Annotated in this window: 42 protein-coding genes; 33 read left to right on the top strand and 9 right to left on the bottom strand. The window is 30.6% G+C overall.

The window, feature by feature from the left end; genetic code table 11:
- Positions 1-281: hypothetical protein (locus tag C683_RS06600; RefSeq protein ID WP_211204968.1), on the top strand; the 281-nt coding region annotated here is incomplete at its 5' end.
- Between the two features lie 281 nt (positions 282-562).
- Here C683_RS06600 and C683_RS04475 read toward each other — a convergent pair.
- Both C683_RS04475 and C683_RS04470 read right to left on the bottom strand, forming a co-directional pair.
- Positions 563-841, bottom strand: a complete 279-nt coding sequence (locus C683_RS04475; protein WP_040388699.1) for a hypothetical protein — start codon at positions 839-841, stop codon at positions 563-565.
- A complete protein-coding gene (locus tag C683_RS04470) occupies positions 834-1121 on the bottom strand; it encodes a hypothetical protein (RefSeq protein ID WP_009490510.1) in 288 nt (95 codons plus the stop codon). The genes C683_RS04475 and C683_RS04470 overlap by 8 nt, the downstream gene beginning before the upstream one ends.
- 293 nt (positions 1122-1414) lie before the next feature.
- On the opposite strand from C683_RS04470, the gene C683_RS04465 reads away from it, so the two are divergent.
- From C683_RS04465 to C683_RS04440, 7 genes are all read left to right on the top strand, one after another.
- Entirely contained in the window at positions 1415-2302 is an 888-nt protein-coding gene (locus tag C683_RS04465) for a hypothetical protein (RefSeq protein WP_009490508.1), read from the top strand.
- A 230-nt stretch (positions 2303-2532) separates the two neighbouring features.
- Positions 2533-3174, top strand: a complete 642-nt coding sequence (locus C683_RS04460; protein WP_009490506.1) for a recombinase family protein — start codon at positions 2533-2535, stop codon at positions 3172-3174.
- Positions 3175-3193: 19 nt separating this feature from the next.
- Complete coding sequence (locus tag C683_RS04455; protein WP_009490504.1) at positions 3194-4387, top strand: protein kinase domain-containing protein; 1194 nt, start codon at positions 3194-3196, stop codon at positions 4385-4387.
- Positions 4388-4390: 3 nt separating this feature from the next.
- On the top strand, positions 4391-5062 hold the full coding sequence (locus C683_RS04450; RefSeq protein WP_009490502.1) for a hypothetical protein: 672 nt from the start codon (positions 4391-4393) through the stop codon (positions 5060-5062).
- Between the two features lie 27 nt (positions 5063-5089).
- Positions 5090-5239 (top strand): type I toxin-antitoxin system Fst family toxin, encoded by a 150-nt coding sequence (locus tag C683_RS06700; RefSeq protein ID WP_341871653.1) that lies wholly within the window; start codon positions 5090-5092, stop codon positions 5237-5239.
- A 268-nt stretch (positions 5240-5507) separates the two neighbouring features.
- Positions 5508-6701: a restriction endonuclease subunit S gene (locus C683_RS04445; RefSeq protein WP_009490500.1), complete on the top strand. Its 1194-nt coding sequence runs from the start codon at positions 5508-5510 to the stop codon at positions 6699-6701.
- Positions 6702-6778: 77 nt separating this feature from the next.
- Positions 6779-8113, top strand: a complete 1335-nt coding sequence (locus C683_RS04440; protein WP_009490498.1) for a KAP family P-loop NTPase fold protein — start codon at positions 6779-6781, stop codon at positions 8111-8113.
- Positions 8114-8171: 58 nt separating this feature from the next.
- On the opposite strand, the gene C683_RS04435 is transcribed toward C683_RS04440, so the two are convergent.
- Both C683_RS04435 and C683_RS04430 read right to left on the bottom strand, forming a co-directional pair.
- A complete protein-coding gene (locus C683_RS04435; protein ID WP_009490496.1) occupies positions 8172-8501 on the bottom strand; it encodes a hypothetical protein in 330 nt (109 codons plus the stop codon).
- Positions 8501-9298: a ParA family protein gene (locus tag C683_RS04430; RefSeq protein ID WP_009490494.1), complete on the bottom strand. Its 798-nt coding sequence runs from the start codon at positions 9296-9298 to the stop codon at positions 8501-8503. Before C683_RS04430 ends, C683_RS04435 begins: the two co-directional genes overlap by 1 nt.
- 681 nt (positions 9299-9979) lie before the next feature.
- Between C683_RS04430 and C683_RS04425 the strand changes: the two genes are divergently transcribed.
- Entirely contained in the window at positions 9980-11218 is a 1239-nt protein-coding gene (locus C683_RS04425) for a helix-turn-helix domain-containing protein (RefSeq protein ID WP_009490493.1), read from the top strand.
- Positions 11219-11220: 2 nt separating this feature from the next.
- On the opposite strand, the gene C683_RS04420 is transcribed toward C683_RS04425, so the two are convergent.
- Positions 11221-12051, bottom strand: coding sequence for a helix-turn-helix domain-containing protein (locus tag C683_RS04420; protein ID WP_009490492.1), 831 nt, complete (start codon positions 12049-12051; stop codon positions 11221-11223).
- Positions 12052-13025: 974 nt separating this feature from the next.
- On the opposite strand from C683_RS04420, the gene C683_RS04415 reads away from it, so the two are divergent.
- The 24 genes from C683_RS04415 (at position 13026) to C683_RS04295 (ending at position 42354) form a co-directional block, all read left to right on the top strand.
- Positions 13026-13277 (top strand): hypothetical protein, encoded by a 252-nt coding sequence (locus C683_RS04415; RefSeq protein WP_040388698.1) that lies wholly within the window; start codon positions 13026-13028, stop codon positions 13275-13277.
- A complete protein-coding gene (locus C683_RS04410) occupies positions 13274-15895 on the top strand; it encodes an LPXTG cell wall anchor domain-containing protein (protein WP_009490491.1) in 2622 nt (873 codons plus the stop codon). The genes C683_RS04415 and C683_RS04410 overlap by 4 nt, the downstream gene beginning before the upstream one ends.
- Positions 15896-16108: 213 nt before the next feature.
- The gene (locus C683_RS06390) at positions 16109-16909 is read left to right on the top strand and encodes a class A sortase (RefSeq protein ID WP_009490489.1); all 801 of its coding nucleotides are present in this window, start codon (positions 16109-16111) and stop codon (positions 16907-16909) included.
- Between the two features lie 97 nt (positions 16910-17006).
- Positions 17007-17351 carry a glutaredoxin family protein gene (locus tag C683_RS04400; RefSeq protein ID WP_009490487.1) on the top strand — a complete coding sequence of 115 codons (345 nt, stop codon included), beginning with the start codon at positions 17007-17009 and terminating at the stop codon, positions 17349-17351.
- A gap of 47 nt (positions 17352-17398) precedes the next feature.
- A complete protein-coding gene (locus tag C683_RS04395) occupies positions 17399-17674 on the top strand; it encodes a hypothetical protein (RefSeq protein ID WP_040388697.1) in 276 nt (91 codons plus the stop codon).
- Entirely contained in the window at positions 17671-17976 is a 306-nt protein-coding gene (locus tag C683_RS04390; protein WP_009490478.1) for a TrbC/VirB2 family protein, read from the top strand. The genes C683_RS04395 and C683_RS04390 overlap by 4 nt, the downstream gene beginning before the upstream one ends.
- An 85-nt stretch (positions 17977-18061) precedes the next feature.
- On the top strand, positions 18062-20164 hold the full coding sequence (locus C683_RS04385) for a coiled-coil domain-containing protein (protein WP_009490476.1): 2103 nt from the start codon (positions 18062-18064) through the stop codon (positions 20162-20164).
- A gap of 256 nt (positions 20165-20420) precedes the next feature.
- A complete protein-coding gene (locus tag C683_RS04380) occupies positions 20421-22835 on the top strand; it encodes a VirD4-like conjugal transfer protein, CD1115 family (protein ID WP_161599367.1) in 2415 nt (804 codons plus the stop codon).
- 61 nt (positions 22836-22896) lie between these two features.
- On the top strand, positions 22897-23523 hold the full coding sequence (locus C683_RS04375; protein ID WP_009490469.1) for a hypothetical protein: 627 nt from the start codon (positions 22897-22899) through the stop codon (positions 23521-23523).
- A gap of 57 nt (positions 23524-23580) precedes the next feature.
- Complete coding sequence (locus tag C683_RS04370; protein ID WP_009490466.1) at positions 23581-25920, top strand: pLS20_p028 family conjugation system transmembrane protein; 2340 nt, start codon at positions 23581-23583, stop codon at positions 25918-25920.
- Positions 25913-26212 (top strand): hypothetical protein, encoded by a 300-nt coding sequence (locus C683_RS04365; protein ID WP_040388696.1) that lies wholly within the window; start codon positions 25913-25915, stop codon positions 26210-26212. Before C683_RS04370 ends, C683_RS04365 begins: the two co-directional genes overlap by 8 nt.
- Before the next feature lie 57 nt (positions 26213-26269).
- Positions 26270-26833: a hypothetical protein gene (locus C683_RS04360; protein ID WP_009490464.1), complete on the top strand. Its 564-nt coding sequence runs from the start codon at positions 26270-26272 to the stop codon at positions 26831-26833.
- Between the two features lie 11 nt (positions 26834-26844).
- Positions 26845-28767 (top strand): VirB4 family type IV secretion/conjugal transfer ATPase, encoded by a 1923-nt coding sequence (locus C683_RS04355; RefSeq protein WP_009490462.1) that lies wholly within the window; start codon positions 26845-26847, stop codon positions 28765-28767.
- The gene (locus tag C683_RS06560; RefSeq protein ID WP_009490460.1) at positions 28767-30446 is read left to right on the top strand and encodes a phage tail tip lysozyme; all 1680 of its coding nucleotides are present in this window, start codon (positions 28767-28769) and stop codon (positions 30444-30446) included. Before C683_RS04355 ends, C683_RS06560 begins: the two co-directional genes overlap by 1 nt.
- 1 nt (position 30447) lies before the next feature.
- Positions 30448-31083, top strand: coding sequence for a hypothetical protein (locus C683_RS04340; RefSeq protein ID WP_009490458.1), 636 nt, complete (start codon positions 30448-30450; stop codon positions 31081-31083).
- A gap of 9 nt (positions 31084-31092) precedes the next feature.
- Entirely contained in the window at positions 31093-31980 is an 888-nt protein-coding gene (locus C683_RS04335; RefSeq protein WP_009490456.1) for a hypothetical protein, read from the top strand.
- Positions 31981-32384: 404 nt separating this feature from the next.
- On the top strand, positions 32385-32681 hold the full coding sequence (locus C683_RS04330) for a hypothetical protein (protein WP_009490454.1): 297 nt from the start codon (positions 32385-32387) through the stop codon (positions 32679-32681).
- Between the two features lie 10 nt (positions 32682-32691).
- A complete protein-coding gene (locus C683_RS04325; RefSeq protein WP_009490452.1) occupies positions 32692-32982 on the top strand; it encodes a helix-turn-helix domain-containing protein in 291 nt (96 codons plus the stop codon).
- Positions 32983-32984: 2 nt separating this feature from the next.
- Positions 32985-33500 (top strand): hypothetical protein, encoded by a 516-nt coding sequence (locus C683_RS04320; RefSeq protein WP_009490451.1) that lies wholly within the window; start codon positions 32985-32987, stop codon positions 33498-33500.
- 15 nt (positions 33501-33515) lie between these two features.
- The gene (gene mobP2, locus C683_RS04315) at positions 33516-34892 is read left to right on the top strand and encodes a MobP2 family relaxase (protein WP_009490450.1); all 1377 of its coding nucleotides are present in this window, start codon (positions 33516-33518) and stop codon (positions 34890-34892) included.
- Positions 34893-34905: 13 nt separating this feature from the next.
- Positions 34906-35466 carry a hypothetical protein gene (locus tag C683_RS04310; RefSeq protein ID WP_009490449.1) on the top strand — a complete coding sequence of 187 codons (561 nt, stop codon included), beginning with the start codon at positions 34906-34908 and terminating at the stop codon, positions 35464-35466.
- Between the two features lie 63 nt (positions 35467-35529).
- Positions 35530-39597 carry a DUF3991 domain-containing protein gene (locus C683_RS06380; RefSeq protein WP_009490448.1) on the top strand — a complete coding sequence of 1356 codons (4068 nt, stop codon included), beginning with the start codon at positions 35530-35532 and terminating at the stop codon, positions 39595-39597.
- Positions 39598-39665: 68 nt separating this feature from the next.
- On the top strand, positions 39666-40103 hold the full coding sequence (locus tag C683_RS04300) for a CPBP family intramembrane glutamic endopeptidase (RefSeq protein ID WP_009490446.1): 438 nt from the start codon (positions 39666-39668) through the stop codon (positions 40101-40103).
- 88 nt (positions 40104-40191) lie between these two features.
- Entirely contained in the window at positions 40192-42354 is a 2163-nt protein-coding gene (locus C683_RS04295) for a type IA DNA topoisomerase (RefSeq protein WP_009490444.1), read from the top strand.
- Between the two features lie 49 nt (positions 42355-42403).
- Here the strand turns inward: C683_RS04295 and C683_RS04290 are convergent, their stop codons facing one another.
- The 4 genes from C683_RS04290 to C683_RS04270 all read right to left on the bottom strand — a co-directional run bounded on the left by C683_RS04290 (position 42404) and on the right by C683_RS04270 (position 46050).
- Positions 42404-44029 carry an exonuclease domain-containing protein gene (locus tag C683_RS04290; RefSeq protein ID WP_009490442.1) on the bottom strand — a complete coding sequence of 542 codons (1626 nt, stop codon included), beginning with the start codon at positions 44027-44029 and terminating at the stop codon, positions 42404-42406.
- Positions 44030-44351: 322 nt separating this feature from the next.
- Positions 44352-45002: a hypothetical protein gene (locus C683_RS04285; RefSeq protein ID WP_009490440.1), complete on the bottom strand. Its 651-nt coding sequence runs from the start codon at positions 45000-45002 to the stop codon at positions 44352-44354.
- 455 nt (positions 45003-45457) lie between these two features.
- On the bottom strand, positions 45458-45862 hold the full coding sequence (locus tag C683_RS04275) for a hypothetical protein (RefSeq protein ID WP_009490438.1): 405 nt from the start codon (positions 45860-45862) through the stop codon (positions 45458-45460).
- A complete protein-coding gene (locus C683_RS04270) occupies positions 45853-46050 on the bottom strand; it encodes an SH3 domain-containing protein (protein WP_009490436.1) in 198 nt (65 codons plus the stop codon). Before C683_RS04270 ends, C683_RS04275 begins: the two co-directional genes overlap by 10 nt.
- Positions 46051-46144 lie beyond the last annotated feature (94 nt).

Genomic DNA, 46144 nt, shown 5'->3' with positions numbered 1-46144 from the left:
GAGCGTCCCTTGCAGATCGACTGACTCATGTTAGAAAGAAAAAGGAAGAAAAAATAGGGTGGACTGAAAGGAGAGCTTGCTCGACTAGAAGCAGGTTCCGCCCTACCTTTTTTCTTTCCGATTGTTTTTTGAGGGCGTGGGGGTGGGGACACTCCTACGCAAAAAAACAATGTGTGCAAAAGAAAAAAGAGGTGCATTGCACCTCTTTTTCCGTCTATCAATTCTTTGAAGTACTTAATCGACCTATTCAAAATCAAATACTTCTAAAACAAATTCTCTAACTTTTACTAATATGAAAACCTAGAAAGTACAAGAATTTTTGTATATTCATTGTATCATGGATCTATTAAAATGAAAAGTCTAATTTTGGAATATATCCTAATAAGGATCTACTTTCCATTGTAGGATCCTATAATCCATTCTTTCTTAAGAATATAAAGTAAGGAAGCATTGCAAAGCAATGTCTTCCCTGCGACAGCACAGCTGGAGCTTACTTTCGTAGTGGCGGTGGCGGTTGGAACGGAGAAAGTAACAAAAAAGGTGGCAAATGCCACCTTCCTACTTAATAGATTTCCATATACAGCTCAGCGTCTTCATCTAAACCTTGAATACTTGCTAGAATCTCTTTCCCTTCTTCACATTCTCCAAAAAGATTTTCTAAGCCTTCTTCTTCCACCCAAATTGGATAGACACTCATATCTTCAATAGTATCCCAATCTAATTTAGTTTCAATAGTATCCTTTATCGTTCTATCATAGTAATTTGAATATCGTGTAATTTGTACATATGCAGTACAGTTATCAAAATAATGTCTAGAATATACGTGGAATTTCTCACTCATTATCCATAACCTCCAATACTCCTCCATTAAGAAAACGTTTTTTACCATCTGTAATCCATTTATAAATAGCTTCTGGTACTCCTGCTTTTAACACTTCTAAACACTCTTCTTGTTCAATATCATACCAATCTCCATGAGCAACAACATCGCCTGTTACCATATACGTATGTAAATTGACCCAAAGAGAATACTCTTTATATCCAAAGCCTGCTACATCAATACGGAACAACATCACTTGTGCTTCCTCATTAAACTCCACTGTTACTAATTTTGCATTCATAATAAACTCTCCTTTTTGTTTGAAAAATCTTTTTATGAGTTCCTGCAACTCACACTTTCTTGAGAACATGAGAGAAAAGGAGAGATGACAAGGGCAAAGAGCGGAGCGTCCCTTGCAGATCGACTGACTCATGTTAAAAGAAAGAAAAAAACCATTGTGAAACAATGGTTTCCTTCATGCGACAGCACAGCTGGAGCTTATTTTCGGAGTGGTGGGGGCGGTTGGAACGAAGAAAATAACAAAAATAATATATGATATAATTATTTTAAATAAATAATGGAAGAAGGAATAAAATGAACAAAAGTAAGAAGAACAAAAGTAAGAAGAACGAAAGTAAAAGTAAAGTAATTTTTTACAAAAAAGCAGAGCATGAAATAGACGATGAATCAAATTCTTCTAAGAAAACAAATAATATCCTATGTGCTTGTATTTCATCATTATTAGTATCAATACCTGTACTCTATATGTTGTTTATTATATGTCAAAATTTATACTTAATTCCAAACATGATATCATCTATAGTAATGATAATAGTAATGATAATAGTATCAATACCGGTATCCATATTATTATATAATATTTTTAAAAAAGATTTTTTTAAAAATTTACATTCAATACTAGAAGAATCTATTACTATAAATCATATTATTATCATAGTGTTCATCATTATTGTGCTTGGCTTTATCGTGATTGCTATTACAAGCATTTTCATTTCAAAGGTGTCTATTTTTATCAACAAAAATTTAGTTGAGCCTTTTATATTAACATTAACTTTCATCACTGCATTTATTGGAGTAGTATATTCAGCAGAGTTAGATCGTGAAGCACAAAAGCATTCAGAATCTTCATGGAGGGAGAAACTTTTAGAATTTGAGCAAAAACCCTATTATACAATTGAAGATTTATTTGTACTTAATAGCTTTATTAATCCTTACAACGATAATGGTATTGATTGTACAATAAATAAAGAACTTATTAAAATTGCAAAACATTATACTGAGGATCAAAAAGAAGCAGACAATAATAATAACAAAACTACTTTATTTGATTTTCAATATAAACAAACATATATCGATAACTACTTATCAAAGAACGAAGAATATAAATTAAAATCAGAAGATATGACAACTATAAGAGTATTAGCCCATAAGTTACTAAAAGATGATTGGAAAAAGTATTAAATTTGTAATTTAATACTTCTATTTGTGATACAATGAATTTATATAAGAGCTAGTTTTTTTCATTATTCTCTACTAGCTCTTTCATTATGTATCAAATGTATAATCAGATAGCACCCTGTTTATACATTTGATAAAAAAATAAAAAGTGGATTTTACTTCCACTTTCTTTTAAAATAGAAATGTCTAATCTAAACTGTATAATCTGAATTTAGGATAAAGGAGGTATAAAAATGAAAATTGGATATGCACGAGTCAGTACAAGAGAACAAAATTTAGATCGTCAATTGGATCAATTAGAAAAAGCTGGTTGCAAGAAAATCTTTCAAGAGAAGCTATCTGGAAAAAATATGGATCGACCTGCATTACAAAATTTACTTTCTTTTATTCGTGAAGATGATGAAGTCATTGTAGTAAGTTTAGATCGTTTAGGAAGAAGTAGCCAAGATATAACAGCAATTCTAGAAAAGATTAAACAAAAAGGAGCAACAATTAATATCCTAAACTTACCTTCTTTTGAAGGAATAACAGATCCAAACTTAAAAAATCTTCTAACGAACTTAGTGCTGGAGATTCAAAAATATATCTCCGAGCAGGAACGACAAACCTTATTGGAAAGACAAAAGGAAGGTATACGATTAGCCAAAGAAAGAGGAGCATATAAAGGTGGAGTAGTTCAATATTCAAAGGATAGCAAAAATCCACAACGTCGATTAATTTATGAAACAGTAGTTGATATGCTGGAACGCAAAAGAAATGGAGAGCCAATCACAATCCAACAAATTGCAAATCATGTAGGTATCACAAGAAGCACAGTATATCGTATAAAAAAAGAAATTGAAGAAATTGAAAACAAAACAGAAAATTTAAAATAGAGGAAAAAAGAATACACTCATGGATAATGATAAAATTTTAAATGATATTGCACAAATACATAGACAAATAGAACCATCTTATGATTCGGAAATCATTGATTTATACAATTCTATAGAGAATCAACAATTAAGAGAGATATTTTCTTCATTGCATGAAAACTACAATATTTTTTTTGATATAATAAATCAATGTATTTTCCAACCATACCATTACCTAAACGCTCAAAATAGTAGAGATTTATTAAAAATAATAAACTTAACTTTTAAATTACAAAATAGCTTATTAAATACAGAATATGAATTTAATATTGAATGCGAGGAAACTATTAGATATTGTTTAAATTTCTTAAACACTCGTGGAAGTAATATACCAGAAGATTTTCAGACGATTGATATATATATTACAATTCCTATTTTCAAGCTAAAAGGTAATATAAAATCAAAACAAATTCAACAATATGAACTTAAGTTTATCGGCGAAGGTTCTTATGCTAAAGTGTACAAATATAAAGATAAAGAATATAATAAAAATTTTGCAATAAAAAGGGCTAAGAAAAATATTAATGAAATAGAATTAAACCGATTCAAACAAGAATTTGATATCATGAACAAATTATCCTCTCCATATATTTTAGAGGTATACAAATATAATAATAATAACAATGAGTATACAATGGAATATGTAGAAAATACTCTTTATGGTTATATAAACTCACATACTCAAAAACTAACTTTTCAACAAAGAATAAAATTATGCAATCAAATAATAGAAGGATTTTCCTACATACATTCTAAAGGTTATTTACATAGAGATATTAGTTTTACAAATATTTTAGTAAAAGAATATGACAATGACCTTTGTGTAATTAAAATTTCTGATTTTGGATTAGCAAAAGCATTGGAAAGTGAAAGCAATTTAACTAATAGTAATACTGATATAAAAGGTTCCCTAAATGATATTACTAATCTAAAACAAATAGGTTTTAATAATTTCGATGAAAGGTTTGACATTTATGCAATAGTACAAGTACTTGGTTTTATATTAACTGGCAGAGAAAAAATTGAAAGTATTTTAAAATCTAACAATGCTAATGTAGTAAATTTTGTACGTAAGGGAACAAATACAAATTTAGATCAAAGATACCAAACTATAGAAGAATTAAAATCATACTACAACAGATATATACTTCAAATGAATAATAAGGAGAAATAAAATATGAAAGCAGTTCAAATTAGTGCTAGAACTCTAGATCGTTTAAATAAATTCATCAAAAATCAAGAAAAAGTTACAAGAACTCAATTCATCAATCGAGCAGTAGACTTCTTTTCTACTTGCTTAAGCAATAGATATTTACGTAGAGATTATAAACCTTTAAAGCAGGTGCAGATTGAAGAAGAAGGATTCTTCAATGATCGATTAAAAGCAGGTAAAGAGAACTACAAAAAACCTATGTATAACATTCTTTCTGCTTGTATTGACGCCTATTTAGACTATCTACAAGGAAACTTGAAAAAAAGAAATATTGCGATTGTACAATTTTTCTATTTTCCTAAGAAATATGTTTTCTATTTTGATCCAGAAATAAATATACGTGTTGGCGACATAGCAATGACACGAGTAAAAAATCATGGAAAAACTTTAGATCAGTGGGCTTGTATTCGAGCAGTCGGCTATTTAGAAGGAGCTGATAAAAAATATAAATCTCTAATAAAGATTCGTCATTTTGATGATTTGAGTGAAAATACTCAATTAAGAATACGAGATATGTTGAGCAATCAACCTAAAAAGATAAAAACTAAAAAAATGAAGAAAAATAAATTATCTATTGAAAAAAAATCCAGTGAAAACTCTGAAATTTCTACTGAAAATCAAGAAAAGTCAGAATAAATTCATAGTTTATTTATGATATAATGAATGTTGGCACTATCTTTTCAAGTGTACGTAAACTTGGAAGGAGGTGTATATATGTTACTATACGATACGTTTAAATTTATTATTTGTCCAATTGTAGTAGGCGTAATATTACAATTGTTTTCTGAATGGCTAAAACAGAAAAAAAAATAATAAAAGTGCCTTTTTTAGTCTGAGCACCTTGCAAATGCAAAAAAGCACCTAGTGGTATGTGAGAGTTCCACTAGGTGCTTTCGTATATATGTCATATACGATACGTTTATTTGCATTTATATTATACAATAAAGAATAATTGATAACAACAAATACATAATAATTACTTTCGTAATCTTTTATGAATACATTTGTATTTAATATGTAATTTATTTGTATTTATATTAGATTACATTTGTATTACAAATATAACAAGAATGGGGAATATATGAAACCACAATTAAGATTTAAAGAATTTACTGATGAATGGGAAGAGAAGAAGTTAGGGGAGATTGCGGACGTAAGAGATGGAACACATTCATCTCCTAAATTTGTAAAAGAAGGTTATCCATTGATTACTTCTAAAAATTTGAAAGATGGGAAACTAGATTATAGTTCTATAAATTATATTTCTAAACATGATTATGAAGAAATTAATAAACGTTCTTATGTGGAAGATAATGATATTTTAATGGCTATGATTGGAACGATTGGTAATCCTGTCAAAATTGTAAAAGAGAAAGAATTTGCAATTAAAAATGTAGCCCTTATTAAAGATAAAAATAAACAAAATAACTATTTGATTCATTATTTACAATCGAATAATATAAAAAAACAATTTTTGTTAGAATTAGCAGGTGGAACTCAAAAATTTATTTCATTAAGTACTATTCGTAATATAAAAATCCAACTTCCACCCTTACTTGAACAAGAAAAGATAGGAAAATTTTTCTCTTTGCTAGATCAACGAATCGAAAAACAGGAGCGAAAAGTAACATTATTGGAAGAAGAGAAAAAAGGATATATGCAAAAGCTGTTTAAGCAGGAGCTACGGTTTAAAGATGAAGAAGGAAATGACTATCCAGAGTGGGAAGAGAAGAAATTAGGAGAAATTGCAAAAATATATGACGGTATGCATAGTACACCTAATTATAAAAATCATGGAGTTCCATTTCTTAGTGTAGAAAATATTTCTGATTTGAAAACAAATAAATATATTTCTGAGGAAGAATATCAAAATAGCTTTAAAAATAATAAGGCTGAATATGGAGATATATTTATGACAAGAATTGGTAGTATAGGAGTAGCAAATATTAATTTAAATAATGAGGTAGCATACTATGTTAGTTTAGCCCTTATTAAACCTCAGAAAATCAATAATTGGTATTTAATGCATGCAATTCATTCAGAACAGGTACAAAAAGATTTATGGAGTAAGACGTTACAAGTTGCATTTCCTCAAAAAATCAATAAGGGAGATATTAATTTTATTAAAATTCCATTTCCTTCTCTACCCGAACAAGAAAAGATAGGGAATTTCCTAAGCCTATTAGATCAACGTATAGAGAAAGAGCAGGAGAAATTGAGATTGATGAAGAAAGAAAAACAAGGATTATTGCAACAATTATTTATATGCAAATAATTTTACTATAGTATTTAATATACATATTAAGTAATATAATATTATCATGAATATTAGTATATTAGAGGAGAGATAATATGGAAGACCGTATAAAAGATCGTATAAAAGATCATATGGAAGATGATATTGTTAAATTTTATAAGGAAGATATATTTAAAAGAAATAAATATTTAAACATTATTATTTCTTTATTAAACAAAGAGGATAGACATTTTTCAATATCCTTAGATGGAAGATGGGGTAGTGGTAAAACTGTATTTTTAAAACAATTAGAATATTTGGCTAATCGTACCGATATTCCTAAAACATCTGAAGATGAAGAAATAATAAAGTTCAAGGACGATTACATAGCAATTTATTTTGATTCTTGGTCATATGATAAATATGATGATCCACTTCTTACCATTTTGTATTTATTAATTAATCAATTAAAGGATATGGAATTATTAAAAGATAAAGTAAAAGAAACAATAGCAAAGTTATTATCTTCCTTAGGCTATGTCTTAGCAAATACAATACTTGAAAAATTTGGAATTGATTCTATTTTAGATAATTATCAAAATATAAATGCAAAAAAAAATGATCAATCTATGTATGAAAATATAATGTCTATAGAAGAAAAAATAGACTTAATAGGAAATTCGTTGAATGAGATTTTAGGCTATACAAAAAAGAAACGAATACTTTTTATTATGGATGAATTAGATAGATGTAATCCTAATTTTGCTATTTCTCTATTAGAAATTACAAAACATATTTTTATATCTCCAAATATAAATTGTATTTTCGGCATAAATAAATTTGAATTATCAAAAATTATATCCCATTATTATGGAGATATTGATTCAATAACATATTTAGATAAAATATTTAATTATTCATTTAATCTCCCTATTCCAACAAAAATACATTTAAGAAATTATATAGAATATATATATACATCTATATATAAAAAGGATATTCCTGATCATTCGTCAAAGTTAGATGGTAAATTATCTATACTAGATCTATTTATCCATGAATTACCAAAAATTTTTAATAATGCAAATGTATCATTGAGAGAGATTAATTTTATTACTTCACAATTAGATAGTATACGTTGGGAAGATATAAATTATTATAGGTATGATGAGCAAGGTAAAAAAAGACGTCTTAGTCGCTTAAAAACTGATGTTAATAGCCTTATTTTTATATATTTATGTATTTTAAAGACAAAAGATTATCTCCTTTTTTATACAATAATTTCAGATCCTATGAATCCTAGTAATATAGAAGTATTAAAGGACAATGTTTCCTCCTTGTGCAATATACAGGATAGAGATAAGGATTATTTTTCTAAAATAAGTTACAATGGCGGCAATGAATATCGTAATTACAAAAAAATGATTGACACCATTTCTTTCTTAGGATAAATACAAAATAAATACACTTGTAATCAATATGTATTTTATATGATTACAAGTGTATTTATCATTTTTCTTTATAAAATTCTTCTACAATATATTCTAAAACTTTAGATCTATTTACGCCCATTTCTTTAGCTGTTGCGTCTATTTTTTCTGCTAGATACATTGGATAACGTACTGTAATAGATTTTTTTTCCATCTTTTTGACCTTCTCCAATTTACTTTTCATCTTATCCATTTTATCTTTTGCTGGTAAAGATGATTCATTTAATGTAGATAATGTATAATCTCCATTATCTACAATATCTGCATATCTATTTTCTTTCTTCTTAGTTGTTTTCTTTTTTGCTGTTGGTTTTTTATCACTAGTTTTATTATTATCAAATCTACTCATTAATCTTCATCTCCTAATTTTGTGATTTCATTAAAAATATTTTCTAATGTATCAATAAATTTTTTATCTGATTGTGTCATATGATCCTTTTCTTCTAAATAATCTACAACATATTTTCTTTCTAGCATAGAAGCATTAATAGCTTCTTTTTCAGGAATAACTCCAATTACATCATCAAATGTTTCTAGTTGACTCAAAAATTCTTTTGATGTTGTTGTATTATGTTTTACTCGATTCGCAATAAATTTTAGATCTGCGATTACATAAGATTCCAATGTTCGTGGATCAACTACTCCTTCTTTTAATCCTTCAATTCCCTTAATTACCTTATCATGACTTTCATATCCAAATCGGCTTGGCTCTAAAGGAGAAATAATTAAATCAGAAGCAGTCGCTGCATTCATTGTTAATAAATTCCATGCAGGATTCAAATCTAAAATTACATAATCATAATCAAAATCTTTATAATTCTTTCCAAACCACATAAATAGTAATAATTCTTTATTAGGCTTCATTGAAATATCTGATAATAAACTTGTCCCTAAATTCAAGGAAGCAGGAATTAAATCAATATTATCATCAACTTGCTGAACTTTTACTTCCCCAATTCCTCTAAAAATATTTTCTGTAGTGTAAGTAACTTCTTCTAGATCAAACATACTTGATAAACTTCTTTGTGAATCTAAATCTAACAATAATACTTTCTTACCATGTTGAGATAAATATTTACTAAATTGATAAGATAAAGTTGTTTTTCCAACCCCACCTTTTGTTGCTAAAAACGAAATAACTTGCATTATGTATACCTCCAATAATTTGTTTTATTAACCACATACTTATAATACCACAACAAATACATTTTGTATACACTTTAATTACATTTGTAATCACTTTAATTATAAATAATTACAAATGTAATCATTTGTATTACAAAATAAATACATATAAAAACCCTTTATAAATAAAGGTTTGCAAATAATTTATTATTTTTAGTTATTTACCTCGCTAATTGAATAAGAAAAAATAAGTTCTTGAGATTTTTTCATTGTATGATAAAATATAGACATAAATTAATTTTAAAAAGTAAATAGATAAAAACAAAATTGAATTAAGCAAAAAAGCTAGGTCTTACAAACCTAACTTCGTGAGAATAGATATTATCTGAATCTAGACAAAAAAAATAAGCAAGTGCGGGAACACTTACTTATTGAGGTTCAGTTGATACTCCAACTATCAAGAGAACATTGCCAATACGATGTTTAATTGATTACTTAATTCTTCAAATTTGTTTTATTTTTAACTTTAATAATTTAAACCGATATATAAGATATAAAATCTTATCTACGTTTAAATTATAGCAAAAATAAAGCGATTAGACAAGATTAAGAATCAATTTTCTCTAGTAAAAATAGGACAGCGTATCAACTGAATCAAGAAGTTGATACGCTTTTTTGTTTATCTAGAAAGGAAGAACAAAAATGACACAAACTCTGAACTATGAACCAACATTAAACTATCAAGGAGCGTATGGAAATCCAACGCAGGAAGTTATGCGTAATGATCAATTATCTATCACAGCAAGAGGGCTTTATGCTTACTTAGCAACTTTTGCAGGGAAAGAAAAAGTATGCTTTCCATCAATCTACACAATCTTTAAAGAATTTGGAATTGGCAAAAACACATTTTACAAATACATTAATGAATTAGAAGAAGCAGGAATTGTAAAACGTGTTCGCAGATTATGCAAATCCACAATGTATCAATTATTTGATCAAAAAGAAGACGATGGATCATATGGAACAACTACACAAGACGTTATGCGTAATACTGCAGTATCCGCAAATGCAAAAGCAGTTTATGCTTATTTAGCGACAATCGCTGGGAATGATAATATTTGTTATCCAGATTTAAACACGATTATTACTGATTTAAATATCTCAAAAGACTCTTTCTACAAGTATACTGATGAATTAGAAGAAGCAGGGATTGTAGAACGTACTCGTCGTTTTGGTCGCCCAACGATTTATAAATTATTAGATCGTACTTCAAATAATGACAAAAATTCTTCTCATGATAAAAATGAATCAGAAAATATGGACAATACAATTTCAGAAACTTCAAACACTTCTATTTCCGATGATTTGGTAAAAGCTATTTCTAAAGTTTTAACCACAGAAAATAAACAAGAGAATAATAACAATAAAAATATGAATATTACTAAAGAATCTAAGAAAAAAGATGAGATGAACCAAGCAGAGCTAGCTAAAAATTCTTATATCCATCAAGAATCAAAATATATCAAAAAGAATCTTAAAGAATTAATTGCTAAATATGCTGTTGATCATAACTTTAACTTTAGTCTTAAACTAGCTCGTAAAATTGAAAAAGCTATCTTTGGTGCTAAGAAAACTGCCACTAAAGAACTTCTAAGAGAAAATGTACTAGCACAAAAAGACCTATCACTAGAAAATGATAAGTCTATCTTTGATATGCCGTTAGAGTCATTAAATGACCACATTTATTATGTTTTAGATCGCTTATTTTACGTAATGATGGAAAGTAAAACTATTAAAAATCCTGCTCGTTATCTATTCACTTCTCTTAAGAATGAATTTAAAGAATTAATTGCTAATGTTAAAAAACCTAAACTAGAAGTGCCTATTTTTTCAGATGATGAACTAGAATTAATTAATCCTAATAATTTCCAGCTTGCGTAATGTTATAAATTAAGAAGTTTATCACTACCTCTCATTCCAACAACTTTTCCGATAAAAGTAATATTATTCAAAATGGATTTAGTTAAAGGAATATCTTTAGAATAATTCAAGTCTAGAGATTCGAAGTGAAGAATAGGAATGGTATGTCCATTATCCCCTTCTATTTTTCCTAATCTGGCTAGACTATATTCATCGTCTAATAAATAAAATACAATATCTCCAATTTTTAATTTAGCATCTAATTCTATAAATAGATTGGTATGTTCAGGGAAAATACGATTCATTGATTTTAGCGATGTAGAAGTATTGATAACTACTATTTTGTCTGGATTTGAATAATTTTTAGGATTAATATATTCCGCAATTGATTCTCCATCTGATTTAATTCCTAAGCTAAATTTTTGAAAAGCTTTGACATTCGGGAAGTAAGGAATTAATAAATTTTGTTGTTGCCAATAATTTTCAGGTATAGATTTTATAATTTTATCGCTATTTACAATATCTTGGATTATACTTACTAGGTCTTCTTTGTAATTGGAATTATCATAGATCTCACGTATTTCTTGATAATAATTATTAATTTTAGTTCTAATTTCTTTTAGTCTGAATTTTTCTCTGTCTGGTTCCGCTAATTTTACTAATTTTTCCATTGGAACATTAAAAAAATCGCTGTATTTTTTCAAAAATTTGTCAGATGGATAGATTGCAGAAGTTTCTAAGTTAGAAACTCTAGGACATGCAATATCTAGCTTTTTAGCTAATTCCTTTTGGGATAATTTTTTTTCTACTCTTAATTGCTTTAAAAAAGCACTTAACTCGCTCTTTTGGCTCATGTGTAGGCTCCTTTAAGTAATAGTTGATAAATAAATATATGTAAAAAAATGTATACATGGCATTTTTTTTGTTTTTATACAAATTATTATTGTTTTATTGCCTATATTTTGCTATAATATGTATGTGGGATAAATGAATAGTATATAATAAAAATACAATTTTTTATAAATTTTGTTTTTATGAAATTTGATGGATTAAAAGCAAAAATAAATAATATAAAAAATGGACGTTTTTATAATATATGTTATCACACAAAAAGACATAAAAAAAGAGAACGAGAAAAATCTCGCTCCCTTCTTTAATTTAGATCATTGATAATTAAATGAGTTAGTACCAAAAATACTAGCTACAATCTAATTAATCAAATACTGATCCAATACACTCTGAACAAGTATATTGTATCAGTATTCGAAGTGGTTTTCTATAAAAATGAGAAAATATTAAGACTATTTTGTTTTTTATATTTTCGTCTCAAAACCCTATTTTTGAATTTTGAGACAGTTTTGATAGAAAATTCGTTAGATTTCGGAGAGATGACTCCACCGTTTTGGGGTCGTAATGGACGCCGAACCACTGATGAATCGGGTGCATGGATCTTTTTTGTATTTGAAATAGTACATCAGAACATATTTTACTTATCAAAAATTATGTGCATTAATGTGTAGTTATTCTAAACATTGTTGTACATATCTCCTTAAAAGAAGTTTGAAAGCTATATAAAATTGCTTAAAATCATTGATGGTTTTCTTCTATTGTTAAAATTCTTTTATTAGAACAAGCTTTCTCTCCTTCTTTTCATTAAAAATTCTCAAATTCTATATAAAACCGTAAAGATAGCAAAAATCTAAAAATATGTAATTCCTGTAACTTTGATGTACTATTTCAAATACAAAAAGGATTAACTAACTTACTATTGCCATGAGTTAAAATTAAAGCGATAGATCAAACTTTTGAAAATAGTAAGGAGATAAATATGCAATATTATGTATATGGTGTGAAAACACACGACATCTACTTTATCTCCAGTAAAAAATCGACTTGTCATCGTTTTTTACAAAAACATTTTGGGAATATTCAATCCCAGCAAAATAAATATTGTACTGAAGAGGCTTCCGTTTTGGAGCCTCTTTTTTGTTTGAAAAAACGTAAAAAGGTTGGGGACTTATTGCCTGAACCTATGCGAATTTTAGATGAAACAGAATATTTAGGAGGACGCAGTAGATGAATTATAAATCAATTTTAAGTGGAGCATTAGTTGCTACAACATTACTTTCAGCAGGAATTTCTGCTGTACCAGCACAAGCAAAAGAATTAGGATCATATCCTAAAATTGAAGTGCCAACAGATAAATCAAAAGCACCGAAAAAATATGCAATGATTGCTAAATTTACAAAACAATCAAAATTAGAGTTCTTAAGTGCGAAAAGTAAATTAAAAGAACATACCAGCGTAAGTGGTAAAAAAGAATTAGCTTTTATTGGATTAGATAAATCTGATTGTGGTAAAGATATTGCCCGTTACATGAATGTAGGTATGTGGGAAGGTAAAGCTGTTGACGTTATTTACCACCTAGATTCAGTAACGAAAGCAGGATTCAAAGGAGGAGAATGGATTCGCTTTAATAGTGGTTCTATTGGATTAACACAAGGTGGATACAAAGAAGTTAAAGTTACTCAACGTTATGTCTACCATGACACACAAAAAGACGCTCCAATCACAGGATCTTATATGACGTTTAATGATATTGACGCCCACCAAGCTCTTGGTTTTTCTGACGCTACTATGAAAAAAGTAGCTAAAATCTATATTGCAGAGTCTGCAAAAAAATGGATTGATGTAACAGAAAAGAATGGTATGACATACTTCGGTTCTCCATCAGAGGAAGATATTGATCCTAATGATCCAAAAGGTAAAATGACTATGTTGTTTGATGGAAACTCCATCACTTATTCTTTTGTAAAAGATTGGTCAGGATACAATATGAATAAGGAATTGAATTGGAAAAATTCAGAATATGATCAATACTACGGCTACAGAGGAGAAAAACCAGTTCGTACAGAAACTTTAGCTCCTACAAAATTAGTATCTGATAAAAACGAAAAAGATAAAAAAGAAAATACATTAGATACTGCTTCAGAAGAATATACCTACACGATCTCTCATTCCGTACCAGCAGAAGAAAAACAATTCTTCTATAAGAGTTATGAAATGGACGATACTTTGATTCCAGAATTGGAAATCGTTAAAGATAGTCTGAAAGTAACGAACTCTGATGGTAAAGACGTAACGAGCTTATTTGAAAATCAAACAAAAGGTAATCAAGTAAAAGTTGTTGCGAAAAAAGATACGTTAGCTAAGCCAGAATTTTACGGTAAAGACTACAAATTTAACTTCAAAGTGAAAGTGAAAGCAGGAACTGACCTTTCTAAATTGAAAGATAAAGATGGAAAAATTACGATTCCAAATACCGCTACTGTTACAAAAGATGGAGATAAACAGTCTACAAATAAAACGCAGACGCACTTAACTCCAATTAAAGAGTCTATCAAAAAATATATTATTGATGATGGAAAAGCAGTAGATACAGATACCATCACAAAAGAAGACCCAGTAGTTGCTTATCGTATTGATAATGTCGTTCCAAACGATGTATTATTAAAATCTTTAATGTTATCTGATACATTAGATAAATCATTAGAAGTAGCTGATCAAAGTAAAATTAAAGTGATTGCTTCTGACGCCAAAGCAAATGAAGTAAAAGTGTCTGAAAATAAAGAAGAAAATGCTACAAAAGCAGAAGATAAGAAAGAAGAAACAACAGATTCTTCTAAAGATACAAGTAAAGAAGCAAATAAACCAGCAACTTTTGCCAATGAAGCAGGAAAAGAAGAAGCTGATAAGAAAGATACTGTAAATTACGATGAATTGATTAAACAAGTTCAACCTATCGTAGATAAATATAAAAATGCAAAACCAGATACGAAAGAACACGTAGTCTTATCTAACGCTAAATTAGTAAGTGATGTATTAGTAGCTAAAAAAGCAGGTCAAACTGCAAAAGATAAAGAAGCACTAGAAAGCATTAATAAAGCGTTAGCTGAAAAAGATGAAAAATTAGCATTAACTGGCGACATGAAAAAAGATGTAGAAACATTGAAATCTGTGTTAGAAAAAGCAATAGCTTCTACTCCAGCAAAACCAGATACTTCTAAACCAGACGCTTCTAAACCAAGCGATAAACCTGCAGATTCTTCTAGTGATCAAGAAGCAGGAAACAAAGAAGAAAGTAAAGGCGAAACTGAAAAAGAAGAAACAGACAAACCTACTGCAGATAATGTCACAAAAGAAGAGATTGCAGAAGATGTCAATAAAGAAATGACAGGAGACGCAACTCCTAAAGGCGAAGATGTTACGAAAAAAGGAAAACTAGAAGTAAAAGACGGTAAAGTAACATGGACTGCGAATAATCCAAGTGAGTTTGCAGGTAAGAAATTATCTTTAATCATTCCAGTGAAATTAAAAGCAGGAATGAAAGTTTCTGATTTACCACAAAAAGATGGAGAAGTTCAAATTCCAAATACTGCTAAATTAGTTGTAAATGGAAAAGATGTGGCTTCTAACACAGTTTATGTAGGAGTTGATAAAGAAACCAAAGAAGTGCCAAAAGAAGCACCTAAACCAGAAGATCCAAAACCAGAAGAGCCTCAACAAATTGAAGGCGATCCAAAACCTAAATTCTTACCACAAACAGGTACAGATATGATGAAGACGGTGGGTGTTGGAGCAATCGGTGTTGCATTAGGTGGCGTTATTGGCTTCTTGTTCGGACGTAAGAAAAAATAAAAAACATTGATGTTTTTAATAAAAGATGTTATTTTTAAATTGGAACATTTTTCCAAATATTTGTAATTTATAAGAAAGAGAATGTTATTCATTCTCTTTTTTTGATACTAAAACACAGATTATCTATATCAAGAGGAGCAGGGGAACTTGCTCCTTTTTCTTATGGATAATCAATCCATAAATTCAATCAATAGATAGGAGTGATGAAATCTATTGAGAGTAACAACAAGAAAACAAAGGATAAAAAGAAAGATTATAAAAGGAGTTGGAGTTTCCTTATTTAGCTTAGCATTAGGAACAGGAGTCTTTTGTATTACAGGGAATGCTTGGAGAGCCAATACATTAGAAGAAATGCAAGCTACTGCCAATTCTGATGAGATTATTCAAAATCAGGAGCGGTTAAAGGCAGGAGAGAATGGTCAAACTTCAAATCAACACGCTGAGGGGGAAACGGATTCAGCAGAAAAATCTAGTAGTTTAAGGAAAGGAGCTGGTTACAATGTAGATCAGCGAGCAAAAATGGATTATGACGGAGTATCGATTCCATCACTTTCTCAAGTTTATGAAGCAAATAAACCAAGAAATCGAAAGAAAGCAATGAGCTATGTTGTAGGAACGATTAGCATTCCATCTGTAAATATCCATTTAAATATTTTACAAGGCACAAATAACGTAAATATGCTCTATGGTGCGACAACTATGTTGCCACATCAAGAAATGGGAAAAGGAAATTATGTCTTAGCAGGACATAATATGAAAGAAAGGAATGTTCTCTTTTCAAACCTAATCACTGATGATAAACCTCAAGTCCACAAAGGAGATAAAATCTATCTTTCTGATGGGAAAAAACGATATACGTATGAGGTAACCTATACAGAAACTATTAATATGCACAATACCAAATGTTTAAATCCATCTAAAGAACCTGTAATTACGTTATTTACTTGTACGTTAGACCATGACAACAGTGGTAAAACATTATATCGCTTTGTGGTTCATGGAAAATTAGTTTAGGAGAAGATTAAATGAATGAATTAGATTTTATAATGGATTATTGGTTTGATTATCTTTTTGAAAAATTGGCAGTTTCTACTACATAAGGGAGGAATATATGAAAAAGTTACTGTATTTACTTATTCCATTGATTTTCTGTGTTAGTCTTGTCTCTATTTTATTTTTCACAACTACAGAAGATTCAAAAGTAGTTTCAGAAACTCAAATCAAACGTGCAAAGTTTATTCTTTTCTATCGCAAAGATTGTTCTGATTGTAAGGAGCTATTAGAAAAGAAAGGACAAGAAATTCATCAAAAAGATATGTTATTAGTAGATCTTACAGAAAAAGCTAATCAAAAATATCAAGAAGAATATGGATTGGTTTCTGTACCAACATTATTCGTTGGGAAAAAAGAATATATCGGCACTCAATACATTACTCAATATTTAGAAACTTTGTAGACTTGTTATTCAAGTCTTTTTTTATTGCACTGAAAGGGGGTGAGATGATGGCTAAAAAAGAATCAATCGCAAAGCAAATTACAAAATCTATGTTTGAATCTAACGGACAGAATTATAACGATTGGATTAAACAAAAGTATGAAGAAGTAGGATTGGCTTTATTACGTGGTGGTTCAAGTGCCTATAAGGACGTGATTGAAGAGCGTTTATGCGAAGAATATGCTGAAGATCATATTGGAGACTTTATGAAAAAAGGAGCTACTGTAAAGCCACATTACGAACAAAAAACAAATAATTTTAACAAAGAGGAGGAAACTGAATGATTACAAATCTAGTATTGAATACAGCAGTAGGACAACAGCTTTTACAAACGTATTTACAAATGCCTTTTAATGCTGGAGACATCTTCGGAAAATTAAGTAGTGCATTAGGTCAAGTCCATAAAGGACTGACAGTATTAACGGTTGCCTTAGCTATTTGTGCTTTTGCTTGTGTCGGTATCATGTTCATTGCAAGTGATCGTATGGCGGACAAGGCAAAATCATGGGGCTTACGTATTGGTGTAGGTGTAATTATTTCCTTAACTGCTCAGTTAATTGTTAGTTGGATTCAAGGACTAGTTTAGTTAAGAAGGGCTGTACTTGTCGAAGGGTGCAGTCCTATTCAAAGATGAGAAGTCATCTTTATTTTCTTTAGAAAGGAGAAAAGAAATGAAACATTTTACTTATGGAATTCGGTTTGAAAAAATGTCAAAACCGATTAAGAACTTAAAAATCATAAAAAGAAATAAGAATTATTCGCTTGGAAGAGCAGAATATTTGTATCAAAAAGTTATTCAAAAATTAGGCAATAGTTATCAACCTTCAGGAAATCATCATGATTTTGAAATTGCTATTTATAATACAGATCCAACGAACACAGAAGAATTGGAAATCGAAATCACTTATGATCCAACGCAAACATTAGCTCAATTAATCTCTAAAGATATTCACAAAACGATTAGTGAAGAAAAAGATGTAGCTCAACAACAACGTTGGATTCAACAAGAACAAGAGATTGGCGAACAATTTATGAGAGAACAAAATCAAACAGTAGAAGAAGAGGAAGAAGAACAAAAAACAAGTTTCCGTAGTCGATTGAGTCGAAAGAAATCAACTTCTTCTGCACCTGCAATTCCACAACATAAGGAAGAACCAAAAGAAGAGGTGGAAAAAGAGGAAGTATCTTCTGTTCCAGCACCGCTTCCTTCTTCTAAACCAAATATTCCAAAACGTAATCTGAATATGGATTTTGAACCTGCTTCTACTCCAGTGCCACAACATGAAGAAGAACCTGTAGAAGAGGTTAAGGAAGAGGTCAAAGAAGAAGTAAACGAACCAGAACTTCCTACATTGATGAATGAGAGTGAATTTTTAAATGCAAATACGCCACAATTACAAAATGCAATTGATACAGTATTACAGCCTATTATTACTGCAAAAGATGGTGGTGTAGAATACATTCTTTCTCATTTAAATTCTGATTTATCCGAATCTGATTATCAAAATCAATTGAAAGAAGAATATCTACAATCGATTTATAGTCCAGAAAAATATGATTATGTTTATCAATTAATCAAGGAACGATGTGCAGGAATTTTAGGAACTACTAAAAAATCTTTAGAAGAAGCAAAAGAGACTCAAATTGATACTATCAATTATTCTTCTGAATTAGAACAAGAAAAAGAGAAAGTGAAGGAAGAAATCACTGAAAAATGTAATCAAGAAAAAGAAGAGAAGAAACAAAAAATTGATAAAGAATTTGAGTCCACAAAAGAAGAATTACAGACTCGACATGATCAAGAGAAAAAGGAACTCAATGAACGTCAAACCAGTGAAATGAAACAACTGGAAAAAGAACATGATCAGCGTTGGGAACAATCAAAATCAGAAATTGAAGAAGAAAATAAACGTATCCTTGACGAACGAAATAAAGAATTGGAATTTACATTTGAAGAAAAGACAATCAATGAGAAAAATGGAAAGAGTCAAGAAGTACGTGAATCTATTCTATCAAATAGCGTGAAATTAATTGAAGCTCTGTCTGGAGAGAGAGACGCAAAATTAAAAGCATTACAATCCAATTATCAAAATAAACTTGATGATAAAAAAGAAGAATTTGATAAAGCGGAACAAAAACACATTCAAGAAGAAAAAGAAGAAGAGAAGAAAGAACGTAGAGCAAAAGCAGAAGCTCATCGTCAACGTTTAATCGAGTTAAAAGAAGAAGAAAATCGTATTGCACGCCTAGAAGCAGAAAAAATGGCTCAAAAGAATGAAGAGCTAACACAAGAGATTAAAGGATTAAAAGAAGAGTTACAAGATACGATTTCAAAACAAAAAGAGCAAGCAGAGCTAGACCGCATGAAGAATTTACAATATCAAAATCAAGTGTTAGAACAACAAAATGATATTAAGTATCAACAAATGCAAGTTTCTTCTAGCGACCAATCAAAACAAGAGATTTCAAAATTGAAGAAAATGATTGCAGGAATTAGTGTTGGAGCGGTGTTAGGTATGGGAGCTATTGGTTTTGGTGTTTATGGACACTTTGAAAATAAACAAGCAGAAGCAGAAGCTCGTATGGAACAACAAAAGAAAGAAGAAGCTCAAAAAGAAGAACAAAAGAAAATGCAAGATCGATTAGATAAGTATGATGAACAATTAAAATCTATTCTAAAAAGCAATGATGATTTAAAAAAAGAAAATGATCAAAAAACAAAAGAAGTAGAAAAACTACAAAAGAAAGTGAAACAAGATCATGCGGGTAAGTAACTCAAAAGCGAGAAAACTAAGATTTTTCTCTCGAATATTACCAGAAAATCAAGTTCGTAAATTGATTAGGCGAAAGCGAGTCGATGGAGAATCCCTTGCTTCTAGAGAAAAAAATAAAAGCAAAGTTCCATTTTTAATATCTGGAGCTTATTTTTTATGCCTGTCAATTTTTGGAACATTCGTTATCAGTTACATAGTTCATGCAGGGAATCCTGCAATTACTTATCTATTGAAAACTAACTATAATACGGTTGACATGAATGTGTTTCTAAATAAGTTAAAAGTACCATTCACAACCTTATTACATTTAAATGATTATAAGTGGCTTTGGATTGTAGTTTTGGGTTGGATCATGTTTATCCTCATTACTGCTATTCTTTTTTGTAAAAGATTAGAGCTACGATATACTAGCTTAGCTCATGGACAAAAAGGAGATAGTCGATTAACAACCATTAAAGAATTAGAAGATCAATATACAAAAATTCCAGACAAAGATAAATCTTTTAAAGGATATGGTGGAGTTCCTATTTCTCACTATCTTAATAATTATTTTATTGATACCGATACTGTAAATACATTGATTATTGGTACTTCTCGTTCAGGGAAAGGGGAAACTGTAGTATTCCCTATGATTGATAACTTATCAAGGGCAGAAAATCAATCTTCTATGGTTGTCCATGACCCTAAAGGAGAACTATATGCTTCTTCTAAAGATATTTTAGAAAAACGTGGATATAACGTAAAAACATTAAATATTTTAGATCCATTAAATGGACTTGCTTACAATCCCTTAGAATTAATTTTGGAAGCATGGAAAAATCGTGATTATATTTTAGCTCAAGATTTAACCAATTCTTTTAGTCATATGATTTTTGGTTCAAAAGAACAAAATGCAGGACAAAACTCATGGGTATATTCTGGAGCAAAAGGAATGTTAAACGGTTGTATTCTAGGATTGATCTATGAGTGTGAGAAGAATAATGAGTTAGAAAAAGTAACCTTATATAACATTTATCAAATGTTAATCGAACTTGGTTCTAACTACCTTCCACTAGAAGAAGGGCAATCGACCGCAACTTCCTATTTAGACGCTTTCTTTAATGCGTTACCACAAGGAAATATTGCGAAAGCTCAATATGGAGCAGTATCCATGCAGGGAGAAAAAGGGAAAGGAACGATTATAGGGACAGTGCTAGATAGTTTCAAAACTTTTGCATTTGAAAATATCGGTAAGATGACTTCTCTAAACGAATTGTCCCTTCGTTCTGTTGGTTTTCCAAAATACATCAATTTGTATACGGATAAATCAAAAGTAGCTGATAAAAAATATCGCTTCTCTATCTATCGAGAAAATGAAGATATGGAATTAATCTTCCAAGAGATTTTAAAATTCAATGTGGAAGGGATTGGGACACTTAACTTTGACTGTATTATCAAAGAAGGAGACCTACTTCTTTTACAAAGCATAGATGATCCAAATGACTATATTTATCATCGTTTATTCTTTAGAAAAGATAGTGATTATTTAGAAGTGGAACTTCTTCCTAATGAAGAATGTACGTTGATTGAAGACGCACTCCAAGAAATTGAAGTGTTCTATTCAGAAAAACCAACTGCAATCTTTATTATCAGTCCAGATTATGATACGTCAAAAAATGAATTGATGACGGTGTTTGTAGACCAACTTTACATCACTTTAATGAGAAATGCTTCTGTAACAAGAGGTAAGAAGTGTCATCGAAGAGTTCATTTTATTTTAGATGAGTTCGGTAATATGAGTCCTTTAGCAGAGTTAGATAAAAAATTGACAGTATGCTTATCAAGGAACGTATTATTTAATCTTTTTGTACAAAGTTATAATCAGTTATATGCAATTTACAATGATAATGTCGCAAAAGTTGCGAAAGAGAACTGTCAAAATCATATCTACATTGCTTCTACAGATAAGGATACGCAGTTAGAATTTGCGGAACGTGTCGGAAAGCATACAGTAGAGTCAGTCTCACGAGATAAAAACTTTATGGACATCAAAGCACCAACCCACGCTTCTGTTAGTGAAGAGTATTTAATCACTCCAGAGCGTATCGCTGGTATGCAAGAAGGAGAAACGATTGTCATTCGTTCCCTACACCGACAAGATTTACAACGTAATAAAGTTCGACCATATCCAATCTTTAATACGCAAGAAACTGCTTTCCCATACCGCTATGAGTTCTTAGGAAATCAATTTGATACCAGCAAAGATATTAATGATTTAGACATTGATAGTCCTCAAGCAATGTTTGATTTAAACAAAAATAAGATTGATTTTGAATTGATTCGTGATCGATTAGATCAACAATCCGAAGAGAAAAAGCAAAAGAAATCAGAAAGTAAAGCAGATGATTATAATAAGCAACAAGTAAGCAATGGTATGAAAACAGAAGTAGCTGAATCTAAAGAAAAATCACGTTCTGAATATACAAAAGAAGAATTTGTTGAGTTTGCAAAATCTAAAGTGAAATTAAATAATAATTTTATAGAAGATTTAGCTAATATTATTTACAAAGATGATACGGAAGAGGTAATCGAAAATCAGTTTTATGACGCCCTTTCTGGAATTGAAATCAATAGTACAGATAAGCGGTTATTTGTAGATCAATTGAATTGTATAAATAACAAAAAATCATAGAAAATAAGCTAAAAAAGTGATATAATTAAGGTAAGAATAAAAGATAGGGAGAATAAAAATAATGAAAGTAAATAAATGGTTAGTAGTAGGGATTTTAGGATTGACAGGATTAGGATTATTGACAGGTTGCGGAGATAAAAAAGAAACAGCTTCAACACCTTCTTCTAGTGAAGTTCAACAAAAGACTCCTACTGCAGAAGAACCATTTATTGAAGGTGTTCCTATGGATTATTATGTTGATGAAGAAGTGAAGAAACCTCGTATTTATTTTGTACCAACTAAAGATCACAAAGTAGAAATTTATGATGTTAGTTATGAAGATGAAGAAACAGGAAAAGAAGATTACAAAAAGAATGAACCTAAATTCATCTATGCAACAACTTTACCTTATAAAGTAGAAAAAACAGATCGCAAGGGTGTTTATCAAATTATTATGCAGGCAAATGAAGAAGAATTAGAAAAATTACCTGAGATGATGGATAGTAATTGTAATTCAAAAGATCAAATTATTTATGATGTAACAGAAAAAGATGGACAATTATATGTTGGAGATGAATGGACAGCTAGTTACAATGTAGATAAAGATAAGCCAGAATATAAAAAAGAGAATCTGACTAAAGATGATTTATTAGGGAAAAATGAACGAGGAGCAGTTTATTTATCGCCATCAAGTTATACAGATAAATAGTCATCAAGAAGAGGAAGTTTTAAACTTCCTCTTTTTTATTTGAAAGGAGGAAATCCATTGGCAAGTGCAGAATGGTTAATGAATCATAGCGATTGGGTACAATTCGCTAGTATTATGAGCTGGATCTGGAGGACAATTGAATGGGCAATTGTGAAAGGTCTATATTTTTTATGTCAAGGGGCAGAGAATGTCATTGATAGTATTTTTAAAGTTACTGAATTACTTAATGATGGAGTCGTTGGAAAATATTATCATGCAGCTCAAATGGCCGCATGGGGTGTTCTTGCGGTTATGTTGGTGTGGATAGGAATTCGATATGTGATTGGTAAAGAAATTAGTCTAAAGAATAATCTTATTCAATTAGTATTAGGAGCTTGTATTGTAGTTGGTGGAGCTGGTGTTATTGACTGGGGACTCCAAGTAGCTACAGGAACTTTCCAAGACACAAAAGCAGTTGTTTCTAGTGATGATTCTACATTAAAGTCGAGTCTATCCTTTAACATTATTAAAGATAATACCGCAGACTTAATGTATATTGGAGATCATAATCAATGGAATACTCTTTTAAATAATGCCAATAAGAAAGAAAAAGAGACAACAAAAAATAAATTATCTAGTGATGTCTTTATGAATATGGATTTAACAGAAGTATTAAATAAAGAACAATTAGAAGAAATTAAAAGTAAAAATAAAGAAGCTAGCAAAGCCTTAGGATTAGAGATTATAGGAACTAATGATAATGGAAAATATGAAACAAAAGAAATCAAAAATGGTTGGTTTTCTTTATTTGATGACGGATACTTCCGTTATGGAGCAAGATTTATGCCAATGATCATTGGTTTAGTGGTCATGCTTTGTGCGTTCCTTTTAACAGCGTTTATTATTGTTACAAATATTTTAGATTTAGTATTTGTTAAAATCTTATCTCCAATCATGGCAGTATCTGATATTGATACAGGACAACGATTGAAGAATATGGCAATGGAAGCCTTCAAGTCTTTAATTGTGATTGCTTGTAGTGGAATTAGCTTAGGTATTTTCTCAAGATACTTCACGTGGGTTGGACAACAAGATTTTGGAGTTGTTCCATACACAGTCTTATTACTTGCAGGATTGAAAGTCTGCATTGATGGATCTCATGTATTTGGAAAATTATTAGGTGTAGACGTTGGTTTACATGATGGTTGGAAATCAGCAATGGGAGCTTACGCTGGTATGAAAGGTGTTGCGTCTGCTGGAAAAGGAGCTGTTTCTGCAGGGAAAGCTGTTGCTTCTGGTGTAGGAAATGTGGCTCATGGAGCTGGAGATGTTATTCGTGGTATCAATCAAAAAATTGAAAATCATACAATGGACAGTATTCATGATGAATTAAGTCATGAACATAACAGCCCGCAAGGTAGTACAGTTAGTCAATTAAATCATACGCTAGATAGTATTCATGATAATCAAACCAATATGAATCAAGATGGTAACAAGCAAGATACTTCTATCGAACAACAAGAAGGAAATAAAGTTTCCAATGCAGAAGGAACAAATGCTTATAGTAAATCGGGTAATATCGCAACGGGCGATCAAAATATTCAACAAGAAGAAGCAAACGTTGCTACTCACGGAGGAGATGTTTCTACAAATACGTTAGATAATGAAGAACAAACGTCTCATAATGAAGAGGCAATGGTAGCCGAAAATGCTAACCTTGAAAATCAAGAATCTATCAATGAAGATATGAATAATGCTATTCAAGAAACTAATAATCCAACAATAAATGAACAAGAAAATTCATCTATTGAAGAAAACCCTGCAAATGAAGCAGTAGAAAATCAAACGATTGAAAGTATTCATGGGGAAGATGGACAAGCAGATGGAGTGGTAGATAATGGTACGATGAATAGTATTCATGATGATACGTTATCAAGTGCTGATGAAGAATTAAAAGCACCTGATATGGATTCTATAAGTCCTACAAATAATACTGATATTCCATCGATAGAAGAAAATGATTCTTCTATTAAACCACTAGAAACAAATAATCAAAATGGAGAAAGTGCAATTTCAGATGTAGAAGTACCTAATAATCCTGCTAATTCATCATTGAAGGAAGAAAAAGCCGATACAAATGTAGAAGTGCCTACTATGAATGATTCAAAACCTTCTACTGAGGGAACTTCTGAAGTTAAGTCAAAATCAAAAGATAATATCTTATCTGAAGTTGACTCCTACGCAGACTTAGATTTAACAAGACCTGTTTATCGTACAAGAGAAGAATTTGAACGAGCAAATGTAGATTTAACAAAACCAGATCCAGAGTATATGAAACAAAGAGAATTAAAACAATATGAAGATCAAATTGATGAAATGATGGGAATAAATAGAAAGGTAGAGGCACCTCATGAGTAAATACACAAATATGAGTATTTTGAAGCAATCAAAAAAGAGTGTTAAAATCTACTTCTTTTACTTAATGGATATTTTCATTGTGCTAGGAGCTTTATTGATTGTCTACTTAATCAATGAATATATTTTGAAATTACCAGCCTTTTACTTAATTTTATGGGAAATTGGAACCTTTATTTTTGGAGTGTTCTTATGTTACAAACCCTTTAAGTATGGAGGAGTTAATAATTTAACGATTTTAAAACGATTGCTTTCTATGGATCATGAAATCTATAAAGTACAGTCTTATAAGTGATGAAACCGCACGCTGTGAACTTTCATAGCGTGCTTTTTTATTGGAAAAGGAGAAATTATGAAAGTTAGAAATGTCAAAGTAAAGAAGAAAAGAATTAAAAGAGGAGAACATAGTATTTATGAAATTGTTCCTTTCAAATGTAGAAATGAAAACGGCAATGTCATGATGAAAGATGGTTCTTACTTAGGATTTTTAAAAGTAATTCCACAAAGTTTAAACAGTATGAATATGTTTGAACGTGAGCGAGCAATGGAAACTTTTAATCGTTTAGAAAGAATTTATGATGAAGACCACAGTATTCTTTCTTTACGCTTTCCTCCTAACATTGAGGAACCTTTATCTTATTGGAATCGTATGCTAAATGAAGCAAGAAATCATCATGATTTACCACGTATTCAATCTTGTCAAAGACAAATTAAACGTATGTATGACGTAAGTAAGAAACTACCAAACCAAGAGTTTTTCTTTATGGTTTATGCAGAGTCAGAAAATGAATTGCAGGAACGAAAAGTGCAATTACAAGCCTTAGGGGGAAAAGTTCTATCGTTGCAACCCGTAAGTAAAGAAGAAGTAGATAAATTATTATTCCAATTAATGAATATGAATACAGTGATCAACTAGGAGGTTAAAGTATGTTATCAAAGAGAGAAGTTATTGCATTAGAAAATCAAGGTGTAGATTTTGATTGGATTCAAAATATCCAACCGCAAGGAGGACTTTCTTTTAAAGAACAATATACGCAAGCAGGAGATGGGGTAGTTACTTGTTTGTATTCTACATTATTTCCTACTCGTCCAGATTGCTTTTGGATCTATAGATTGATGAATAATTTAAACACGATTACAAAAATTGATATTTCTTCTGTAGAAAAAGATGAAGTGCTAAAAGATTTCAATTCTATGCTTTCAGAAGCACGTTATCAAGCGTCCAATGAACGAACAAAAATTGATCGAGACGCAGCAGCTGATGAATACCGAGTGATTGAAAATTACGCTCGACAAATTAAAAGTGGGAATGAAGTGCCTAAACTTATGCAAGCACGTATTTATACGACTGGAGCAACCGAAGAAGAAGTATTAAAGAATAAAGATGACTTAGCAAAAACATTAATGGGTGCAGATTTTAGAGCAGTAACTCAATTAGGGTATCAAAAACAAGAATGGGAAGCCTTATTAAAACCTTATTCTAAACAATCCGTAACTAAACCTATTCAAGTAAACGCTACAGAAATTGGAGGAGGGTATCCATTCAACCACCAAAGTTTAATCGATCCAAATGGAAGTTATATGGGATTCACAGATACCAATGGAGCGTTTGTATTTGATCCGTTCCGTATTACTGATGAACGTACTTCTTTTTCAGGATTAGTATTAGGGAAAAGTGGTGCTGGTAAATCTACATTACTAAAAATGCTAGCTGATGGATTACTTGGACGAAACTGTTATATTCGAGGTTTTGAAATTAATAAAGACTGGTCAAGATGGATTAAAACCAATAACGGTAAACTTTTAGACTTGAGTGGTAAAGATGGAATGTTAAATCCAATGCAACCATTAGCTACAACTACTGATGATGATGGAGAAACCCTTTTACAATTAGAAAGTTACTATCAACACAGAGCGAATTTCTTTACGTTGGTACAGTTTTTAAATCCAAATATGCGTAAAGTAGATATGCTAGAGTTTAATAAACTTTTTGATGAGTTCTATATTTCTAAAGGATTATTACCACGAAACTATCAAGATCCATCAATTAAACAATCTATTCATATTATTGGATTACCAGCAAAAGATTATCCAACGGTTCGAGAATTTCATAGCTTTGTTAAGAACTACGTCAATGATCCTATTTATAAAAATAATCAATCTTCGGCCGATAAAATGGCAATGAATGATTTTCTAAAAGTATTAGAAAATATGGCGTATGCAAATGCTTCTATTTTCAATGGACATACAACGTTAGAAGGATTAGATACCGAGAAAATTCTATTTATCGACTTACAAACAATTACCAACTTTAGTGAAGATATTCGATTATGTTTGATGTTCCAAGCAATTTCAATTATCTGGCAACAAGCAATGAAGAATGGATTAAAAATGAAACGATTATTACGAGAAGGAAAGATTCGATCAGATGAAGTTACTTACTTCTTATTCTTTATGGACGAGTGCCAAAATATTTTAAATCCAAATTATGGATTCGCTTTAGATTTTATCGGTAAGTTCGTAAAAGAAATGCGTAAGTTTAGTGCTGGTGTTTACTTTGCGACTCAATCGCCAAAAGAATTGTTACCTGATCACGTAGATTCTCACTTTGCAGATTCAGTGAAAAAGATTTTTGAGTTATGTCATTATCATATTTTCTTACGATTAGACAACTCAGTACGAGGCACAATTGAAAAAGCAATGGGAACTAGCTTTACGGATTCAGAATATGAGTCATTGATGAATTTAAAACGTGGAGAGAGCGTATGGAACTTAGGAGGAGGAACAAACTATCAAGTAAAAATTGATCCAGATATGGAACAACTAGAAATCTTTGATGGAGGACATTAATGATTAAAGAGATTAAAAAAATATGGAACAAGGAAGCCACTGCAAAAGACAAGTGGCTTCTTTTTTTAAAGACTATCGGAACGATTTTTTGTGCTGGTTTCGTTGGTCTTTTTATTTTTATCTCCATCTTTTTAATTTTTGTTGGTGCGGAAAAGAAACATAGAGATGACTTAGCACAACAGAATGCGGAGATGTGTCAGACTGCAAGTGATTTAGTTGTAGATACTAACATTACAAGTTCAAAAAGCATGGAGAAAAATGCAAAGAGTATTTTCAATTTTCTAGTGGGAACAGCAAAAGCAACTCCAGAAGCAGCGTGTGGCATTTTAGGTGTATGGCAATTTGAATCGCAATTAAATCCTAGTGCAATCAATGCAAGTTCAGGAGCAACAGGAGTCGCTCAATGGTTAGGAGCTAGGTTGGTAACTCTTCGTGCAATGGCTGAAAAAGAAGGTAAAGCTGTAAATGACTTAGGTGTACAAATGAAACTTTTTTGGAAAGAAATGAATGATCCTTATTACAAAAATCAAGGCTCATTAAAAATTCTAAAAGAGAAAGATGTACATAAAGCTACAAAAGATTTTTTGATTATCTTTGAAGGTATGAGTCAAAATCCAGAGCAATGGTTTTTAGAAAGTAATGGACAAGGTGGAGCAGGACGTTATGCAATGGCAGACCGTTGGTACACAAAATTCAAAGGAAATAAAATCGAGCAATCGATTATGGATTCTGCAACTAATGCAGGAAACGAACAAGCAGATATTGTCTGTGCTGGGTTAAATGATTCATGGCGAGAAGAAGTGATTCGAGTAGCAAAAACTCAATCAAAAACAAAATACTTTATGGGTAATCCTCAAGTGTGGGGAGAACGATTGGACTGTTCAGGATTTGTTCAAGGAGTTTATAAGCGAGCAACGAACATTTCTTTAGGACGAACCACAGTGCAACAAGAAAAAGACTTTAAAATCATCGACAAAGAACAAGCGAAAGCAGGAGATGTATGTTTCTGGGGAGATAAAGGGAACACACACCACGTGGCAATCTATGATGGAAAAGATGGAGTGTATGAGATGAAAGATGAAAAATATAATTGGCAACATACTCCATTAAAAGATTATTACGGTGGTCAACCAGATTTCTTTGGAACGATTGAAGGAACAAAATTAGGAGAGCATTTAGTAAGTAATGCTCCAGCAATGGGAGGTAAATGGAGATGGCCAAGTCCATCAAATGGAACCTTCGCAGAGTATCAAGACTTCGGGCCTCGAAACTACGCACCAGCCCCATGGCATGATGGATTAGATTTTGGTTCAGCAAACTGGCAAAGTCCTAAAATTTTAGCGTGTCATGCAGGAACAGTAGTATTCGCAGGAGATCCAGCTTCAAGAGGATTAGATAATTCATATCCTAACGGATTAGGTCGTGCAGTGATTGTAATTAAAGATGGAGATTTAAACATGGTCTATCAAGAATTTAGTACGACTACAAGTTCAATTCGTGTAAAAGTTGGAGATAAAGTTCAAGCAGGTCAGTGGATTGCGACACGTAACACGCAACATATGCACTTGGGTATGACAAAACACGATTGGGTATCTGCTCAAGCGAAATACTTAACTGATGACGGAACATGGTTAGATCCAGAGAAGATTATCAGAGATGGAATGAGAGGTAAAAAGTAAAATGAATAATCGAGTAAGTAACAGTAAAAGCGAACAAGAAGTAAATAAAAAGTTGATGATTATTTCTATTGTTATTGTCCTTTTATGTGGAGGATTAGGATTTGGTTGGTATCAAAGTCATAAAAAAGTAGAGCAATTAGAACACGAGCAAGTAACAATGAAAGATACAAACAAAGAAGAAAAAACGCAGTTAGAAAATAAAATCAAAGACGCAGAAAAAGAAAAACAATTAGCAATTGAAAACAATACAAGCCCAGCAACGAAAGAAAATAAAGAGATGTATGATTGTATCAATAGAGTTATGAGTTGCTTCTTTAATTATGATAAAGAGAATTATACGACACGAGCAGAAGACATTAAAGGAGATCTATCAACAAAAATGATTGAACAATTATTCCCTCAAAATGTTAAAAATTACATGGGAGAAATTGAAAGTAAGATGGACAAATGTACGATTTATTCTTCTGTTTATTATCAAGAAGTTGGCAATCGTGAAGCATTAGTTGAAGTAAATTACACGACAAAATTAAATGCAAAAGCAAAACCAATGAAACAACAATCCATCTGGAAAGTATCTTATGATACACACAAAAAACAAATTACAAACTTAGAACAAGTAGGACTAGTAGAACATTAGGAGGACGTTATGGGAAAGAAGAAAAGTGCTGGACGTGTTTATCTTTTAGCTTTAGGAATTTATCTTTTGTTCTCTGCTGGAGTCATTGGACTTGGTATTTGTAATAAGGATCCATACGACTACAAGATGATTCCAAATCATACTTCTATGAATTATGGTGGGCGAGGATTAGAAGTTGTAAGTCGAGAGTATAATCCAAAAAATAAAACTTTTGAAATGGATTTATATGTATCGGAATACCATGATAAGAAAGAATTATACAATCCATTAGAAACTTCTTCTGCAAAATATATTACAGATAATGTAAAAGTTACCGCAGAAATTCCAAAAGGAAATGGACTTGAGCAGGAAGAAGATAAGAAAGAATTTAAGACAAAAGTTCGTAAAGTATCGCCAAATTATTACGCTGTATACGTCCTTGATGTTCCAAATAACTATGGAGCATTGAAGACAGATGTAACTGTAGAAAACGAAAATATGGGAAGCATGGACGAAACCACAGATACAATTTATTCATTGCAGGACAAGGTAAAAGAAAATAATTCTATCTCAAAAAATGAAAATATTGATGAGTTAGAAGTAAAAGCATTAGATGAAAATATTCGTCAATGTAACCAAGCAATCAAAAAATACGAAAATAAAGTGAAAGATAATGAATCATCAATCCGAAACAAAAAAGATGAGATTACAGCCCTTGAAAATGAACTTGATGGACAAACAGAGAGCGAGAAAAAATCAACTCATGAGTCTATTTCTGATGTTCGAGGAGAGATTTCTTCTATTGAATCGGACAATAAAGACTTAACAAAAGTCATTGATGAGTTAAAAAATAAAATTTCATTGTTAGAAGGACAAAAACAAAACGTAGATCAGGAAGAACTTCTAAAAATGAAATAAGCTAAAATAAGTCAACGTAAAAATCGCATAACTTAAATTAAGTCAATGCACTTAAGCTATTTTAAGTCAACGAAAATCTTAACTTATTTTGAGTTAAGCTAAAATAAGTCAGTTAAGCTATTTTAAGCTAAGCACTTTGAAACCCTTTTGGCTCTAAGTGTTCAGAGTTTTAACTCAAAATAAGTCAAAAAAATATTTAAGCTAAAATAAGTCAAAAAAATAAAAATCTATATAGAAAATATTTTTCACAAAGTGAGCGAGAAACCCCAAAGGCACAGCCTTTGTATAACTTTCAGCGAGTGGAAATGAGCGAAAGTTATATAGGGTTCTCCTTATGCTCTTTCCCCAATCTCTCTAAAGTTTTTCACAAACTAAAAAAGAAAAGAAATCGAGGTCGATTAATTATGAGTAAAGATATTTTATTAAACATTAAAAATGAAGCGGTACTAGCATATATTGATTCAAAAGTTGAAGAATTTAACCAAAAAAATGAAGAAGGAAATCAAAAAATGTCTCGGACAAAGTATATTAATTACATTTTAGAAAAAGTAATGATTCAAGACTTAGAAATGTATGACGATTCTGTACAAAATATTGAAACAAAGGTAACTCAAACGAAAATTATGGTACAAGAAATACAAAAAATTATGCAAGAACAGAATAAATCGATTAGAAATTTGATTGAAGAAATTGAATTATAAGGAGAAGAAAATGACTACTAAAAATATTGAAGTAAAGGATACAAAGTATTTACGATATGGAATTTATCCACGATTTATTTATGACGATGAAAAAAGAGAATTGATTAGTCAGCGACTAAAAGAAATACGTTTATCGTTTCAATGTACACAATTACAGTGGAGTGAAAAATTGAATGTTAGCAAAAGAACGATTAAATACTGGGAGCAAGGAAAGAAAGGTGCAATCCCATCAACAGAACATTTAGAAAAGTTATCAAACTTATCAGGAAAATCAATTGATTGGTTACTAGGAGGAGAATAAGAATGGAAAAATATAGAATGCAAACTTATTTAACAGATGTAGAAATGGAAGCTATTAAAAAGATAAAAGAGTTAAATCCATGTACTGAAGTAATGAAAGATACAGAATTATTACGTTACATTATTTTAGATTATTGTAAATTATTGGAACTTAGAGGACAAACAGAACAAGGGAAAGAAATCTCAATGATTTTAAATATTGTTTCTAGAATTGGAGATCATTGGCAAGTACAAATGGGCGATAGTGAAGATTCTATGACGTTCCGATATGCACAAGATTATGTCCAAAGAAAATTAGATCAGCGAGGTAAAGTTCGTTATGAGTCTTCAACAAAAGAACAAAAAGAAGAAATCTTAGAAACAAATTCTGAAAAGAAAATTGAGAAGATTGATCCAACAACAGAAGAAGGATATAGACAATGGAAAGCTCTTCAACAAGCAAAAGAAGAAGCTAAACGAAAGGAAGAAGAAAAGAAATCAACATTTGTTGATGATGATGATTGGTTAAAAGATTTTTAGGAGCGATGAAGAAAAATGAAATTAGAAAGTCCCTACATGGTACTGATGACAGAATTTGTTAGTGGTAAAAATGGTAGTAAAAGTTTTTCAGGATTTTTAAAATATATGAACCGTAAAGATTCAAAAGAAGAGAAACTAAAAAAAGAAAAAGAAGAAAAGTTTAGAAATGAAGGTTTCAAAACCTATGTTAATTACATGGATCGAGAACAAGCATTATTGAAAAAAGATAAATTAAGTCCATTAGAATTAAAAGAGTTAGAGTTTATTGCAGAAGAAAAACCAAAGCTCAAAGAAAAGTTAGATTCAATGAGAAGAGAGGAACCTAGACGAACTAAAATCAAAAATACAGGACTCTTTGATTTTACCAGCGATGACTTAACGCAAGAAGAAGTAGCTAAGTTAAGAAATGATTTTAACAAAGCTCAAGAGAATGGAAATGTAATGTTTACAGATGTAGTTTCCTTTGATACTAAAGGATTAATTGAAGCAGGAGTTTACAATCCTTACACTAAAGAATTAAATCGTGAACCATTAATTGAAGCGAGTCGTGTAATGATTCGTGAAATGATTCAAGATGAAAAATTAAATCCAGAAACTATTTTTACAGGAGCAATTCATTACAATACTGACCATTTTCATATTCATTTAGCAACGATTGAACCTAAACTTTCATCAAGAAAAATCATGAATGATGGTAAACAAAGAGGAAAAAGGAAGCCTAAAACTATCGAACGTATGAAGAGAAATTTTTCCAATGCTTTATATGATCGTACCAGCGTATACAAAGAAATGAGTCAACTACGTGATTCATTACGAATAGATGTAAAGCAAGATTTTCATAAAAAGATAAAACGTAATCGAGAAATTAAGCACCAATTTTTGCGAGTAAAAGCAACTTTACCAGAAGAAAAAAAGAATTGGAACACTCATCATTTATCTGATTCAGCAAAAAAAGAGATGTATCAATTTATTGATTTGTTGATGGAAAAGAATGAAGACTTTCCTTTATACAAGTCTATCGCAAAAGAAGAAAATGATTTTAAAGCACAAGTTTATGGTAAGTTGAATGAGAATAAAAATTCTTATTATGAAAATAAATTATATGGAAAAGATGGAATTTATTATCGATTATCTAACAGTATTTTAGAAGAAATGAAGAAAGAAAAACCTTCTAATGCTAAAATAAAAACGAAAGATTATCACTATCAACCACGAGATCAAACGAAAAATGAAATTCAATATCATACCAATTCTATGTTTTTGCAATTCAAAAAAATGCAGCGATTGATGAGTAATGAAGTGAAACAATGGAAAGCAGAACAAGAATTTGAACAAACCAACCAAGAAATTCAACGCATTCAAAAAGCGAGAGAATATGGTTTAGATTTATAGGAGGAGTTAGAAGATGAGTACAATGTATTGGCAAATTGTTGCTGTTGATATGGATAAAAAGCAAGTTACATTAAAAGAAGTTTATGATGATCGTGAGCGAGTAAAAGCTCCTAAAATTTTACAGATTAGTGATCAACCTTACTTCTATCAATATGCAATTAAAGCTATTGATTATCGAGAGTTAACAGAAAATGATTATGTCCTTCCAGAATATCAAAAAGAAATTCCTGAATATTATCGTGGTAGTATTATGGAACTTGTATGGACAGAATTAGATTCTTTTGGTCGTATTCAAGATTTTTATTTTTTCAGTGAGGGATTATTAAAAACCTATGCTAACCATGAGGCGACCTATGAATTAGATGAAGAAAGAGAAATATTTGAAGAGTTATTTGAAGAACGATACAATGAGTCTTTCTTTTCTTATTTGGATACTAAAGGCTGGCCGGGGCAAGAGGTTGTGAATGAGTTAGAAGTCAAAGCCCACTGGATTCGAGTTCGTAAAGAAGAGGAAGAAGAAAGAAAAGAAAAAATCAGAACGTATAAAAAAGAAGATGAAGATTTACCATTTTAAATAAAATAAATGAGAAAAGAAGAAAGCACACGCTTTCTTCTTTTTTGTTAGGAGGAATTATTTATGGCTATAACTCAAAAGAAAAAAGAAGAGATTAAACAAAGAATTGATGAACTTTCCCAAGTAGCACTGAACAAAATCAAGTCTTATAAAAAAGATTCCAATGAATTATTAAAGGCATTGAATTTTATGTCTGACTTTACCATCAACCGATATACGAGTCGAAATCAAGATTTGATTCAAAGTCAGTTTTCAGGGTCAATGGTTGTCGCAAGTGCGAGTGATTGGAAAAGTAAAGGGTACTTAATTAAAAAAGGGGAAACTTCGATTCGTATTCTCACGCCTAAAAAAGCAAGTGCATTAAAAGATCCAGAAACTAATGAGCTACGCTTCTACAAAGATTGGACAAAAGAAGAGCGAAAGGCAGTTAGAAACAAAGAACTTAAACCAATGGAAGTGGTAGTAGGATTCTATCCAGCACCCGTCTTTGATATTGCTCAAACTACGGTTCCGCCAGAAGATTATCCAAAATTATTCCCTAACGCTCCTCAGCTTTATCATTTTAAAGATACTGAAACCGTAAAAGCATTAGGGAATACAATGGTATCTATTGCGAACGAACGTAATATTCCTATATCTATAGAAAAAGTAAGAAAAGTAGCAAAAGGATACTATGCAGAAGGACACGCTGGAGATCAAGTCATTAAACGTATCGTATTAAATAGTCGATATGATGAGTCTGAACAGCTTACGGTATTAATTCATGAAGTCGCACATAGTTTATTACATTCATCTAAAGATTCCATTCAAGAAGCAGAACAATTAACTACTCCAGAAAAAGAATTACAGGCAGAAATGACTGCATATGTCGTAATGAATGCTTTCCATTTAGGATATGAAGAAAATTCTATTGCTTATATGAGTAACTGGACAAAAAATTTAGAACGAATTGATGATAAAAAGTTAAGAGAACTGATGAATGGTGTCGCAAGTGCTTCTCAAATGATGATTGAAAGAACAATGCAATACATGAATGATGAAGATTTATTAATTGATAAAACGCCAGAAGAAATCCAAGAACTGATTCAAGATAGTCATTTATATAAAGGAGAAGAGCTAGAAAAACATTATGTCTCTACTCCACTAGAAGAATGGGAAGAACCAAAAGAAGATAAATATATTAGCTTATATCATTACGATATGATTTTAAAAAATTATGTCTATGATCGTGCAAAAGATGGTCAAGGATATTCTATTGAAATCATCAATCAAGCAGGAGATTCTAAAGATGTTAGTGTTAGCTATGATTTGAAAAAAGGAATTTGCGACATTAACTATTATGATCCAGAAAAATATGAACTTGTACCTCTTCGCTATCAAAAAGAAGTCATTGAATACCTTATTCAAGAAAAATTATTACCATTTGAAACCTATGATGACTACTTAAGAATGAAAGATGAAGTGAGTCGAGGAATTTACAAATATGATTTAGACTATTCTTTCTTAGAAGATTTTTCTGATGAAGAAAAAGTTAAATTTATGAATTTGAGTTCTAAAACTCAGATTGACGGACAATTAGAAACACCATATTTAACGATTGAATTTTCAGAAGATCCTAGAATTGATAAACATATTTATACATTAGATGAGTTCGATGAATTGTTAGGAAACCTTTATGAAGATGAAGAAGATAGTATCGATAAGGCTTATGTACGATTGCATACAACTCCTAACTATTATGAAGAATTACGATTTGATTTAGGACAATTCCCTTCTATTGATTCTTACTTGCCAGAAAAATTTGTAGAATATAGAGAAACATTGGAAGACTTACAGGAAGAAGTAAAGAAAAATCCTTATTCTGTAGAAGTATATGATCACTACAATGTTAAAACTCAATTTAAAAATCGTTCTTTTGATTACCATATTTACTTTGACGAAGTTACACAAGATTTAAAAGGATACTTTATCCGTGATTTTGATAAACCACGCCCAGCAAAAATTGAAGCGTGTCAAGCAGCGTTAGAATATTTACAAAAGAGCTTACCTTCTTCTTCTCAAGAAGAAAAAGAAAAACTAGATATGATTCTACAAAAGACCTATGATAATCAAACAAAACAAGAAATCTATAAAGAAAAACTAGATGAATTAAATTTAAAATATCATCTAACAAGAAAAACTCAGTATCCAAACCAAAAATTCATGCAGAAGGTTGAATATGCTAAAAGTGTAAACATTCTAGAAGTAGCACAACGAGCAGGAATTACATTACATAGAGATTCAGCCAATCAATATCGAGACGCCAATAATCGATCTATGGTGTTTACGGTAAACAAAAATAACTTCTATGAAAATAATGGACAATTCGGTGGAGATCCTATTGAATTTGCTAGAAAAGTCGTTGGTATTGATGATTTTAAACAAGCAGTAGATTGGATTAATGAAGGAGATTATTCAACGATTGACTTATCAAAGGTAGAACAACAAAGTCATCAACCTTATGAATACGATTCTTCTAAAGAAAGTGCTTCCTTCCAACAAGCGAAAAACTACTTAGTAAATGAACGAAAAATTGATCCAAACCTTGTAGATTGGTTACATGAACAAGGAAATATCGTGCAAGATCAACGTAATAATGTTGTATTTTTATGGAAAGATGAAAATAACCATATTGTTGGAGCGAGCGAGCAGGGAACAGTTAAAATGAAAAAATCATTTAACGGTCGAACTCATTGGAAATCGATTCAACGTAATTCTACAAGTGGATATGGATTTAACTTCACGAATGGGCAACCTAAACATTTAAAAGTATTTGAGTCTTCTATTGACGCTATGAGTTATGCGACTTTACATGGTTTAGAAAAAGATACGATGTACTTGTCTATGGACGGATTAAAAGAAAATGTTATGATGGAAACTTACAAGCATTTGATTGAAGATAAAAATATCTCTGTAGAAAGTATTGTGATTTGTACAGATAATGACGAAGCAGGGCAAGAATTTGCGAGCTTTGCGGAACGCATTCCAGCATTTAATTTTGTTAATAAAGAAACCAATGAACCTTTTAAAACTGTAGTATCTACAGATCTACCAACCACTCAAAAAGATTGGAACGAAGTTTTACAAAAAGATCAGCTTCCTCTTCCAGTAATTGAAATCCAAAAAGAAGAACCCGTAGAAGAGGTTAAAAAAGAAGTGAACGAACCAACACAGATTCCACCTAAAGAACAAAACTACAAACAATATGAAGTAAATTCATATTCTGTAGAGCAACAAGGGAAAATGTATATTCGTCATTATGAAGAAAATATAGGCGTTTATGATACTTATGAAGAAGCAACAACTGCCTTCTATCAAGAAAAACAAAAGATTCCTAACAATCATTCTTTAGCAGTAGAAACAGTAACTTTTGATAACCTACAAGATTATCAACGTCAAATGAATGGAGAGTCTAAAATCTATGGGGAAGTCGTAGCTCATAATGGAAATTTAGTTGGGTTATTAAACCCACCAGCAAACTTAACCGAAGAAATGATTCATGAATTAGATCCAGATATTTTAGAAGCAGTGCTTCCAAGTTATTCTAACGATGAAGTGATTGAAAATGCTTTTGAATTGAGAAATGAAGTGATTCAAGAAGTCCCTATTCCACTAGAACTAGCCACACAATTAGAAGAACGTAAATTGATGAAAGTATGTCCATCTTATCTATTGCTAGAATGGGAAAAAGATGGAAACCGTGTTGGCTATAGTCAATATGATAAACAAACAAAAGAGTGGGTTCATCATGGAAAAGAGCCAAACACTTTACAACTTTCATTCGGAGAACCTAAACATTTACGAGGATTTAAAGATCCAAATGAATTATTCTGTTATTTAGAAGTGAATGGTTGGGAACAAGACACTCAATATATCGTTACAAATGACAACGAGAGTGTAATCACTCATTACCAACAACAAAAAGGAATAGAAGATACGATTATTTATTCAGATAGAGCAGATTTAAAGACAGATAATGAGTTAGAGCTTGAGGTTTATCCAAATTCATTCAAAGAACAAGCGAAAAAGAAACGAAAACAAGAACAAAATCAACAAATGTATCGTCAAAATAACGAAAACTTAGAAAGATAATATGTTAAAATAATAATATATTTATCAACTAAAATAAAAGGGGAGAGGGGAAGAAATTCCCCTCATTTATGAGTATGAAAAAAGTTAAAAACATTCTATTTTCTTTTATTGGATTATGGCTTTCTTCTTTTATTTGTACATCTATACAATTAGTTTTTCAAAAACAAAGTATTATTCCAAAAGAAGCTATTTTTCCAAATACAGGAGCTATTCTTTATGCAATAATCCTTGCTCCTATTCTAGAAGAATTAATTTTTAGGGACGGATTGATTCCAGCATTAGATAAAGTAGCAAGAAAATTCCATTGGAAATATCATCAAGCAATTGCTATTGTGATCAGTGCAGGTCTATTTGCGTGTTATCACTTACCACAAACATTCTTACTTCCATTTTTTATTAATGGATTGATTTATGGAGTATTGAGATGGAAAAATCAAGATAATTATTCTTCGATTATCGCTCATATTTTATATAATTTAAGTGTTAGTCTTCCCTTATTTATCTAAATAATGGTTAAAAGATACTAGATTTAATAATTGATGAAGAGAAGATAGTTTATATCTTCTCTTTTTATTTATAGAAGGAGATAAAATTATGAAAACTGTCATTTTAGCAGAAAAACCAAATCAAGCTCGTGCATATGCAGGAGCTATGCAACAAAGCAAAGAATACAAAGGATATATTGAAGTACAAGATTCTTTATTTAATGGTCAATGTGTAATTACTTATGGGTTCGGACACTTAGTAGGATTAAAACAACCTAGTGAATATAAAGAAGAATGGGGAAAATGGGATCTATCTCAATTACCAATGATTCCAGAAACTTTCCAATATGGAGTATCTAAAGACAAACAAGCTCAATTTTCTATCGTGAAAAAACACCTACAAGAAGCAGATGAAATTATTATTGCGACAGATATTGATCGTGAAGGAGAGGCAATTGCTCGCTTAATTATTATGCTTGCTGGTTGTTCCAACAAAATGATTAAACGTCTATGGATTAATTCTTTAGAAAAAGACGTGATTCGTAAGGGGTTTACTACATTAAAATCTAACGAAGAAACCTACAATTACTTTATTGAAGCTCAAACACGTTCTCAAGCAGATTGGCTTGTGGGTATGAATTTATCTCGATTAGTAAGCATTCTGACACATGATCAAATTCCTAACTTTAGAACTGTCCTTTCGATTGGTCGAGTACAGACACCAACACTTTATATGATTTATGATCGTAATAGAGAAATTGAAACTTTTAAACCTCAGCCTTATAAAGAGGTTCAAGCAAACATCAACCACCAAAATGGTCAATTTACAGGAAAACTTGTTCCAGAGAAAAAATTCTTTACTGATGAAGAATATCAATCTTTCTTCTCTCAAATCAATCCTTATCAACATACAGGATTGATTCAAAATGTAGAAGTCAAAGAAAAATCAACTCATAGTCCTAAACTATTTAGCCTAAGTCAATTACAAAGTAAGGCAAATTCTTTATACAAAGCAAGTGCAAGTCAAACCTTACAAGCTGTTCAAAATCTATATGAAGCAAAATTACTTACATATCCTAGAACGGATTGTAACTACATTACGGATCAAGAATTTATTTATCTAGCGGAACATATTGATGATTACTTTACTTATTTATCGATTGAAAAGCCAAATAACTTAAATATGTCTATCAATTCTCGATATGTAAATAATAAAAAAGTACAAGAACACCATGCAATTATTCCAACAAAAAATGTGCCTAACCCACAACAATGGAATAAATTAGGAGATCTAGAACAAAAAATCTATCAATTGGTATTAAAACAAACTCTAGCAATGTTCTACCCACCTTACCGCTATTCAGAAACGAAGATTACAACTCAATATCAATCATTAACTTTTGAAACTAAAGGAAATACCCCGTTAGAACAAGGGTGGAAAGCCTTATTATCTACTCCAGCAAAAGAAGATTCAGAAAATCAAACACTTCCAAAGGTAAGTGTAGGGGATCCATGTGAGGTCAAATTAGAAACATTAAATAAAGAAACTAAGTCTCCAAAATACTTTACAGAAGGAACGTTGATTACAGCAATGAAGAATGTTGGAAAAACCGTTGAAGATGATGATGAAAAAGCGATTCTTTCAGAAGTGGAAGGGATTGGGACAGAAGCTACACGAGCAGGGATTATTGAAACTTTGAAGAAGCGTGAATATATTACCATTCAGAAAAATCAAATTATGGTTACTGAAAACGGAAATCTTCTTTGTCAATTAATTGAAGAAATTCCTCTAATGAAGAGTGCAGAAATGACTGCCAAATGGGAAAAATCATTGTCCAATATTGGTAAAGCTCAAAACGCCCAGCAAGCAAAGACTTTACAAGCTCATTTTTTACAAAACATTCAAAAATTTATTAATCACGAAGTATCCAATTTACCAACTGCAATGAAGGATAATCAATATATTCAACAATCGTTAAGTGATAGAAAAGCGTCTATTGAGAAGGATTCTGTATTATGTAAATGTCCTGTTTGTCAGGGAAATATTTTAGATAAAGGTAAATTCTATTCTTGTGAAAACTATAAAGAATGTCATTCTCCTGCAATTCCTAAAACATGGGGAGGAAAGAAGATTCCTAAACAACAATTAATGAAGTTAGTGAATGGACAAAAAACGGATCCTATGACTTTTAAATCAAAGAATAAAAAGAATTATACTGCTTCTTTAATCATTAAAGATGGTAAAGTACAAATGGAATTTGAAAATAAATAATATAAAAGAAGAGAGCAAGTCTTATATGACCTGCTCTCCTTTTGATTATCTATGTATTTTTATTTCTCTGTTTTAATAATAATTGAATTGCTCTTTGTCTTCTAGTTATTAAAGTATTATGATTTTTATATTGTGCAATTCCTTCATCGAGAATAGCTATTTCATTATCATAATCTTTTAATTTTCTATACGCCATTGCATATGATTTATATAAAGCGGGTGCATCATATCCATTATATCTAGCTTTATCATATAATCTAATAGCTTCTTTTATATTTCCTTCCTTTCTAAGAATTTCTCCTTTTTCAAACAATACAAATCGTTGTTTGATAGCCTTAGGAGAATGTTCTAATGTTTTAATCTGATCTATAGGAATTCTATTATGTATAGGATGAATTTCTATATCTTCCCTATTAACAGATATTTCTGGAATAACTTTGCATATTGGATTGCATATTGGATATTGTTTATTCCTAACTATATTCAGTAATTCTTTAATATCTTTTTCTAATAAATAATTATTGAATATATTACGATACCCATCACTTAATTTACTATCAGATCTATATCTATTCATAATTTCTTGATTCTTGATAGCAGTATTTTTAGTTTTCTTATATACATCAAAAAGATACTGATCTATTTTCTCCAATTCAAGTGGCGAATTGAAAAATAGGCGTATAAAATCTTTTCCACCTTCACTTTCTACACAAAATTCTGTAGCAAAATTTTCGATATTTTGTATGTTTTTCGAAACAATAATATACTTACCCTTTTTAGCAAATTTAAATTTAAACATACCATATCGTAAATTATTTCTTAAAAAAGATACTTCCACATAATTACCACTCAATTTATAAAATGCCAATGATTCTTCTGCATTATTTTTTTTTGATATAATATTTTGAATTACGGCACAAACTTCTAATTCATCAGACGTAGGTCTTCTTTTTTCATATTCTATATTAATAATATCTAATAGATTCCAAAGAATATTTCCGCAAATTTCTGCATCACTTCCTGCTCTATGTAAATTTTTATTACATAAATTAAAATGTTCTGCCACTGTATTTTGCTTATAATTAATTAATCCCTTTACATATATTCTAGATAAAGCAAGTGTATCAATATAGGATATATTGGCATCATAACCTAATCTTTTTAAAGTTGCAGATAAAAATTTCATATCAAATTTAGCATTATGAGCACATATTATAGTTTCTCCGTTCAATGCATCACCTAAAAACTCTACTAAATTTTCGTAACATTCTTTTTCTTGAGGTGCATTTTGTAACATTTCATTAGTTATATGATTAATGTTAGTTGCAGATTGTGGAACCTCTACTTTTGCATTTACAAGTGTTTCATATCTTTTTGTAGGGATACCATTTTCATAAATAATCGCTCCTATTTCGATAATTCTATCAACAGATTCATTTAAACCAGTAGTTTCTACATCAAATGCGATATATTTTTTGCGTAACAGATCATAAACATCTTTATCTAAAGAAACACCGTATATATTAACTTCATTATTTTTCTTTTTGCAAATAAAATTGGTATCATCATTTTCTTCATTTTCTTTTCTTATATCAAATTCATTTATACATGTACTCTCTTTTTCAGTTAAATCATCTTTATAAAATATTTTTCGTAATAAATTAATTAATTTCATAAATCCTCTCACCATCTTTTATTTTTAATTAGATAACTATATACTCACTTTTATCATATTTGAAATTATTATGTAAATCCATATTTATTTTTTGGAAAATAAATTACATTATTGAAATAAATATAAAAATAAAAGAGCAAGCCTTATATGACCTGCTCTCCTTTTGATTGTTTACACACTACGTATTCATTTTAACATAAAAAAGTGGTAGACCTATACAGATCTACCATGTGGTTTCATATAATAAAAAATAAAGGTATACAAATAAATATTATCATATATTGAAATAAAAAAGAAGACTAGAAATTCTAGCCTTTTTCTTTTATTTTAAACGTTTTACACATTGATTAATTTGACGTTTCATCGCTTTAAATTCTGGAAAACGTTTGATTAATTTAGAATAATATTCGTCCATTTTGAAATAACTAATATTTTCTACTTTATTTGCATAAATCTTATATTTAGACTGTTCTGATTCACTAACTGCATATAGCCAATCCCCTTTGACTACACCCATTACAGTTTCTATTTTTAATAATCTTGGGTGTCTTCTACTACCACCCCACACTTGAATTTGAGCAACTGCTAATTCCATATTTTCTAATTCCTTAGCTTTCTCTTTTCGCTCTTCTTCTTTATCTTCTTTGTAATCTTCTTTCAAACGATCTACCCCATAATCTAACAACCATTCTGCTGTATATGGTAATGAATAATGGTTTGTTCTATTAAAGTATTTTCCTGTGTGGTGCCAACTTGTATTTCCTGCTCGTTTACAAGCATATTTCCAAAGAGTTACAGATAAATCTCTTAATTGATCTAATCCTTTATAATCTTCATCTTCTTCAAATTCATCAATAAAATCATGAATAGTAGCTTTATCAATCATTGATAAAGGCATTTCAAACTCTTCAATTGCTTCTGCACTTCTTACACTACGACTTGATCCTACGTATCCACTATTTTCATTAAACATAATTTTTCTCCTTATTGATTAAAAATTCTTTGTGTTGCTTACGTGCCTCACATTTTCTTGAGAACATGAGAGAAAAAGAGGATTGACAAGGGCGAAGAGTGAAACGTCCCTTGCAAGACTCTGAACTCATGTTAAAAGAATCAAAATAAGGAATCATTGTCCTGCAATGATTTCTTTCATGCGACTGCAAGGAGCTTCTTTTAATCAAAAAGTGGCTTTAGCCATCTTTTTTCCTGTTATTATTTTTTATTTATTATACCTTATAATTCTTTATCTCACTTTAGAAAATGGTGGAGAAAATGCGACTAAAGGGAGTATTTTCCCATTTTTCCTTATCGGAATTAAAACGTACAATGTACGTTTTGCGAGGGGGCGGGTCGCTCGCTCCGATAAGAGAAAGAAAAATGTCCCCCAAAAGAAAAAGAGGTACTAAATAGCACCTCTATATATTGTTTTTACCACCAAGCTACATAAGATAGCTCTATATCATCAGACTCTGTTAAAGATAGAACTTTTAAAATGGTATCTAAATAGCTAGCAGTATATCTTATATCTTCAAAATAATATTCATCATATTCCGTTGTTCCAAAGAAAAAGCCATCTTGAGTAGGTAAAATAGTTTCTGCTAAGTTATGGTCATCTAACACTAACTTACAATTAGCCAATAGAATAGTTAGTGCTTCTTTATCAATCGGATATTCTTTACAGTTTTCTATTTCATCAGTTTCTAAGTTATATTTATCAATAATATATTCAGAAAACCAACGATGAATAGCATTTGATTTTCGCCAATAAATCAATGTTTCTTCTTTTTTAATGTCTTTTTTTGATGTTCCAATCAAACCCATATCTAATCCCATGATGATACCTCCTCACAAGCAATTTCTAAAAACATACCATAAGTAAATTTCTTTTCCTTTGTCTCCATATTTTCGACTTCTATTTTCATATTATTTTTAGATATTACTTTTAAAATATCTCCTTCATTGAAGTTAATTCCATCAATCTGACAAGGGTTAATAACCTTATAAGTTTTTCCAACTTCCATATAAATTCTCCTTAGAAATCTATTTATGAGTTCCTGTAACCCACACTTTCTTGAGAACATGAGGGAAAAGGAGAGATGACAAGGGCAAAGAGCA

It is taken from the genome of Catellicoccus marimammalium M35/04/3 (assembly GCF_000313915.1).
Lineage (GTDB): Bacteria > Bacillota > Bacilli > Lactobacillales > Catellicoccaceae > Catellicoccus > Catellicoccus marimammalium.
The sequence above is the reverse complement of the archived record's forward strand: the minus strand, read 5'-3'. Positions and strand labels throughout refer to the sequence as shown.

What these genes read in the sequence shown, in the direction of transcription:
- C683_RS06380 (WP_009490448.1), top strand. Translation starts at nt 35,530, where the DNA reads ATGGCTATAACTCAAAAGAAAAAAGAAGAGATTAAACAAAGAATTGAT.
- C683_RS04290 (WP_009490442.1), bottom strand. Translation starts at nt 44,029, where the DNA reads ATGAAATTAATTAATTTATTACGAAAAATATTTTATAAAGATGATTTA.
- C683_RS04330 (WP_009490454.1), top strand. Translation starts at nt 32,385, where the DNA reads ATGAGTAAAGATATTTTATTAAACATTAAAAATGAAGCGGTACTAGCA.
- C683_RS04340 (WP_009490458.1), top strand. Translation starts at nt 30,448, where the DNA reads ATGAATAATCGAGTAAGTAACAGTAAAAGCGAACAAGAAGTAAATAAA.
- C683_RS06700 (WP_341871653.1), top strand. Translation starts at nt 5,090, where the DNA reads ATGTTGGCACTATCTTTTCAAGTGTACGTAAACTTGGAAGGAGGTGTA.
- C683_RS04355 (WP_009490462.1), top strand. Translation starts at nt 26,845, where the DNA reads ATGTTATCAAAGAGAGAAGTTATTGCATTAGAAAATCAAGGTGTAGAT.
- C683_RS04320 (WP_009490451.1), top strand. Translation starts at nt 32,985, where the DNA reads ATGGAAAAATATAGAATGCAAACTTATTTAACAGATGTAGAAATGGAA.
- C683_RS04425 (WP_009490493.1), top strand. Translation starts at nt 9,980, where the DNA reads ATGACACAAACTCTGAACTATGAACCAACATTAAACTATCAAGGAGCG.
- C683_RS04360 (WP_009490464.1), top strand. Translation starts at nt 26,270, where the DNA reads ATGAAAGTTAGAAATGTCAAAGTAAAGAAGAAAAGAATTAAAAGAGGA.
- mobP2 (WP_009490450.1), top strand. Translation starts at nt 33,516, where the DNA reads ATGAAATTAGAAAGTCCCTACATGGTACTGATGACAGAATTTGTTAGT.
- C683_RS04470 (WP_009490510.1), bottom strand. Translation starts at nt 1,121, where the DNA reads ATGAATGCAAAATTAGTAACAGTGGAGTTTAATGAGGAAGCACAAGTG.
- C683_RS04475 (WP_040388699.1), bottom strand. Translation starts at nt 841, where the DNA reads ATGAGTGAGAAATTCCACGTATATTCTAGACATTATTTTGATAACTGT.
- C683_RS04415 (WP_040388698.1), top strand. Translation starts at nt 13,026, where the DNA reads ATGCAATATTATGTATATGGTGTGAAAACACACGACATCTACTTTATC.
- C683_RS04395 (WP_040388697.1), top strand. Translation starts at nt 17,399, where the DNA reads ATGGCTAAAAAAGAATCAATCGCAAAGCAAATTACAAAATCTATGTTT.
- C683_RS04430 (WP_009490494.1), bottom strand. Translation starts at nt 9,298, where the DNA reads ATGCAAGTTATTTCGTTTTTAGCAACAAAAGGTGGGGTTGGAAAAACA.
- C683_RS04390 (WP_009490478.1), top strand. Translation starts at nt 17,671, where the DNA reads ATGATTACAAATCTAGTATTGAATACAGCAGTAGGACAACAGCTTTTA.
- C683_RS04325 (WP_009490452.1), top strand. Translation starts at nt 32,692, where the DNA reads ATGACTACTAAAAATATTGAAGTAAAGGATACAAAGTATTTACGATAT.
- C683_RS04295 (WP_009490444.1), top strand. Translation starts at nt 40,192, where the DNA reads ATGAAAACTGTCATTTTAGCAGAAAAACCAAATCAAGCTCGTGCATAT.
- C683_RS04375 (WP_009490469.1), top strand. Translation starts at nt 22,897, where the DNA reads ATGAAAGTAAATAAATGGTTAGTAGTAGGGATTTTAGGATTGACAGGA.
- C683_RS04270 (WP_009490436.1), bottom strand. Translation starts at nt 46,050, where the DNA reads ATGGAAGTTGGAAAAACTTATAAGGTTATTAACCCTTGTCAGATTGAT.
- C683_RS04465 (WP_009490508.1), top strand. Translation starts at nt 1,415, where the DNA reads ATGAACAAAAGTAAGAAGAACAAAAGTAAGAAGAACGAAAGTAAAAGT.
- C683_RS04385 (WP_009490476.1), top strand. Translation starts at nt 18,062, where the DNA reads ATGAAACATTTTACTTATGGAATTCGGTTTGAAAAAATGTCAAAACCG.
- C683_RS04310 (WP_009490449.1), top strand. Translation starts at nt 34,906, where the DNA reads ATGAGTACAATGTATTGGCAAATTGTTGCTGTTGATATGGATAAAAAG.
- C683_RS04440 (WP_009490498.1), top strand. Translation starts at nt 6,779, where the DNA reads ATGGAAGACCGTATAAAAGATCGTATAAAAGATCATATGGAAGATGAT.
- C683_RS04445 (WP_009490500.1), top strand. Translation starts at nt 5,508, where the DNA reads ATGAAACCACAATTAAGATTTAAAGAATTTACTGATGAATGGGAAGAG.
- C683_RS06560 (WP_009490460.1), top strand. Translation starts at nt 28,767, where the DNA reads ATGATTAAAGAGATTAAAAAAATATGGAACAAGGAAGCCACTGCAAAA.
- C683_RS04450 (WP_009490502.1), top strand. Translation starts at nt 4,391, where the DNA reads ATGAAAGCAGTTCAAATTAGTGCTAGAACTCTAGATCGTTTAAATAAA.
- C683_RS04365 (WP_040388696.1), top strand. Translation starts at nt 25,913, where the DNA reads ATGAGTAAATACACAAATATGAGTATTTTGAAGCAATCAAAAAAGAGT.
- C683_RS04460 (WP_009490506.1), top strand. Translation starts at nt 2,533, where the DNA reads ATGAAAATTGGATATGCACGAGTCAGTACAAGAGAACAAAATTTAGAT.
- C683_RS04335 (WP_009490456.1), top strand. Translation starts at nt 31,093, where the DNA reads ATGGGAAAGAAGAAAAGTGCTGGACGTGTTTATCTTTTAGCTTTAGGA.
- C683_RS04410 (WP_009490491.1), top strand. Translation starts at nt 13,274, where the DNA reads ATGAATTATAAATCAATTTTAAGTGGAGCATTAGTTGCTACAACATTA.
- C683_RS04400 (WP_009490487.1), top strand. Translation starts at nt 17,007, where the DNA reads ATGAAAAAGTTACTGTATTTACTTATTCCATTGATTTTCTGTGTTAGT.
- C683_RS04435 (WP_009490496.1), bottom strand. Translation starts at nt 8,501, where the DNA reads ATGAGTAGATTTGATAATAATAAAACTAGTGATAAAAAACCAACAGCA.
- C683_RS04420 (WP_009490492.1), bottom strand. Translation starts at nt 12,051, where the DNA reads ATGAGCCAAAAGAGCGAGTTAAGTGCTTTTTTAAAGCAATTAAGAGTA.
- C683_RS04275 (WP_009490438.1), bottom strand. Translation starts at nt 45,862, where the DNA reads ATGGGATTAGATATGGGTTTGATTGGAACATCAAAAAAAGACATTAAA.
- C683_RS04300 (WP_009490446.1), top strand. Translation starts at nt 39,666, where the DNA reads ATGAGTATGAAAAAAGTTAAAAACATTCTATTTTCTTTTATTGGATTA.
- C683_RS04380 (WP_161599367.1), top strand. Translation starts at nt 20,421, where the DNA reads ATGAATGTGTTTCTAAATAAGTTAAAAGTACCATTCACAACCTTATTA.
- C683_RS04455 (WP_009490504.1), top strand. Translation starts at nt 3,194, where the DNA reads ATGGATAATGATAAAATTTTAAATGATATTGCACAAATACATAGACAA.
- C683_RS04285 (WP_009490440.1), bottom strand. Translation starts at nt 45,002, where the DNA reads ATGTTTAATGAAAATAGTGGATACGTAGGATCAAGTCGTAGTGTAAGA.